The sequence below is a fragment of the Halalkalibacter hemicellulosilyticusJCM 9152 genome (genome assembly GCF_000513115.1).
GTDB classification, from domain to species: Bacteria; Bacillota; Bacilli; order Bacillales; family Bacillaceae_D; genus Halalkalibacter; species Halalkalibacter hemicellulosilyticus.
This window is the reverse complement of sequence record NZ_BAUU01000032.1, coordinates 1-45,101: the sequence shown is the minus strand read 5'-3', so window position 1 is coordinate 45,101 and position 45,101 is coordinate 1. Positions and strand designations below refer to the sequence as shown.

The window sequence follows — 45,101 nt, the reverse complement described above, 5'->3', positions numbered from 1 at the left end:
TTTTTGTCTACGGTCTGAACTGTTAAAGGGTATCCCTTTAACAGTTCTTCATTTGAATAGAATCAACCTGTATTCACTAGGCCAGCAGCTACACCGGAAATCGTTAATAGCACTTCTGTTAACAGCTCATCAGGTGCATCATCCTCTAATTCACGCAATTTCTTAATAAGATCAACTTGCAAAAAGTTAAGTGGATCAACATAAGGGTTACGGCGCTGAACCGATTCTTTTATGGCAGGTGTATGCTCAAGTAACTCTTTATTACCCGTTATCTCAAGCAACACATTTCGTGTACGATGATATTCGTCCGCAATATCATTAAAAATCCGTTCACCCATTTCCTTATCTTGAACTAATTGTAAATATTCTCTCGCTGCTATTAGGTCAGCTTTAACAAGAGCCATTTGTAAGTTATTAATCGTTGATTGGAAAAATGGCCATTTCTTATACATCGTTTGCAATAAAGCTAGATTGTCCTTGCTAGCCGATGCAAATGTTTCTAAACCAGTACCAGCTGCATACCACGCAGGAATCATTTGACGTGATTGCGTCCAGGCAAACACCCAAGGAATAGCTCGTAAATCCTCGAAGCGCTGGCTATTTTTACGACTCATAGGACGGGAGCCGATATTCAACGCACCTAATTCTTTTAAAGGGGTTGCTTGGTTAAAATATGTTAAGAAATCTTTGTCACCAAATACTAATGACTGATACTTTGCTAAAGCTTTTTTAGAGACTTCCTCAAGCGCTTCTTCCCAAGACTTTTCTCGGAAATGCCCTTGCTCAGAATTCTTTGATACTTTCGCAGATGCTTCTAACAATGCAGATGCAGCTTGTTCTAGATTACGGTAAGCGATATCTCTTAATAAGTAACGAGAAGACAACACTTCACCTTGCTCGGTAATTTTGACACCATCATTCAACGTTTCAGCTGGCTGAGAAAGAATACTACGATTCAACGGACCGCCACCACGGCCAAGTGACCCTCCACGACCATGGAAAAATTTCAAACCTATATTAAATTCTTTAGCCATGTCATGGATTTCTTGTTGTGCTTTAAATAATTTCCAATTAGCCGTTAACGTTCCTCCGTCTTTACTACCATCAGAATAGCCAAGCATAATCTCTTGATGATCACCACGTTCCTTAACATGGTTACGATACACGTCCATTTCAAATAATGATTTCATAATAGCTGGTCCAGCAATTAAATCGTCAACAGTTTCAAGCAACGGAGCTACATTTAGACCACTTTCAACCTTACCATCAGCATAAAGACGGTAAATACCAGCTTCCTTAGCAAGAACTAATACTTCAAGTAGGTCGCTCGATGCTTGAGTCATACTTATAAGGTAAACTTGAATTGAACGAGTTCCAAACTCTTTATGAGCTTGCTTAATCATATTAAATACTTTTAATACTTCCTTCGTTTCTTTTGAGTAATCCTCTTCTAATAAAAGTACCGGACGAGGTTCTGTTAATACACTCTCAAGAACCTTTAACTTTTCTTCTTCTGGTAAATTTTTGTAATCTTCTGTTATATTAACAACTTTTAATAATTCTGCGATAGCTGATTCATGCTCACCACTATGATTCCGTATATCCAAGGTCGCTAAATGGAAACCGAAAAGTTCTACTTGTCTAATTAATTTTCGAACGAGACGAAGCTTTCGCCCTGAAGGCTGATGCTTTTCAGCGCTCTTCTTAATCAAGATTAAATCGTCCAGTAACTCTTCAGCATTATTATAGCCCTTATCAGATTTTCCTACTTCACGAATTCTTTTCAACACGATCGCAAATTTACGACGATACACTTCTGATTCAACTGGCCATAATTCATCATCATTTAAATAAAGCGATTCTTCCATCTCAACTGACTTTGCTAAATCATCGCTAACTGCTACTCGATATGTTGAATGACTGAAGCGCTTCATAATATCAACAACAGACTGTTCATACTTTTTTAGTACGAGGTCACGTTGTAATTTTAATGTCTCCCACGTAATTTCTGGTGTGACATTGGGATTTCCGTCTCGGTCTCCACCAATCCAAGACCCAAAGTGAAGGAAATTTGGTACAGTCCATTTGGCATTTGGATAGTATCCTTCAAGTTGATCTTCTAACTCTTGATGGATATCAGGTAATGCGTCAAATAACGTTTGATCAAAATAATAAAGACCATTCTTCACTTCATCAATAACCGTTGGCTTACGATGACGTAATTCGTCTGTTTGCCATAGAGCTGTCACTTCATTATATAAATCTTCATCTAACGCTTCTCTTTCCTTCTGCGTTAAAGTAGGGTTATCGAATTGTTGTAAAATATATGAAATGCGCTTTTGAATCTCTAAGACCGTTCTCTTAGTGGCTTCAGTCGGATGAGCTGTAATAATAAGTTCAATAGACAGATCATCGATCACCTTTTGAACATATTCTTCCGAAAACCCATGCTCTTTAATCGCTGCAACAGCACTTTCAATCGATACTGGTTGAACAACCCCATTTTTTTGAATTTGATACTGTCTACGTCTACGTATGCGGTGATTTTGTTCCGCAATGTTAACTAGGTGAAAATATACTGAGAATGCACGAATGACATTTTGACGTACGGGTGGCTGTAACGTTTGAATTTCTTCTTTTAACTTTCTGTATAAATCCTCATCATGATTTTTACGAAGATTTTTAGTCGTTTCACGTATTAATTCCACCTTATTAAATAAGTCTATCCCACCATGGTGAACTAGGATCTCTCCAAGGATATTACCTAACTTCTTCACATCATTCCTCAATTGTGAATGACTATCTGTAACATCAATCATCAAATCATCTCCTTATCCAAAAAAACTGTTCCCCTTTTTTTATGTATGTAAACCTAAAATTCAGGACTCTCTCAGACCCACATGGACATTTTCAGTCCCGTCAGTGACTACACTATGTAATCACACTACTATTGATAGTATCATAACTAGAAGAATTCAGGCAAATATTTTCTGACAATTCGACAAGATCCATCCCCTTCTAATTAAAACAAGGCGACGATCCTCCTTTTCATCTAGAAAGCTAAAAAGAAGGTTTGTCCCAAAAGATCTCCTCTTTTAGAACAAACCTTACATTACCATCGTAAGTTATAGATTAAATTCTTTTTTATTTCTCAAGTTTTTTCTTACGAGGATTGAAAAATAAACCTAATTCTTTCTTTTCTCGTGATAATGAACGATACAAAGAAATCATCATTAATAGCATAATAAATGAAAAGGGCAATGCTGCAATAATGAGGGCGTTTTGCAACGCTTGTAAACCGCCACTATATAACAAAATGACCGCTACCGCTGACTGAGCAACCCCCCATGTCAATTTAACTGAATTAGCTGGCGTTAAAGATCCATTAGTTGTTTGCATGCCAAGAACGAATGTAGCCGAATCAGCAGAAGTAATAAAAAAAGTAGTAATTAATGTAATCGCAATAACTGATAAGATTGTTGAAAGGGGCAATTCATTAAAGACCGCAAACAAAACTTCTTCAGTTGCAAATTGTGCCAAGTCTACTCCAGCGCTTTGAATATTGATTGCGGCTGTGCCAAACACCGAAAACCATAAAAAACTGACAAGGGCTGGTAATAATAGCACTCCAATAATAAATTCACGAATGGTCCTTCCTCGTGAAACACGTGCAATGAATATTCCAACAAATGGAGACCACGAAATCCACCAAGCCCAATAAAAAATCGTCCAACCGTTTATCCAACCTCTATGCTCTTCATTTAAAGGGGCAATTCGAAAACTCATGCGAACTATATTCTGTAAATACGTTCCAATCGTATCTGTAAATATGTTTAAGCTTAAAATTGTAGGTCCTAGTATGAATACAAGCAAAAATAAAAGAACAGCTAAGAACATATTTGTGTTACTTAAGTAACGAATCCCTTTGCTTATCCCTGTCCAAGCAGAGAGCATAAAGAGAACCGTTACTATAGCAATGATAATAAATTGAATGAGAACATTATTTGGAATTCCAAGTAAATAAGATAAACCACCATTAATTTGAGCGGCTCCAAACCCTAACGTTGTTGCAACCCCAACTACAGTTGCGAACACTGCTAATACATCAACTACATTTCCTAACCAACCTTCCATACTCTTTCCGAGTACTGGTTTTAATGTTGCGGAAATAAGTCCTGGCTCATCCTTTCGAAATTTATAATATGCTAATGCAAGTGCTACAATGGCGTAAATGGCCCAAGCATGAACGCCCCAATGAAAAAAAGTATACCTCATCCCTTCTTTAAAAGCGTCATTAGTCGAGCCTTCTGCTATTGGTGGTATCAAATAATGCGATAACGGTTCAGCAGCCCCCCAGAAAACTAAGCCAATACCCATTCCAGCACTAAATAGCATAGCAAACCACGTTCTTTTTGAATATTCTGGTTGTTCATCCGCTTTCCCAAGCTTAATAGCACCAACAGGACTAAAGATTAAAAAGATACAAAAAATCACAATGACTGTGACAAGAATTAAGTAATACCAACCAAGCCCTGAAGTAATAACGGCCTGTACATTTCCTGTCAACCTCTCAAAACGATTCGGAGCCGCAACTCCAAATATGACGGCAGAAAATACAATCGCAATGGTTATCCAAAAAACATTTGATATTTTATTCAAGTTACTTCCCCCTCATTTTTCCATAAAATTGATCAGGTTGCTTCATTTTCTTATCGTTGTACTAAGTAATTTGCCCAGTTTTCCCGAGACATACTACCTTATTTAAAAAGAATGCTTAATTCATCTAGCCTGTCGACAGAGTTTTTGGTGATTTAAGAACGATTCCATGATAATTCGACAAATCCGCTCTATAATTATTCTGACAAAGGACGTCCTCGTATGAATCCATTCGTCATAGGATTTTCAACAAAAAGAACCCGAATCAAAAAGATCCGAGTTCTTAGACAATACATACATAAAGAAGTATGAAGTTTCTTGTTATTCACATTATTATAATAAAGTAACGTAACACGCTCACGAAGAAGATGAGCTTCTTGAAGGCTCGTATCAACTATACGTTGTGAAATCCCTAAATCATCTGGTGATGTTATTCCACCTACTCTATTCATTAAGTCTTACAATTTAGCTGGTTCTATCAATCGTTGCAAAAGCTTATTAATTTTCGCTTCATTCTCAATTGTTTTGATTCCATCTTCAGTAAAGGAATAGTTCAAGTATTTCTTATATATAGAAGCAATGATTATCGTTGTAAAGCCAACTTTAGCACCGTGAAGAAGTTGCTTCTTACCCTCTTTCAAAAATTCCATTTCTCAATATGTGAGAGGTGATACTCAGCACCAAGCGGTATGCGATTCCTAATGACTATCTTTCATCACGAATTGGGACATTGAATTGAGGAAAACCGTTCTTATCATAATTAAAAACTTGGGCGCGAGTATGACGGTTAGGGTCATAAAGAGGATCCCCTTCAATGTCCTTATAATTTCTCGCGTGATAAATTAGTACATCATTATTTCCATCTTCTGTAGTCGTAAAGCTATTATGTCCGGGACCATATTGTCCAGTTTCTTCATTTGTTTTAAAGACTGGTTCAGGAAGCTTATACCATGATTGCGGATCTAGTAAATCGCTTTCTTCATCTGCAACTAACAAACCCATACAGTAGTTATAATCTGTCGCACTTCCAGAAAAGGTCATAAATATTTTGCCATTTCGTTTTAAAACAGCTGCCCCTTCGTTTACAAAAAAACCAATTTTCTCCCATTCGTATTCAGGGGTCGCAATCATAACTTGCTTCCCTTTTAATGTCCAAGGATTTTCCATTTCTGAAATGTATAAATTAGAGTTCCCTTCAATTTCAGGATCTTTTTGTGCCCAAACGTAATACCGTACTCCTTTATGTTCAAAAGATGTAGCATCTAAGGCAAAGCTTTCCCATTTCGTCTTCACTTGACCCTTTTCCACCCACTCACCCTCAAGAGGGTTTTCAGCTTCATTTTCTAAAGCGAACATACGGTGATCAAACAATCCTTCTTTCGTTTCAGTTGTTCGAGCGGAAGCAAAATAAATATACCATTTGCCATCAATATAATGAATTTCTGGAGCCCAAATGTTCGCACTCATTACCCCAGTATCATGCTTTCTCCAAGCTACAATAGGGTCAGCTTCTCTCAATCCATTAATCGTTTTAGCTCTACGAAGCTCGATGCGGTCATACTCTGGAACAGAAGCAGTAAAATAATAATAACCGTCCTCATGCTTATATACCCATGGATCGGCACGTTGTTCAATTAATGGATTTTTATAAGGTTGTGTGTTCATTTTCTTTCACCCTCCTACACATAAGTAAATATTAATTAAATTACCAAAACATTAATCATACGAACAAAAAAATATAACGTTAATCAATATTTAATGTTGTACGTACAATAACAGTTTATATGTTTTTTGGCTTCTTTACAAGAGATAAACAGTAAAAAAACTACTATGATCTATTCTCTTTACAGCAAGTCTAAAAAAATGAAAAAGCCATTAAAAGAACGCTAAATTCTTTTAATGGCTTTACTTAATTAATAGGTGTCGTCGAATGCCTTAAGACTAATTCCGGATGATAAACAATGGATTCCAACGACTGATTTTCTTTATTTCGTTGTTCTTTTTCGATCATTTGAATAATCATTTCAGCGGCTTGCTCACCCATTTTTATTTTAGGGTGACTAACGGTTGTTAATTTCACTTCGGAAATTTCGGCAAGAAATGAATCATCATACCCAACAATGGACATATCTTTAGGGACTTGCAATTTTTTTGCTCGTAAAAGATCGAGTAAAATTAAGGCGAGTTCATCATTGTAGCAAACGAGTGCTGTCGGTTTCTCATTTTGTGATAGTAACTTTTCTAGTTCTTTTGTAGGCTTTTCAAGCTTTTCTTCGGAATAGTACGTAATAATATTTTGAGGGTTAATAGAAACTTGATGTTTTCGGTGAGCTTTAACATACCCTTTCATTCGCTTGATCCCTTGATTATCGTCCGTTTTAAATAAGCCAACAATATTCGTATGTCCTTGTTGAATTAGATGTTCCGTTTGCAAATATCCGCCTTTTTCGTCATCTAATAATAAGCAAATGGGCTCCAATTCATCATAGAAAGCGTTTATCATTATATACGGAATATTCATTCTTTCTAAATTGAAATAATAGTTAATATTAGGATTCGCAAATGAACTTTTCGTCGGCTCTACGATGATGCCATCCACAGGTTGAGATAATATATGTTCAAGAATACGCTGTTCATTTTCGATTTTATTATTTGTACTAAATAAACTAACTTGATAACCTCGTTCACTTAAGTAAGATTCAGCTCCACGTATGATGCTAGGAAAAATGTAATCTGAAATAAATGTTGTAATGATCGCTATCGTTTTCGTATCATTGGTATGTGTTCTATCTTGTTTCGTTCTATCTGCACAGAAAGTACCTGAACCTTGTTCACGATATAACCAGCCTTCTGATACCAATTCACCAATCGCAATACGAATAGTATGTCTACTTACTTCGAATTCTTTCATTAATTCATTTTCTGAATTAATTTTTTGATTAGGTACATATGTCCCATCTAAAATTCTTGATTTAATCGCTTGTTTTACTTTACTGTATTTTGTCACAACCGAAACCTCAATTCTACACGTACTTATAAATATACGTACATGTTACCACATTATCCACCTAATACGCAAAAATACTTCAATATTCTAACGCATTCATAAGGGAGAAATGATGAGAAAGTGTCTTAAATGGTAGGCCCATCTAAGACACTTTTCTGTTGATACTTCGTAGGATTTTACATTTTAACGAAAGGCAATATCATTCCACCTTAATTCGTTTTGGAACGCCATTACATTAGTCGAATCATTAATAAAGACACATTCAATATTGACCATTGTTGCCCAATCATATAATTGCTCTGGTGTAACTTTAAATGAAAATACCGTATGATGAGCACCACCGGCATAAATCCAAGCTTCTGCCGACTCACTCAACGACGGCTTAGGCTTCCAAAGAACCTTAGCAACTGGTAAATTAGGCATTTCCTTCTCCGGTTTAACTGCTTCAACTTCATTAATAATTAGACGGAAACGATTCCCTAGATCAACAATAGATGCATTTAATGCCGGACCTTCATCACCATCAAATACCATGCGTGCCGGGTCATCTTTACCACCAATACCTAGTGGATGCACTTCTAGCTTTGGACGAGTTGCTGCGACAGTTGGACATACCTCCAACATATGAGAGCCGAGTACTAACTCATTACCTTCTTCTAAATGATACGTATAATCTTCCATAAATGATGTTCCTTCACCATCAGCTATGATCTTCATTAAGCGAACAAGAGCTGCTGTTTTCCAATCTCCTTCACCAGCAAATCCATAGCCTTGCTCCATTAAACGCTGAACTGCTAAACCTGGCAATTGATCCATTCCATGTAAATCTTCAAAGTTCGTTGTAAATGCTGTAAATCCGCCTTCTTCTAAAAATGCTTTCAATCCAAGCTCAATTTTCGCTTGATATTTAATCGACTCAATGTTCTCTCCATCAGCAATATCATACTGTTCTTTGTATTCATTGAACAGTCTTTCCACATCATCTTGAGAGAATTCATTCATTTTAGCAACTAAATCACCGATACCAAAATATGACGTAGACCAACCGAATTGAATTTGAGCTTCGACTTTATCGCCTTCCGTAACCGCTACTTCACGCATGTTATCTCCAAAGCGAGCAATTTTTAATGTTTTGCTTTCTTCAAAAGCTACAGCTGTTTTTATCCAACTATCTACACGACTGATCACTTTTGGGCTTTGCCAATGCCCTACAACTACTTTACGTCCTATTTTCATTCTAGAACCGATAAAGCCATATTCTCTGTCACCATGAGCTGATTGATTTAAATTCATGAAGTCCATATCAATTTTATCCCAAGGGATATCGCGATTAAATTGAGTATGCAAATGTAATAATGATTTGCGTAATTCTGAAAGCCCAGCAATCCACATTTTAGCTGGTGAAAATGTATGCATCCAAGTAATGATACCTGCACATTTCTCATCTGAATTTGCTTCAATACAAAGTTTTCTAATTTCATCAGCAGTTTTTACAACAGGTTTAAAGACGATCTTATAGGCAAAATCATTTTCATTTAACCCAGTAACAATTTGCTCGGAATGATCAGCAACCTGATCTAATGTTTCAGGTCCATATAAATGTTGACTACCTGTAACAAACCAAAACTCATATTCTTTTACCTTTAACATTCCTGCATCCTCCTAAAAACGAATTTGTTTTCATTTATTTCAAAAGAAAAATTACCTTTGTCCATAGTAAGCATTCGCACCATGTTTACGTAAAAAATGTTTATCAAGTAAATCTTGATCCATTGCTGTCGTATGAGGGTTTAATTGCAAAGTACGAGATGCCATTTTTGCAACTTCTTCTAAAACAACCGCATTATGAACAGCATTATTAGGATCCTTCCCCCATACAAAAGGAGCATGAGACTTCACTAATACTGCTGGAACTTGCATAGGGTCAATATCTTTAAATGTTTCGACAATGACATTACCTGTCTCTAATTCATACGCTCCCTGAATTTCCTCTTTCGTCATATCTCGCGTACAAGGAACCTCTCCATAAAAATAATCAGCTTGAGTTGTGCCAAATGCCGGTATTGATTTCCCCGCTTGAGCCCAACTTGTTGCCCATGGCGAATGAGTATGAACAATTCCTCCAATACTTGAAAAAGCTTTGTACAACGCAACATGAGTAGCAGTATCTGAAGACGGCTTAAGGTTACCCTCTACCACTTCACCCTCTAAGTTAACAACAACCATGTCATCACGTTTTAAATCGGAATACTCTACTCCACTAGGCTTAATAACTACTAGGCTCGAATCTCGATCAATGCCACTCACATTTCCCCAAGTAAAAGTAACGAGTTCATGCTTAGGTAGCGCAAGATTCGCCTTTAAAACAGATTCTTTAAGACTTTCTAACAACTATCACAACCCCTTTCAACTAGTGTTAAATGCCCTTAAACCTATTATACACTTGTACGTACAATAAATAAATAGTTTTCTCTATAATTTGTAGAATAAGAAAAGCATGCGTCTTGAAAATGCTATTAGAATTAGGATAGCTTTTCACAAAATGTATTCCGCAATGAAACCGATGTTCTTGACCAAACTTACTCATTCTTCCTTGATTTTTCATCCTAGAAACTGTTTTTATCAAACAAAAAAATGACCGAAAAAAGTCACTTCTCTTTTCGGTCAAAGTCTGCAATCATTTAATTCGTTGTAAATGTATACGTTGTTCTTCTCTTGTATTCAGTCCCTTTTTTAACAATAATAGATGGAAAGTGATCGTGATGAATGGCATCAGGTAGTCCTTGGGTTTCAAGACACAAACCTAAATACTTTTCTGCAGGAACATTTCTAATTGAAAAATCTTCACTTATCATGTTCCCTGTATATAAGACTACACTTGGTTCATTCGTTTCGATGATGAGTACACGACCACTTTGCTCGTCTTCGAGACGAATTTCTTCATCTTGATTTTTATCTAAAAGGAACGGGTGATCATAACCATTTCCAGCTAACTGGTTTTGTTTTAAATTTGAGTGAATACCATCTAGTATTTTTCTTCCATTTGTAAAATCAAAAACAGTGTCTTCACTATCAACGAATTCTCCAGTCGGCATTAAATCATCAGCTAAACTTAAATACTGTTTACTTTTTAATGTTAATTGATGTTCTTTAATCGTGCTTTTTACGTTGCCACTCAAGTTGAAATATGTATGATTCGTCAAATTTATTAACGTATCTTGATCAGGAATAGCTTGATAATCGATAGCAAACTGATTATCGTTTGTTAACGTATATGTAACTTGTATTGAGACATTCCCAGGGTATCCTTCTTCTCCATCAAAACTGTGATAAGTGAAAACAACACCAATTTTATTAGGCTCTTCAAAAGGTTCAGATTTCCAAATAACCTTATCGTAGCCTTTTATTCCTCCATGTAAATGGTTAGAACCATCATTTTGTGCTAGAGTATATGTTTGATTGTTTAATGTAAATTGAGCACCTTTTATGCGACCCGCAACTCTACCACATACTGCCCCGAAATAAGGAGAATGCCCCACATATTCCTCAATTGAATCAAAACCGAGTACAACATTTTCAATTTGACCTTCGCGATCAGGTGTAGAAATTCGTGTAATAATACAACCGTAATCAATGCTAGTAACTTCCATTCCTCTATCATTTGTTAATGTATAAGCATATACATTTTGACCGTCAACTTGTCCGAACAGATCTTTAATTATCTTCATTAAAACTCTCCTCCTCTAATCACAACATCACTTCTCTCCATTTGAAGAAAACGAATTCATTATCATCATACACTAGCTTCGATGTTTTTTACAACGTAAGAAAATACATTACGTGAAATTATATTCACCCTTTAAAATCTAGTATTAATGATTAAGGAGCCGCCTCAAGGCGACCTCTAAGAGATTTTTATCGTTTGCTTAAACGAATAACATTCCAAGAAGCATTTGAAAGAACCGCTTGAATACTTCCATTCTCAAGCTGTGCGTTCCCGTTAGAGTGAGGCTTTACAACTTGCTCATCAACGGTATTTACCGCTTTTAAGTTCTCATGTTCTAAAACGATATGTTCATTAAGTTGATACCCTTCAAAGCTACGAACATCAATTGAAAATTCTAACGACTCATGAATATGACGATTTAAGGCAAAGATCGTTACTTCTTCTTGTTCTTCATTATAAACAACCGCACTATCAACATAAGGAACATCTGTGAAATCTTTCGTATCGTATACAGGAGAAGAAATAACTGGTTTTAAAGATATCCCTCTTCCAAATACAGAAGCATGCATGTATGGATAGTAAATCGTTTGTTTCCATGCACGACCTTCATTTTCGGTCATAATAGGAGCAATCACATTAACTAACTGGGCCATACAAGCCATTTTAATTCGATCTGCGTGCTTTAAGAACGTAATTAGAATACTACCAACTAGTAAGGCATCTTCAAAATTATAATGGTCTTCAAGTTGCGGAGGAGCAATTGTCCAAGCTCAATTTCTTTATCCGCCTGATGAGAATGATACCAAACATTCCATTCATCAAAACTTAAATACATTTGTTTTTTACTACGTTTTTTTGCCTTAATATAATCACAAGTCGAAATAACCGTTTTAATAAAGTGATCCATTTCAAGAGCATTCGCTAAATAGTTCTCTGAGTCATCATCCGGGTTACCAAAATATTGATGTAATGAAATAAAGTCAACTTGCTCATACGTGTGCTCTAACGTCGTTGCTTCCCATTGTGGAAATGTCGGCATTTTCGAATTAGAACTACCGCATGCAACGAGCTCAATTGTAGGATCAACCAATCTCATAGCTTTAGCTGTTTCTTGAGCTAAACGGCCATATTCATCGGCTGTTTTATGACCAACTTGCCAAGATCCATCCATTTCATTTCCTAGGCACCATGTTTTAATGTTATGAGGTTGCTCATATCCATGTTCTTTTCTTAAATCACTCCAATATGTTCCTCCTGGGTGATTGCAGTATTCGATAAAATTTCTAGCGGCATCAATACCACGAGTTCCTAAATTGATCGCCATCATCACTTCAGAGTTAACGTTCTTAGCCCAGTCAACAAATTCATTTGTCCCGACATCATTCGGTTCAATTGTTCTCCATGCAAGCTCTAAACGACGAGGACGTTGTTCCTTAGGTCCTACTCCATCTTCCCAATTGTAAGCAGAAACCATATTACCACCTGGGTAACGTACGATCGGAACTTGTAAGTCTTTCACTAAATCGATGACATCTTTACGAAAACCATGTTCGTCAGCATTTTGGTGATTAGGTTCATAAATCCCACCATATACCGCTCTTCCTAAATGTTCAATAAAAGACCCATAAATTCTTGAATCGATTTCAGCAATTTTGAATTCCTTGTCTACAACCATTTTCGCTTTTTTTAACTGATTCATCGTTCTCCTCCTCCAGTACTGCTTTTTCGTAAAGTTAAACGTTTACAAAACTTCGCAAAAAATTATTATTGTTAATGAATTAATAAATAAATTAACTATTAGCTTTTATTATAGTAAAGCTTTCTTTCCTTGTAAATAGTTTGTGCATACAAATATATTTTCAATGTATGATAGTTGTACGAATGAGATTGAAGTGAGTACATCTTTTATTTTACTGACTCAGTAGAAAAGGCATTCTAAAGTTATACGCATTTAGAATGCCTAGCTAACACTTTTACAATGAAGGTCTTTCTTTTGCTTTATCAGCTTCAGTAGCATTCTTCATCGCTTCATCACGGTTTTCTTGCATTTCTTTAATTGACTTTGTTTTTAATCGAGCTGCTCCTTTATAGTTACGAGTAGGAATTAATTCCTCTGAGGACAATCTTTCTTTCGCCAATTCTATCGCTTCTACATATTGTGGTAGCCATTGCTCTTGTGCCACAAGCATTTCATCTACTAATTGCCAGATTTCAGGTGGGTTACAAACTGCTCCTACTAAAGGATCCATCATAAATGCTTGACGTAGTAGTTGATCATTGCCAAGGATTGCTGCTTCAACGGATAGTCGTTGTACGGAAATGCTCGTTTGACAAACTGACGCACACCCTAAAGGTAACTCACCTACATGAGGCATATTAATACCATTACGGTCTACATACCTGGCGCCTCAATGATGGCATCATCTGGCAAATTGGAGATGATTCCATTGTTTACTACATTAAAGTGTCCACGATAAATTCGCCCCGTCTCTAGACCTTCAACAATATATGATCCATGTTCCTCACCACGCTCTTCGGAGGAATATGTGTAGGCTGGCTCCTTCAACCAGTTTGGAAAATCAGTTTCAAACCATGTCCTTCCTTCCGTACAAACCCGTAAATATCCTCCCGTTTCCCCATTAATCCAACTTCCAAGGTCAATCCAATCATGAACCTCTTTTGATCGCTTACGATACCAAGGCACATATTCACTTAAATGTCCGTTTGATTCGGTACTATAATAGCCAAACCGTTTCAGCATATCGATGCGTACCTTTTCCGTTTTTCTAAATTCAGGATGGCTCTCGAATGCTTCTAACATACGGTCTGTCAAATCTTCTCCATTGTGCTTTACTTGGATATACCATGTTTGATGATTAATACCAGCACAGACTATATCAATTTCTTCTTTTTTTAATCCGAAAGCTTCTGCAATTTGTCGATGGCCACCTTGAACACCATGGCATAGACCAACCGTACGTACACCACCATACTTATTACAGGCCCACGTTAACATCGCCATTGGATTTGCATAATTTAATTGTAAGCAATTAGGTTCACTTACTTCTCGAATGTCTTTACAAATATTCATCATTTCTGCTATACCGCGCTGACCGTACATAATACCACCAGCACAAAGTGTATCCCCTACACATTGATCTATTCCGTATTTTAGCGGAATTTCAATGTCTGTTGAGAATGCTTCCAATCCTCCTATTCGTACGACAGTAAAAATATAGCGTGCGTTCTTCAAAACTTCTCTACGATTCAATGATGATTGAATTTGAATATTCAATCCATTTTCATTAATATCTCGTTGGCAAAGTTCTGTTACCATGTCCAAGTTTTGTTCATTAATATCCGTGAATGCGACTTCAATATTGTGAAACTCAGGAACAGATAACAAATCACGTAATAATCCTCTCGTAAATCCAATACTTCCAGCACCAATAAAAGCGACTTTAAATGACATATAATCATCTCCTTTTTCAAAGATCCAGTTCAATGAAAATTGTAGCATTAAGAGGAGATACACCGCTTTCAAATTTCTGACGTTTCTTCAGGATAAATGTATAAAATGCTAACTTATAATAGAAGAATGATTTCGCACTTGTTTTGTTTCATTTCGAAATTGCAATGGGCTTACCCCTACATTTTTTTTAAATAAAGTACTAAAATACTGACCACTGCTCATTCCAACATAATCAGCGATTTCTGTTATAGGAATATCTGTGCGTTTTAATAAATCTTTTGCTTTATCGATACGATGTGAAAGCAAATAATCCATAATCGAAATTCCAGTGTATTCTTTAAAAATGCGATGCAGATAACTAGGATGTAAATGAACGGAATCGGCAATATCCTTTACCTTAATCGAACAGTCATAATGATGATGAATATAATGAATCGCCTTTTTCACATATGGGTGATTCCATTTCGATTGAAATTGCTTCGCCTCTTGATCTAGTTGAGCTATTTTTATTAATAATTGACACAAGTACAATCCGACCATTAATTGATTTTGCTTTTCCTTTTTATCAAGTTCGAGAATTAGACTTTTTAATATAAGGTACACTTCACTTGAATCTTCAAGCACATTAAAATCACGTGCACATTTTAGGAACGACATTAAATGCTCGTCGTCTGTGGCAAGATCGGAAACGGAAGGTATCGAAACACTATTTTGACTGAACATAAATTCTACATTCAGCATTCGACAATATTGATCATTTCGAACGATTAATCGATGCTTAACATTTGAATCAATAAGAATAAATTGACCTTTCTTCATCCGTATTCTCTTCTGCTCAAAACCAATCTCACATTCTCCTGAAATAACATACATAATCTCAACTTGTGGATGACTATGATTATCCATTTCGTAACTATGCCATTGTTTGTAATAATAAAAGACAATTGTAGGATAAAAGTCAGATTGTATTAAAGCAGAATTATAGAGACTCATATAAGTCATGAAGGATTCCCCCTAATCAATTTATAAAACTTATTCAAGTACATACTTTTTATTGATAATACCTTATTTCCATTAAGTCAACAATCAATGAATACATCTTTTCATTCAATAAGAGACATCTCTAACCGTCTCATAGTGGATTTAGCATGAATGAAAACTCGTTGCGGTCAAGTTCCTAAAGTGGCTCATATTCTAATTCAAGTCACTCATATTTTCGTTAAACCACTATATTTTACGCCTAAATGGATAAACCGTTTCATGTTGGAAACAATAAAAATACAGAAGTAGTCATTAGGAGGATCATGCTTTTATGAAAAAAGAACAACTATACGAAAGCATTCTAGACAAAAAAGAGGAGCTTCTTACACTAACCAGGCAATATTGGTCGCAATATGCAGGTATAAATACGTGGTATTTTTGGGGGAATATCGCTACGATCCTACTACCGCTCTTTATATTATATGTACTAATAGACCGCAAACGAATCTTCGAAATAACCTTTTTTGGTTATACTGCTCATGTCCTTTGGGCAAACATTGATAATATTCTTTCCATGAACAATTTAATTATACACCCACATAGCTTAACGCATATGCTACCCGTTGGTGTCACGGTTACGGCTGTATTGTTTCCTGTAACATACATGCTTATTTATCAATTTTGCACTAACTATAATCGAAATTTTTACTTATATGCTGTCGTTGCTTCGATTATTTTCGCGTTTGGCTTTGGGGGGCTTTCACTACTTATAGACTTATTACGTTTAGAAAACGGCATGAATTTGTTTTACTTATTTCTTATTGACATAATTGTGGCTTTTTTATCCTTATGGTTAACAAAATTATTTTTGAAAATAAAAGGAACGTACGCTTAATCCTCAAACTAGCGCACATCCCTTTCATTTTTATTTTATTTGAACTGAGCGCAATCGATTTAGAGCAGCCATTATTTCAAAGGCTCTTGGTCTTGCTATATCACCAGGATGTCCATTATGTTGAGATACAGAAGTGATCCCTCGTTTATTCAACTGTTCTTCAATTAATTCAGCTAGCTCCTTTAAACTACACTGTTGAACTAAGTTGTTATTTCGTTCTACGTAATACAATATATCTGCTATCATTCTCGTTTGACTTTCATCAACCAACTGCTCAATAGAATGAAGATTAATACTTTGGGAGCCATACTGAATTTCATACATCCCCCGTGCTTTCACCCTTCTTTTTCTTCCTTCCATGCTATTCAAACTATTGGGCAATAAATAGCGATCTGCTACTTGACCAAATGAATTCCCACCTTCATGCTGACGATCTATCTGAATTTGTTGAGCTATCGCTTTAGCTTCACCTGTTACTTCGAATGGAACGTATTCTTTCATTTTAATCACACAATCAGCTACATCGAAATAATCACCTGAGCCGCCCATCACAATGATGCTAGAGATATTCTTTTCATTTTTTAATTGTTCGATCTTATCAATAAAAGGTGTAATAGGTTCTGATTCTTTCTCAATTAATTGCTGCATTCTTGCATCGCGTATCATAAAGTTTGTCGCTGTCGTATCTTCATCAATAAGAAGTATCTCTGCTCCAATTTCAATCATTTCCATCACATTGGCTGCTTGCGAAGTACTTCCACTAGCATTATCTGTTGAAAAACAAGTCGTATCGTTTGAAAATGGTAAAGACCTAATAAAAGGAGAAATATTTACACTTCTTACGCTTCTTCCATCTTCAGCACGGATTTTCACCGCCTGTTTGTTTGTTATGACAAACTCTCGTCCATCACCTTGACAATGATCATAAACACCACTTTCTATCGCTTTTAAAAGCTCGATTTCCCATGATAGCCACCGCCGACGATTAATGTAATCCCTTTTTTAATAACCATCCCTTTTATAGGCTCAACCTGATGAGGAACTTTTATTGCGATTTCTAGACTACTTGGTGAAACAAAAGGAACAACATCTTTATTCATTGACTGATCACTTACACCACTTTCACGAGCGAGTATGGCTTCATTTGCAATAAATGCAATAAACTGATGTTCTTTTAAATATCGTCGTATGGTTTGTTGTTGATCAGCTAATTTTATTTCATTATACAAATCCGTCTCATTAAGTGTAAAAAGGGAGTTTGCGATAATTGTAGGAATGTAGGTGCATAATAGCTTCACAGCATCCTGGCCGGCAATCCGTCTACCATTAGCAGGTAAACCAACACTAAGGCAAATAGTAACGAACTTATGATCAATCATGACCGCTGAACGTTCAATCACTTTTTGACTTGGTTCATCAAATAAGATTAGACCACTTTTCCCTGATCCTCTTATATTTCGGTTTTGTTTTTTAACCGCATAACCTACTTTTCTTGCTATTGTGTCCTCACAGCGTATTCGATGATAGGATCGCTTACACCAATCCTCTTTCATTGCTGTTTTGTTCAAGGGAATACGAAGGCGTATTTTTGACGGGCTAGCATATGGATCCCCTTGAACATAATCAATATGAAGAAAGAAATGTGAAAATTGATACATACCTTGTATTTCTTTATAAGACTTATATCCTTTTTGATCTATTTTATATAAGAGCTTCTTTAATCGATCCATGTCGTAACCCTCCAGTCCATTATTGTCTATCCTCCAAAGGGTTAGGAATAACAATCTCCTTCGAAATAATTTGTTCTTTATAATGATTTAAAACTTGTAAGACCTCTTCATTTATAACATGATTTAATGGTGAATCAGTAGGATGAGTAATATGTGTCACTCCGATAAACTCCTCTTTTAATCCATAAGTATATTCCTTTCCTTGAAAGGTCTCATTTAAGAATAACTCAAGTGTATGATAAACGGCTTCATCTGCCATTTTCAATTGTGAAATAAGAATGTGCTCTGGGTCAATTATTAATTGATCATGGTCTTGTCCAGCAGTATAAAACCCCTCTTCTAGTGCTGCTTCAAAAACACCATAATTACCAACAGCAGCTGCACCAGCAACAAAGTCCGCATTATCACGTGCGAATTCAATTGCTATATCCTTTGCAGTAGCAGGGTCTGCAAAATGACCGACATAGTCTATTATAACCTTAGCCTCAGGATTTACAGTGTGAACACCTAACTCATAACCAGTTACCCACTTTTGCAATAACGGTACATCCATTGCAGCCACCATTCCAACCACATTCGTTTCCGTTATATAACCTGCTAGTACACCAAGTAAGAAAGAAGCCTCCTGCTCTTGAAACGTAATACTCGCCACATTAGGAAGATCCACGAAAAAGTCAACGATTAAAAAAGATTGAGAAGAATATTCAGAAGCGACATCATATAAAGCATCGTGGGCTTTATACGTTCCAGTCACAATTAAATCATACCCTTCATTTGCATAATAGCTTAGATAATCATATAATTGTTCCTCATTTTTTGATTCAATCGTGTTTACATGCATATTATTTTCTTCACTAAATCGTTCAATACCTATTCGAATATCGTTTAGAAATGGATTAGTACCCATTCTCTCAGGTAGAATTAACAAAATGGAATGTTCATCACTTGTAAATATTTGATCATTTTGATCACTAGCTTCACACCCTACTAGTAGAAAAGCCGATAGCAAGAATAGTACATATTTCAAGATAATTGACCTCGTTTCTTAGAAAACTAACATAGTCCTTAAAATAAACAATAATAGTGAATACGTCAACTGAAATTGTTCATTATATCAATAAGTCTAGTTTAATCTTCTACCATTATAACTAAAAGAACCGTTTTGCATAAAGTATACAAAACGGTTGTCCTATTAGAGTGTACGAATGGCATCGAGTGCAATACCTGCTTCAAGATGAATGGCTCTACTTACACTTTCTCTATTAGGGTTATAGTTTTCTCGTAAGTCATCATCAGCATATCCATCAATGGCAACAATAGCACCGGCACGTATTCCTCTTAAGCTTGCAATTGTAAACAGCGCAGCATTTTCCATTTCCACAGCTAATACATTCGATTGTTTATATAGCTCATGTGGGAATGGAACACTCCCTAAGTAAAAAGCATCTAATGTCAAAGTTATACCTTCAAAAGTAGAAATGGTCTCTTTCTGATTAGCAGCCGCAGTAGCTAACGCTTGAACGACCTCTCGATTGGCAACTGCCGGAAAACCTGAAGGAACTAACTGATTTGATAAACCATCACATCGAACAGCCGCAGTACTAATAACGATACTACCTGCTTCAATTTCTTTACGATATGAACCGGCTGTACCAACACGAATCATCGTTTGGGCACCACCGATAATAAGCTCTTCAAAGCATACAGCAGCTCCAGGCCCACCAACTCCATGACTAACTATGGCGATCTTCTCACCATGATAAGTACCGATATAAGAATGATATTCACGATTTTTTGCTAATACACATGCGTTTTCTAAATAAGATGCAATAACTTCCGCTCTATTTGGGTCTCCACAAACAAGAACCTTCTCAGGTAATTGCTTCGGATCAATTTTAAGATTCGCTAGCAAATCAATCAAACTCCTTCTTTTCCCACTCATCTTCTGGTATATCTAAATCTTCACCAGAAAAGCGTTCTTCTTTAAAGGGATCTCCGCGTAAATGAAATCCATTTTGCTCCCAAAATCCTGGTTCGTTTTCATTAATAAATTCAAATCCACGTAACCATTTTACACTTTTCCAAAAATAGAGATGGGGAACAACGAGTCTTAATGGCCAGCCATGCTTGTCTGTTAAAGGCTTTCCATCAAATGAGTGAGCTAATAAAATATCATCACCCATTAGATCCTTCAGTTCAATATTTGACGTATAATCATAGTCCCCATGAAGCATAACATAATTACTTTTTGGTTCGACTCCTATTTCTTTTAAAAAATCTTTAAACCGAACGCCAGTAAATGTATTATCAAATCTGGACCATCTAGTAACACAATGTATATCAACTGTTATATCGGTTTGCGGCATGTCCAAAATGTCCTTATACGTTAGGGTTACTTCCTTATTTACATTACCTGTCACTTTTAATGACCATTCGTCAAGGTCATATGTTGGTACATCTCCTTCATGCAAGATTGGGAATTTTTCTGTTAAAACTTGACCTTCTGGGAGTCGACCATTAAATGAATCTCGGTTTTTAGGTGTTTTCATTCGTTTAATTCGATCTGCTTTTTTCATCACATTTCACTTCCTTTTAGCGTGAACTTTGTTGATTAGAATGATTCATTTCTACTCCTCTGCCTTTAAGTAAAAACATCGCAACCAAAGTTAAAATATATGGAATCATACTCGTAAATTGAGTCGGTATTGAAAAGCTCTGCATCCGTGTACTTAGAGCATCTGTTAAACCAAATAATAGACTAGCTCCTAATACGCCAAATGGATGAGACTGGCCTAGCATTGTTGCGACAAGAGCGATAAAGCCTCGTCCAGCTGTCATTCCCTCAGAAAACATCGTTACAAGCCCTAATGACAATTGGGCACCAGCTAATCCACAAAGTACACCACTCATTGCAACCGCTAAGTATTGTAATCCTTTTACTCGGATACCTAGGCTGTGGGCAGCAACTTGATTATAACCTACGGATATCATTCGAAATCCAGTCACTGTACGATACATAAAAATAAACAAAATAAACGGTACAATTAACGCAACATAAACAAGAACCGTATGTCCAGAAAATATCGTACCAAGAACAGGAATATCTTGCACAAAAGGAATATGAATATTGGATAATCCAGACATCGTATTATCGTAAAATGCACCTTTCACTTCAAAAATCGTTCTTAGCAAAAAGGTTGTAAGTCCTAAAGCTAAAAAGTTAATAGCAATACCAACAACAATCATATTAGCCTTAAACTGTATTGTCATAACAGCTAAAATAAGTGAAAAAAGCATACTCATTAATGCAGCAAAAAAGATTGAGAACCATAAGTTACCAGTAAAATAATTGGCGACAATGGCACTGAAGGCCCCAACTAATATTAAACCTTCAAGTCCGACATTAAATATACCGACACGTGCACATAGCATTCCGCCTAGTGCTGCTAACAAAATAGGTGTGACCATCCTTAAAGTAGAGTTTAAAAGAGAAAGATCAAATAGTTCCATTGTTTTTCCTCTCTTTCTTAAGTGCCTTAATCCACGTTAACGTTAATTGAGCAGAAATAAATAGAATGAGTACAGCTTGGATAACACTTGCGATTTCCAAAGGAACATCTGTATTACGCTCAACTCCTAAAGAACCAGTATGTAAGGCCGCCAAAAAGATCGAACTAAAGACGATCGCAATTGGATTTGATTTCGCTAGTAGAGCAGCCATAATCCCAATCCACGCATACTCAGGCACCGTTAAGGCATTATCAACAAATCGATGATGGGAGCCTAACACTTCAAATACACCTGCTAACCCTGCAATCCCGCCACTTACAAACATACTTATAAGCATAACTTTTGTTCTATGAACTCCTCCATAAGAAGTAAAAAACGGGTTCTTTCCTAGCATATTCACTTCATAGCCAATTGCGGAGTAACGAAAAGTAACAAATAAACCGATGGCAATAACAATAGCAATGATAAATCCATAATGAACACTCATGCCTGTTAATATTTTAGGAATCCAAGCTGAAGCATCTATTAGTTTAGTTTGAGCAAGTGCTGCTGAACCATCTCGATCTTGAAATGGATGACTAACTAGGTAGCTTGCAAATAAAACAGCTATATAATTCATTAAAAGGGTTGAAATAATAAGTTGTACTTTGAATTTCGCTTCCATCCACCCAGCAAGTGCAGACCACCCTCCTGCGACAGCAAAACCAACAATGACTGCACCCATTAATTTAACAAATCCTGGTCCAGGCAAATAAAGAGCGACAAGAGCAGCACTTACTGCAGCTAATACCATCTGTCCCTCTCCACCTAGATTAAATGCCCCTGCTCGAAAGGCAATACTTACACCTAAGGCAATTAAAAGAATAGGAGTTGCCCTTGCAAGAGTAGACATGACAAAATAAAGATTTCCAAAAGCACCTTTCCATAGCTCACTGTACGTTTCTATAACAGGTTCACCTAGAGCTCGCATGGCAATTGCTCCTACTAGTAAGCCGATAAAAATAGCAAAAAGTGGTTGGACAAGTGCATTAATTTTCATTGAGCGCATCTTCCAAATTACCTCCTGCCATTAAAATACTAAGCTTCTCTTCAGTTGCTTCTGAACGACTCATTTCGCCAACAATTTCTCCTTCATACATGACAAGAATTCGATCAGAAAGCTTCATAATTTCGGTTAATTCTGAGGATACAAGTAATACAGACCCATTGTCATTTCGTTTTTGTATAATCGAATCATGAATAACTTCCATCGCTCCAATATCAACACCACGTGTTGGTTCAGCTGCAATGAGAAAAGGTGTATTTTGTCCTAATTCGCGTGCGACAATTAGCTTTTGAAGATTCCCACCAGATAGATTAGAAGCTTCCTCTTTTATTGAACTTGTCTTAATTGAATATTGAGTTACCCAACGTTCAATAACCGGTCGAAGCAATTTCCTTTTGATCCAACCTTTCGCTATAAACCCTTCTTTACGATGAAAACCGATTATCGCATTCTCTTCAACCGTTGCATCTTTGGCAACACCCCATTTATAGCGATCTTCTGGGATATGGGCGATCCCTGCATCCCTTCTCTCTTTCACATTAAGAGCTTGTATAAAATCTCCATCTAGCTTAATTGAACCCTTTTGAATGTCAATGAGCCCTGAAATCGCCTGAATAAGCTCTGACTGACCATTCCCTGATACTCCGGCAATTCCTACAATCTCGCCTCGATTTACATGAAGAGAGACATCCTTTAGTAGTGGCTTATCGTTATTCTCCTGTACACGAACATTCGCAAGTTCAAGAAAGCGTTCCCCATTCATTGATATTCTTTCATCTACCTTCTTCAACTCACGACCGACCATTAAAGTGGCTAGCATATGAGAGGTTGCTTCACTAATCGGCATAGAACCTGTCACCTCGCCATTACGCAATACAGTAACATAGTCAGCGACATCCATCACCTCTTGAAGTTTATGAGTGATAATAATAACACTCTTCCCTTGGGATGCCAAAAAGCGAATCGTTTTCAAAAGACCTTCTACTTCTAAAGGTGTCAATACAGCAGTTGGTTCATCTAAAACAATAATATCAGCCCCTTGATATAGGACTTTAATTATTTCAATTCTTTGTTGTTCACCGAGTGAGCATTTCATTACTTTTTGCTTTGGACGTAATGGAATACGGTATTGCTCTGCTAAAGCGTCTACTGCTTTTATCGCTTCTTTTCGCTGAAAGAATCCTAGTTTTTTAGGTTCACGACCAATGACGATATTTTCTGATACGGTCAAATATGGAAACAACATAAAGTGTTGATGAACCATTCCAATCCCATGATTAATGGCATCCGATGGGCTTGAAAAAACAACACTCTTCCCATTCATCCAAATCTCACCTGTTGTAGGAGTCTCCATTCCATATAACATTCTCATTAAAGTCGTCTTACCAGCTCCATTTTCACCAATGATCGCATGAACTTGTCCTTTTTTTAATGAAAATGATATATCCTTATTTGCATAAAATTCACCATATTTCTTAGACATATGTTTCATTTCCAAAATAGTCGACATGAGGGATCCCTCCCTAACAAACGTTTATTTAAATACTTAGAAATTCTTTGAAAACAAGGAAAAAGGCGACTCACAATTTCATTAACCAAATAGAAAGGGTTAATACGTAGGAGTCACCCAACTGTAAGGGACACTGAAAAAGTTAAAGTGCCCTTGTAAAAAGAAAGGAATCTCTCTTCTTACGAATCTTTACATACGACTTGACCAAACATTACTCTGCGTGAAGAGGGTTAGGAATTTCTAAAGAACCTGAAACAATTTCGTCTTTTATTTCTTTAACTTGCTCAATAACGTCTTCCCCTACCTTATCACTTAGAGGTGTCTCACTCTCATGAGTCACATATGTTAAACCAACACCATCATCTGCAAGACCGTAGCTTACGACACCAGCCTCAAGACTACCTTCTACAAAGGCTCTAATCGTCTCGTATGCAGCTGCATCTGTACCTTTAATTTGTGAAAGTACAATATGTTCAGGATCGACTTCAGTTCGATCAACATCTTGGCCAGCTGTTAGAAAGCCAACTTCTTCAGCTGCTTCAAACACACCTAAGTCACCAACAGCTGCCGCTCCCGCGATAAAGTCTGCACCTTGTGAAGCTTGTAACATTGCTAATTCCTTTGCACGAGCTGGATCAGCAAAGTCATTTACGAAATTCAAAACAAACTCAGCATCTGGGTTCGTTGCATACAATCCATCTTCAAAACCTACGGTCCATTTTGAAAGTAAAGGAATATCCATTGCTGCTACCATTCCGACAACATTCGTTTCAGTTATTAAACCAGCTGCCGCTCCCAATAAGTATGCAGCTTCATGCTCATTAAAGTTCACACTACTCACATTCGGTAAATCTACAACCGTATCAATAATCGCAAACGCTTGATCAGGGTGATCAGTTGCAACATTAGTTAGTGGATCCTCAGCTTCAAACGCAGCTGTAATAATTAAATCATATCCTTCCGCAACAGCAACTCGAAGGTTTTCTTCAATGACTGAATAATCAGTAGACTCCACTGATGTTACATCAACACCGAAATCCTCACCTGCTTGCATCGCACCATCTTCCATTTGCTGAAAGAATGGATTCACTCCTATTCGTTCTGGTAGAATTAATGCTATTTTCAAATCAGAAGCTGTCTCTTGCGTTTGCCCGTCTTCGTCATCTGACACATTTTCATTTTGACCTTCATCATTATCATTCGTTCCACATGCCGCAAGTAATAATACAAACAACATTAGCACAGTTAATACCTTTTTCAACTTATTATCCCCCACTCATTTCTATATTGTTGTCATAACAAACCTTCTTTTTTATCAATTAATACATAGAATGAAATTGTATAAAAATTTGAAGAATTTTGTCGACTATGCTTATCTTATGAAGAAAACAGCATGCTGTCAATGTTCTTAATAGATTTTCATACATGAATGAGGAGAATAAAACAAGTTAGATAAACGCTTACATACGGTAAATATAAGAATTTAACGTCCTCAAAATTCCTCTACTTTGAATGCTTATTTAAGCCAACCTTTTTCTTTAATCTTCGCAATCGCTTCTATTCGATTACTAACATCCAATTTATCAAGAATAACTGAAATATAATTACGGACTGTGCCATTCGTTAAAAAAAGCTCGCTTGCAATTTCCTTCGTGCTTTTTCCGTCTGCCATTAATTCAATAACTTGTCTCTCTCTTTCAGTTAACGGATTGTCTGCTTCAAAAGCAAGGTCAACCAATTCAGGTGAGTATATTTTTCTTCCTTTCATAATCGTTCTTATCGCACTTGCAAGTTCTTCACTTGGACTATCCTTTAATAAGTATCCACTTACATTTGCTTGACGAGCTCGTTCGAAATAACCTGAACGAGCAAAAGTCGTTAGTATAATCACTTTACAGGATTGTTCAATTAATCTTTCTGCAGCATCTAGACCACTCATCACGGGCATTTCAATATCCATAATACAAATGTCCGGTTCTTTCTCAACCACTAATTGTATCGCTTCTTCACCATTTCGCGCCTTTCCAACAACAATCATATCCTCTTCCAAATCAAGAAGTGCTCCTAATGCTCCTAATAGCATTCCTTGGTCTTCTGCAATAACAATTCGTATCATGTTACCCCCTCCCCCAATCTATTACTTAATGATATTCGGTACGTATATCTCGAGAGTCGTACCACCTTCTTTGCGAATGTCAACACTACCATTTACAAATTCTAAACGTTCCTTTATGCCCCTTAACCCGTTTCCTATTGCTTCAGGTTCCATTTGAAAACCAATTCCATTATCGTGAATGAGAATTCGTAACTCCTCATTCGTTTCTTGAATACTCATTTGGCATAATGTCGCCTGACTATGTTTGACAATATTAGTGACAGCTTCTTTTATACACATACTTATAACATTTTCCACTAACAACGGTGTATGCTTTAAGGTTGTTTCACCTTCTAAGAAAAAATCAATATTGGCCACTAGCAGTAGCTGATGAACATGTTCGACTTCTTCTTCTAATTTAATGCCGCGCATATTCGAAACCATTTCTCGTACTTCCTTCAGTGCTGTTCTTGCCGTTTGATGGATATCCAATAATTCACTTTTCGCCTGAGATGCTTGAACATCCACAAGCCTTCTAGCTAAATCACTTTTCAACCCTATTAAAGATAACTTTTGCCCTAATGTATCATGGAGGTCACGAGCAATGCGCTGTCTTTCTTCTATGACCATTAGCTTTGATATTCTCTTATTTGCGTCCTCTAATTGATTCTCCAGTTGCTCCTGCTTATTGCGGTTGTATGAATTAAAAGGCATCAAAATTACACCTATGACTGACACGACGATAAAGGGAAATTGAGACATAAATAATTCCCTTTCAATAAAAAAACAAATGCAAACCGAAATAATCGTCGTAATTAAATGAATAACATAGAGCGTAAAAAACCCGACTTTACTTTTAATATTTCCGATAAAAAACGCCAAAAATAAAGCAAAATAGACATAGCCATAAAGTAATGTCATCGTAACGCTAATTATCATTTCAATGGTTACCCAAAGATAAACAAGGTTTCCTTTTGAAATGAATGAAAGACGATACGCTGCAAAAAAGAACAGAATCATGACAAATCCAAAAATAATTTCAAAAGCCGAAGTCGTTCATAAAAATAAAATAAAAGGGCAAAAGACAAAAAATGATCCAGACATAAATGCTTAAACCAGTGTTTTTAGGAAATATATTGTACCACTTCTGCATACGAACCCCATTCCAATCATAAGACTTCCTTAATTTATTATACTTTATTTTCTACATTAATTGTAAAGAAAAACCATTCAATCGTAATAAGATCACTGAAAAGGTTTGATTTGTACTCTTCCAGTGGCCTCATCATATTGAACGGTTTATCTTCTTCTATTTACCTTGTAAGCTGAGCTTTCTTTTTTCTATTTGAATCGTCCTTTTCGATTGTTGAAGCTCTTGCTTAATATCTTTAAATGTCACAAACGTTTTTGATTTTTCATCATATAACCTAAATCGAATAGCTTGTAGACTTGTTTTAACCGTAACGGTTGTTGCCTTTTGAAGAGGAGTCACTGTTTCATGCACCGTTTGTAAATGGTAATTAGGTACGCGTGGGCTTAAATGATGCACGTGATGATAGCCGATATTTCCTGTCATCCACTGTAACACTTTCGGCAACTTATAATAGGAGCTACCATCAATAGCCGCTTTTACATAATCCCATTCTTGCTCATCTTCAAAATACGAATCCTCAAATTGATGTTGAATGTAAAATAACCAAATACCTAACACTCCGGATACGAACAATATCGTTCCTTGGATAATGAAGAAGGCCTGCCAGCCGATTATCCAAATCATAAACGTATAAATTAAAACGATAGATAGGTTTGTCACATATAAATTCAAGCGTTCTTTTTTTCTCGCTTTTTTCCGATTTATTCGGTTTGTAATAAGAAATAGATAGGCAGGTCCTAACCCAAACATAACTAATGGATTACGATAAAGACGATACGCCAAGCGTTCTTTAAATGAAGCATGAACGTACTCGTCCACTGTCATCACCCACATATCACCAATCCCGCGTTTATCCAAATTACCACTACTTGCATGATGCATCGAATGCTCCCATTTCCATTTTTCAAAAGGAAACATCGTCATAATACCTGTTATCGTCCCAAGTAGCGTATTCATTTTTTTATTTTTCAAAAATGATCCGTGACAGCAATCATGGAAAATAATGAAGATCCGAACAGCAAATCCAGCTGCGATAATCGAGAAAAACACTGTTAACAAAATCGATATACTTAAACTCATATAAGCTAAGCTCCACAAAACAAAAAACGGAGGTATTGTGTTCAAGATTTGTTTCAAGCTAGAGTTCTGATCAGATTTTTCAAAAGGTACCACTTTTTTTCTAAGCTGTGCTAGTTTTTGATTACTCATATCGATGCCTCCCTAAAACGAGTACTTTTACTACATTTTAGAGTTTAACTCAAAACGAAAGAAGTCATGAACGTCAAAGGATGCATATGACAAATGTCATATAGAATGATTACAAGCATCACTTCAAACAAGATAGCTTGTTTGAATCCATTGGAAACTAGCTAATTGACATGATTATTGAATCACATAATGTTTCCAATCACCGATTTCTATCCGTTTCTTTTTAGCTAATGATTTCTGATCAACATATTCTTATGCATACACTAGTAATTGGCCACTCTCTAGATTTACCGTTACGGTCTTTCGATCATACAACTCCTGTATCATACAACTCTCCATATACCCATGCATGGTCGGCCACACACCTACTACTATTTAAAAAATAATGGTTTCCTTCGCCACTTCGTAAAGTTCCGTATACAAACACTAGTACTGGATTCATTTGATCCCACCTTTAAAATTTGCTTATTATACTAACGTAAAACGAATTAGTAGTACGGTAAGTCGAATTGTAACGTTTCAAAAATCTAATTTACATTTCTATTAACATTTCGTAAAATATATATACAAACTTTTTATGGAGGTGTTTTTTTGAAAGGGGTTTCAGAATGGTACATTCGTTTAGGTAATATGGCACTCAACCTTTTTCTTCTCAACATATTGTGGCTTTTATTCACAGTATTAGGTCTCGTCCTAATTACAATCTTTCCTGCAACCGCGGCTTTGTTTTCTGTTACTAGAGACTTTATATTAAAAACGGGACAAAATGCCATTTTTAAACCATTTCTATACTCATTTAAAAAAGAATTCCTTCGAGCAAACTTGATTGGTTATACCTTTTCTTTTGTAGGGCTAATCTTATTTATAAACCTATTTATATTACAACAACTCGATTATACATTTTTTCATTTATCATTGACTGTTGTTACTTTATTAATTTGTTTAGTTTTTTTATTAAGTGCACTAATGATTTTTCCAGTTCTCATTCATTATGATCTAAAAGTGTGGAGGTATTTTCAATATGCAGTTTTTATTACAATAGGACGCCCCCTACATTCTATCATCTTACTTTTTGGTGTTGGAGCGATAATCTTTTTATTTTTGCAAATCCCAGGATTAATTCCAGTATTCGGTGTCAGTTTAATGGCCCTGCTCATTATGAAAATTGCCTCTTTATCATTTCCACATAGTAAGCAAGCAGCATAAAAGCACCTACTACTTAAGTTTTGACATAATTAAAAGCAGCTCAACAATAACAACGAATTCCATGTTGAGCTGCTTTTTCATACAATTTCACAATATTCTATCCTTTAACTGATCCAATCATTACACCTTTTTCAAAATATTTTTGTATAAAAGGATAAATAATTAATACAGGCAAGGTTGAAACAATGATAACACCATATTTAATTTGATCAGCGTATCTTTGCGCATACCCTCCTGCTGTTCCACCGCTTCCAGCTCCTTCAGCAAATACTTGGTTAGAGATCAATATATCTCTTAATACAATTTGTAAAGGCTGTAAACTATAGTCACGTACATAAATTAAACCAGTAAAAAAGTTATTCCAGTGGAACACTAAATAATATAAACCGATTACTGAAATAACAGCCTTTGATAAAGGCAGGACAATACTTAAGAAGAAGCGAAAATGATTACAGCCATCAATCGATGCTGCTTCATGCATTTCTTTTGGAATCGTATGTTCAAAAAACGTCCTTGTAATAATTAAATTAAATATATTAACTGTAGCAGGATTGAAAATAAAAACCCACATCGTATTCACTAAGTTTAAATCTCTCATTAACAAATAAGTTGGGATTAATCCTCCATTAAAAAACATCGTAAATACAAAGAAAAACATAAAAAACCGACGTGCTTTAAATTCATAGCGTGATAACACATATGCAGCTGGTATCGTAAAGGTCAAACTAATAAGTGTCCCTAACGTAGCATAGATAATCGTATTCTTATACCCAGTCCATATTCGAGAATCAGAGAATATTTCTTGATAACCAAATAAACTAATCCCTTTAGGAAATAGTAGCACTTGCCCGGTTGAAACGAGTGTTGAATCACTGACAGAAGCAATGACGACAAAGTATAATGGATAAGCAACGACTAGAAAAACCAGCACACATGTCACATAAACCATTATATCAAAAAGTAAATCAGAGCGTTTCCCATATTTGAATTTCCCCATCGTAAAAACCTCCAGTTAAATCACCATAAGCTTATTTTCGATGTACGATTGGCGATATAATTCATTAGAACAAGCAACGAAAAATTAATAACCGTATTAAATAGACCAATGGCTGCAGCATAACTAAACTGACTTGACATGATTCCTACTTTATAGACGTATGTTTCTATTACTTCTGAAACAGGAAGGTTTAACGGGTTTTGCATTAAATAAATCTTCTCGAAACCAGTACTAATAATCGTCCCCATATTTAAAATAAGTAAAATGATGATTGTCGGAACAATCGCTGGCAACTCTACATTTCTTATGATTTGCCATCTACTAGCTCCGTCCATTTTGGCAGAATCATATAGTTGTGGATCAACACTTGCTAAAGCGGCCAAATAAATGATACTATTCCATCCAACATGTTGCCATACATCGGATAAAACATAGACAGGTACGAATGTTTGTGTAGAGGCAAGTAAATTAATGTGACCTAATCCTAAAGCACTCATAAAGTGCCCAACAACACCTGAATTGGGTGACAACAATACATTAATCATGCCAACAATAACGACGATCGAGATAAAGTGTGGTAAATAGACTGTGGTTTGTAATAGTTTCTTTGTACGCTTAAAACGAATCTGGTTAATTAATAACGCCAAAATAATTGGTGCAGGAAAACCGACGAGTATCGTCGTCAAGCTAATAACGATTGTATTTCTAATTAAATCAGTAAATAGATGACTTTCTATAAACTGTTGGAAATATTTAAAACCAACGAATTCTCCACCTGTTAGCCCTGCAGCAAAGTCGTATTCACGAAAAGCTAACTGGATCCCATACATGTACGTAATTAAAAATGATCACACATAGAACAGCCGGAAGTAGGAGTAACCAAAGTTGATAGTCACGTTTAAACGTGTTGAAAACTGTTGGCTTTTTATTAAATTCAACTTGTGCTGTTGACTGGTTAGTATTCTTATTCGTTTGAACCAGAGCCATGAACAACTCCCCTTTTTGGGAGGGTCCAATATATGACCCTCCACATAGTTTCCTATTCTATTGATTGAACGTAGTCATCATAATAGCGTTGCATAATGTCAAGGTTTGTTTGCAGTCCGATTCTTTCTATTTCCTCAACGTAGGCATCCCATTCATTTTCAATGCCACCTTCTGTAATCCATTGTGAGTATTTGGCCATTGCTAAGTTCATAAAGTCTGTGTTAATTAAGCTCATTTGATTATTGTCTTCATCGCTATATTTAATGAAAACTCCTGGATACACATTGGTCAATGTATCAATATTTGATAATACGTCACTAAGTGGTTCTGTTTGTCTTAAAACATCTTGCATATCTTCTCCTAATGTTAAATCGAGAGAATCGGAGATATACATTGGGCCATTATCTGCCCAGGTTGTTGTCCATTTCCACGTTCCAGGATCCATTTGCTCATCTTCTGGAGGGAGTACAGTGTAAGAACCATCTCCATGATCTTCAATGTTCGTTCCAAGTGATCCAAACAACACTTGCATACTAACTTCTGGATCATATAATTCATTAATAAATCTCATAGCAGCTTCTTTATTTTCAGTTGCTGAAGACATTTGCACCATGTTGACGCCATAATTTAACTCGTTATAATCATAGGTCCATGAAAGGTCTTCTATTTGGTTTGATGATGCAGCAATTGGTGGCATCGACGTATACTGGGAAGCTAATTCATTCCCAAAGCGATCTGTTTTTTCCCAGCCAAATGTAAAGCCTACTTTCGCAGTTGATCCATCTCCTCGTCCTAATGATTGGTAAGCCGTATACTCTTGAGTGAATACTTCAGAATTAATTAACCCATCTGCCCATAAACGGTTCAAAAATTGAACATGTTCCTTATAGCGCTCATCAATAAAAAAATTCTTCACTTCAGAATCTTCTACGAAATAACCTTGACCTCCACCACCAGAGATCGTCATTCCTGTACTTCCTAGTAAAACAGTTGGTTGGAAGAAACCGAAGCCTGTTGTTCCAACAGGAGCAAAATCCATTGGAATTTCATCATTTGGATTACCACTACCATTGGCATCTTGCTCTTTAAAAGCAAGTAACACTTCATGAAGTTCATCCCAATTCGTTGGCATGTCTAGCCTAAATTGTCGAGCCATTCTTGATTAATAAATTGTCTCGTTGCCGTATCTGGCCAAAAACGTTGATACTTAGGTAAACCGTATATGTTTCCATCCAATTGGGTAGCAATAATTTTTGTCTCAGGTTTCTCTTCAAACATTGCTTGGACATTTGGCGCGTGGTCATCAATCAATTGTGTTAAATCTTGAAATAACCCAGTAAATCGAGCAAAATCAGCGTCTGTTATCGCATTAGGACCGACAATTAAATCAGGTATATCACTCCCAGCCAACATTGCCCCTTTTTTCTGATCCCAATCAGCAGTTACTTCTTCCCATGCAATTGAGACACCTGCTCTATCTTCAGCTTCTTTAAGCCATTCAATATCGTTAACATCTTTCGTGAGCGGATGCTTCAAAATAATACCAGTCAAATGAATAACTCCATCTTCGGACTCCTCTTGGCTTGTTTCATTATTGCTGCAACCGGTAAACGAAATGACCATCAAACTGCATAAGAAAACAATCAAACTGTACCTTTTCATCTGATTCCCCCCAATGAATTCGAAGTTAAACTTATATCATCATGTTTTAAAAGCTGAAATAATTAAAAATCCCCCCTCCCTATCAATCAAACAAACAAAAAGAATGCGCTTACATATTTGAAATAAACTTTTGTTATTTGATTTTGATTAATCTGTTTATAAATTTATCTTATAGAAAGGAATTGGATTTGTCGGTAGCGAATTATTTAGAAAGGGTAGATTATTCCGACTAAATTCACTTTACCCAAGGAGGAGGATAAAGATGAAGGAATACATTAAATCGTCCGTTGGTCAGCCAATCAATTTTCATTCTGGAGGACAATTTATTACGACTGAAAATTGGACCCATATGAAACGTAATATTGATATATTTGTTGTCATTATTAATTTAAATGAAACGCTTTATATTGAACAGGATGAAAAGCGATACACCGTCTTACCAGGGGAAATCCTTTTTTTAGTCCCTGGACAGCTTCATGTAGGATTTAACCCTTCACCAATAGGCACTTCCTATTATTGGCTTCACTTCACCTTTCCTAACAACTATTCATTACTCACACGTAAAATGATGGATAGTGAAGTCACATCCATGCGTTCAAACCTACTACCCATTAATAATCATTCGTGTTCCACTGTTTTATTACCAATCCATACGAAGCCTCGTGAAGTTGAACGAATTCATATTTTGTGTAAGCAATTATTCGATGTTGCCAAAGCAAATTACTACAATACGTATAATGCACACTATTTGGCCACTTCACTACTTATTGAAATATCTGAACAAACGATCTATCATTATAAAACGGTTTCTTTGGATACAGCAGCAGAACGAAAAGTAGAAATGATAAAAGAATGGATTCGAATTCACGTATTCAAAAAAATCTCCGTGACGATGATAGCCGAAGAATTTCAATATAATAGTGATTATTTATCTCGTATCTTTAAACAGGCAACCGGTTATAACATCCAAGAATACATTCATCGAATGAAGATTTCTAAAGCTAAAGAACTTCTCATGAATACGAATGTAACCGTTAAAGGAATCGCTATCACCCTAGGTCTAAATGACGAAAAATATTTTATGCGGTTATTTAAAAAATACGAGCAGATGACTCCAACTGAATTTCGAAAAGCGTATTTTCGTATGCCAATGAATAATGTTTAACTGCAACGACATAAAAAGAGGTGCCCGTATTGTGAGCACCTCTAAACCGTTATCGTCGAACTGTTCGAACCTCATATATTCGTCCTGTAGCTTCTGTTTCACCGGTTGTGAATTTCACTTCTATTGTATCTTTCCCTTTTGTTAATTCAAATGGGATTACATATTCTTCTGCAAATAATTTTTCATCATTTTCTGCCTTTTTTATTTCCAACGTTGAAATCGGCGTTCCTTCAATTTCAATTGTAAATTGACGTTTATACCAATCTCCTTCTATATGAATGTCATGTTCATCATTAACATACATAACTTGCAAAGCCATCTTTTCATCTGAAGACACTTTTAACTGATAGCTAAAAAACCCTCCAGCGTAGCAATCACGCCAACCTTTTTGCATGACATTAAAGTAGCCCGAACGAGAATTATGTTTCTTTAACTGGTGTTCAACTTCTGGTTGCTGTTCATGCGGTTGAACTTCATCTATCGTTCGTTCTCTCAATTTCTTAAGTGCTTCTTTCTCATCGTCAATGAAATGATTGTAGGAAGCCTCATTCATGACATGCCAATATAATGTGTATCTCTGGTGGTGTAATTGGTAAAATGGGATCAACTTTAATTTCTTTTGACCTGGTTGTCCAATCGCTTCTGTTTCAAAGGTTAATGACTTCTCATCTATTAAATGGATTTGACTAAGGAGTTGATCACGTTCTGTTACTAATGTTGGAACATCTATTACCGGATGATTATTAAGCGATAAGTGATTTTCTAGTATATCTGTTTTTGGAAAGTGTTCTTTTCCTAAAGCACCTGCTAAAACGATTGGACCATACATAAAACCAATTTTGCTCTCATCATCCTTTGCTACGTACAAATGTAAGTTCATAGGCAATTGAACAGTTACCTTATCACCTTGTTTCCAATTGCGTCGTATACAAATGTATCCCGAATCTAAAATAGCTACATCCTCATTTTGACCATTTACATCCACATTAACTTGACCATTTACCCAATAAGGTACACGGATATGTAAATTCCACTCATCTGTAGGTGTTCGTTCTATAGAAAGATTTAATTGTTTTGATAGTGGAAATTCAGTCTCCTGTTTAATCGAAATGGAATTAGATTGAGATTGATAGCGCGAAGGAATAAACAGATTAACAAACACATTATTTTGATCTGAATAATAGATTCCTTTTGCATACCTAGCGGGATTTTCCATCCCTGTTCCTGTACAGCACCAAAATGAATTTTCAGCTGAGCAGTATACTTTAAAATGTCCTGGCTGTGTGGAAACAAAGTATGTCTTCATACCACTATCAGGATCTTGGGAAGCTAATATATGATTATATAATGCTCGCTCATAAAAATCATAGTATTCTCTTTTTTGCTCCCATGAAAATAATAACTCTGTTAGTTTTAGCATATTGTATGTGTTACATGTTTCCGCTGATTGAACGCCTAATTTTTCACTATTTAACGGCCCAAAGTGCTCATTAATACTATTACCACCAATGACATATGAACGGTGTGCGGTTACTTCATTCCAAAAGAAACGGGCGATATCTTGATATTTTTTCTGTCCTGTCAAATTATATAATTTGGCAGCTCCAATTACTTTCGGAATTTGTGTATTAGCGTGCTTACCCTCTAATTGATCTATTCCTTGTGCTAGCGGTTCTAAGACCTCTTCATGGCAAAATCGAATAGCTAATTCAAGAAAATCTTTGTTCCCTGTTATGTCATACAAGTCTGCCATCGCCTCATTCATTCCACCATGTTCACATATAAGCATTCGTTGAAATTGTTCTTCTGTTAATAAATCAGTGCCTTTTTTAGCCCAATTCGCTAACGCAACTACTACTTCAAGAGCCTTGTTCAAACCCATTAAACGATATACATCAATGCACCCTGCGAACAGTTTATGTAAACTATACCAAGGTACCCATTGACCTGCTAAACTGAAGTTCTCTACTTCAAAGTCGCCTGAAAACGTCATGTCAAAGCAATTTCGTGGAAACCCTCCCACATAACCATCTGAATCATAACTTTGAATAAGGGCAAGTTCATCAATCGCATACATAACATTACTTTTTAGAGACTCATCCTTCGTAGCCGCATACATTTGTCCCATAGCTGATAACCAATGACCAACTGAATGACCACTAATACCTGTGGACTCCCACCCTCCGTACCGAGGTTTTTTTGGTTGCTTCGAGGCAGCCTCATAGCACGGAGCCAATAACCGATCAACATCTAAGTAAAGTAAATATTCCTTCCCTTTTGTTTCTGATTGTTTAAAGATTCCTTCTAGCAAATAAGCTTGATCCATCAATTTCTCCTCCTATGACATCGAATCATTTGTAGTATCGTAACATGAGCAGTATCAAAAATCGGTATGAAAAATCATATATTTGGTAGACAAATCCGACTTCTAACGTCACGATCTGTCATTTATCGAACTTGTTTATTTAATTAACTCCTCTACTTTTCATTGGAAAATTCCTTTTCTTGATAACAGAAAAGGAGATTAAAAGAAAATTTTAGTAATTGTCATTGACAATAATAGTGATATTCATTATCATTTATATTGAAATCGATATTCATTATCAGTAATGTGCAAAGGAGGACACCTATGAACAGACAACTTACTTTTGTTTTATTAATAATGCTTATACCAATCATCATTTCCTGTTCTAATGTTGAAATAAACGCTTCAGAGGACCGTAATGGTGACATGACACATAGTATTACAGACTTCTCAAATGAATCAATCTCCTTTAATGGTGTTCCAGAACGAATTGTTGTTTTAAGCAATGGTGATTTAGATATGATTACAGCACTTGGAGGGAAAGTTGTTGGAAGACCTAATGCATCATTACCAGATTCTCTAGTAGAGCTAACAGATGTTGAACAAATCGGTTCTACTCATGAAATAGATCTAGAAAAAGTCACATATGTACAACCTGAAATCGTCATAGGACATACTCAAATGAACCTCGGTGATCGTCCTACAATTGAATCACTCGGTGCAAAGATGGTTTTATCCCATGCCCAATCTGTTACAGATATTCAGGAACAGCTTCAATTGTTTGGAGAAATGCTCCAGCAAGAAGATAAAGCAAATCAGCTTATTAACTCTATTGATGAGAAAGTGGAAGAAATCGCTCAACTTCAAAAAGGTGCGGATGAGATACGTGTATTACTTATTTACGGAGCGCCTGGCACATATATGGCCGCTTTACCAAATTCATTAAGTGGTCATATGCTAGAGTTAGTTGGTGCTCATAATATAGCAAGTGATTTTCCTAGTTTAGAAGCATTTCCTCAATATGCTCAATTAAATAGTGAACGAATTGTTGAAGCTGATCCGCACTATATTTTACTAATGAGTCATGGCGATTCTGAAACTGTCAAAGAAGGCTTTATAAAAGAAATGGAGCAAAATGCAGCTTGGAATCAAATAACTGCAGTACAAAACAACGCTGTTGATGTGTTGCCAAATGATTTATTTGGTTCCAATCCCGGGACGAGAATTACAGAGGCACTCGATCTATTAGTCAAAATGTTCTATTCCAATGAGGAGCAATCATGAATATTAAAGAACGACAAAAAAGAAGAACAATAGCGATTTTTCTAGCTCCTCTCCTTCTTTTGCTATCGCTTTTTTTCGGATTGACATATGGGTCCGTCTCTATATCAATTCAAGATATTTTAATGGTGTTTTTTTCAAGTGAACGTTCTATAAACCATACCATAATTTTCGACTTACGGCTTCCACGAGTCTTAATTGCATTTCTAGTTGGTGCTTGCTTGGCTGTTTCAGGTGCCCTATTACAAGGTGTCATGAAGAACCCTTTAGCAGATCCAGGAATTATTGGTGTTACGGCTGGTGGTGGGTTAATGGCTAGTTTAACGATGCTGATTTTACCGCAATTTAGCTACCTTCTACCAATATCAGCTTTCATCGGCGCCTTCGTAACGGCAATGATGATTTATTTTCTCGCTTGGGATAAAGGTGCTTCACCTTTAAAAATCGTATTGGCAGGTGTTGCGATTAATGCTTTATTAGGAGCTATTCAAAACGGTGTCATGATCATTTATAGCGATCGTGTCCAATCCGTCCTTCCTTGGTTAGCTGGTGGTCTTAATGGACGAAGTTGGTACCATTTAGATTTTATGTTCCCTTATGCGGTTATTGGCTTACTGTTATCACTATTAGCTATTAAACCTGCTAATTTATTATTACTAGGAGATGATTCTGCCAAACTACTCGGCCAACGCGTAGAATGGCAACGATTTTTACTCATTTCTTTAGCTGCATTTTTAGCGGGAGCTGCTGTAAGTGTTGCAGGGTTAGTTGGTTTTGTTGGACTCATTATTCCTCATATCATTCGTATATTAATTGGTGAAGATTACAGGTTCCTCTTACCTCTTTCTGCCATTTATGGAGCCATATTAGTTGTTATTGCTGATACGATTGCTCGTACATGGTTTGATCCAATTGAATTACCAGTTGGCATATTGTTAGCCGCTCTAGGTGCACCATTCTTTCTCATCCTTTTAAAGAAACGAGGCTTGATCTAATGAATGCTATTCAAACAGAACACATTCAATTGAACGTCGGTTCCTTTTGTTTATCTGATATTTCATTACATATTCCTAAAGGTAAACTTACAGCCATCGTCGGACCAAACGGCTCAGGTAAATCAACATTATTAAAAACGATCGCTCAACTTCTCAAACATGACAGTGGTGATATTTACTTAGAAGGTCAATCAATTAAAGGGTTACGTCCAAAAGCTTTCGCTCAAAAGCTTGCGATGATGCCTCAATCAAAACAAACGTTACCGAATCTCACCGTAAAGGAGCTTATTCATTTTGGTAGAGCTCCATATAAAAAATGGTTTGATCGAATGAACGATGAGGATCAAGACATCATTGAATGGGCTATGAATATCACAAATATTACAAAGTATGCCGAACGAATGTTTTATACTTTATCTGGAGGTGAACAACAAAAAGTACGAATTGCCTTAGCTTTAACTCAAAGAACACCAGTATTGCTTTTAGATGAACCTACCACATATTTAGATATTGCTCATCAACTAGAAGTACTAAACATATTAGAAGAGATTAATCGTCATGAAAAGACAACTATTATTATGGTGCTACATGAACTTCAGCAAGCCGCTGCCTATTGTGATTATTTGTTAGCTATGAAACAAGGAAAATTAATACACTGGGGTGAGCCAAATTCATTACTAAGCTCTCAATTTTTGAAAGAAGTTTATCATATAGATGCAAAAGTGATGTATGAAGATGGCTATCCACTTATTATTCCTTTAAAAAAGCAACAATTAAGTACACGAATGCATGCTTAATCTTAATATTTATTAAAAATAAGGAGGAAATACAATGGTTATTGTTACAAATCGCTCAAAAATTACAAAAGGAAATGGTGAGAAGTTAATTGAACGTTTCAAGAAAGTTGGAAAGGTCGAATTTATGGAAGGATTTCTTGGACTTGAAGTTCATTTTACTCAAAATACAAAAGATTATGATGAAGTGTCCGTTGTGACTCGCTGGGATTCTAAGGATGCTTTTAAAAACTGGACGAAAAGCGATGCTTTCCGCGAATCTCATCAAAAAAGAGAAATTCCAGAATACATTATTGAAAATGACATTTCCTTCTATGATGTTAAAGTCGTGCGAAATCCACTAAATGGAACTGAACCATCTATCGATCAAGCTGCACAATAAATTGCATAAGAACCTGCTACCTTACTCCATTGTAGCAGGTTCTTATTATTGTTTTCTTAATGTTAATTTACCGTGCAAGACGAGTCTGCCCTCTTCACGATCAAGCTGATAGTCACAAGTGGATAATGTGATAATCTGATCATTTGAGCGAACCTGCACTTCAGAATGAATGACGGACCGTTCCTGTATTTCCTCTAGAAATGATTCATAATGGTGATCATCATGAAATTCTGTTTCAATATAGTAAAAGTCCGTTGTGGTTATATACGCAGAAAAGATTTCAACGTCATATTGTTCATATAATGTATCCCACATCATGGTTGAATGTTCTTCATAAAATTCTTGCTCTAAAAATCGTGGTAACTGCCCAAACATCGAACCATCTCTCATTCGATGCCCATAAATGATCGTATGCCTATCTTCTTCGTGAATATCGTTACGATAATCTAAAAATAGACTTCCTGCTCTAGTCTCATCATGTAAATAGTTGCGATTTAAATAATATTCGTTATCTTCCGCTTGTAATACAGGGTAATCAATTCGAGTGCCATCGATTGTTATCCATCCGACAATATCTTCATTTATTTCTAAAAGTGGATCAAATGACATTTGGATTTGATCACGATCGTCACCTAACCCATTCTCTTCCACTTCATATACATCTTGGATTTGTGCTAATACGTGTCGGTTGTTCACATAATCATAGCCAATTGTTATTAATTGATACAATGCAAATGTAAACACAGCGATACAAAGGATCGTGATACACCGTTGAATCACTTTTTTCATCTTATTCACTGACTCAACCTCTTTCCCTTTAAACTCCTATTGGTACAATATAAAGCCCTGTATCTTTATCCGATTTCATGACAACCTCTACTCCATAGATTTCCTTAATGATTTGCTCATTCATCACTTCAGCAGGTTTACCTTGAGTAACAATAGCTCCATCCTTCATTATAATGAGTTGATCACTATATTTAATAGCTTGATTCAAATCATGTAACACCATGACAATCGTCATATTATTTAATTGATTCAATTGAGTAATAAATTCTAGAATTTCATATTGATGAAATAAATCTAAATACGTTGTTGGTTCATCTAAAAATAAATAATTTGTTTTTTGTGCTAGAGACATGGCAATCCATACCCTTTGTCGCTCTCCTCCTGATAATTGATGTAACATAACATCCTTTTTCTCCTCTAAATTCGTGCATGTTAAAGCCCAAGCGATGATATCATCATCTTCCTTTTGCTTCATTTGCAATAGCTTTTTATACGGAAGACGACCATATTCTATTAGACGTTCTACGGTCATATCAGTAGGAGCATCATTTTGTTGATGAACAACAGCAATCTCTCGTGCAAATTCTTTTGTAGAAAATAGTGAGATTTTCTTTCCGTCTAATAGCACCTCACCTTTTTCCGGTGTTAAATGTCGTGACATCAATTGTAATAATGTCGATTTTCCAGAACCATTCGGACCAATGATCGTCGTGATTTGTCCTTTTGCTACGGTCATTGATATGTTAGATAACGTTTTAATATTCTGTTGATATGAGTAGTCAACATTACGAATTTCCATGAATATGGTCACTCCTTCTTAAGAGAAAGATTAAAAATGGTCCACCAATAATCGCCATTATAATGGAAGCAGGTATTTCATTTGGCGCAATAATCGTTCTCCCTAACGTATCAGCAAGAAGTAACAATAATGCACCAGCTACAGCTGAAAATGGAATGAGCCATTTATGGTCTGAACCGACAAAATATCTTGATATGTGTGGAATAAGTAAACCAATGAAAGCAATCAAGCCAGCTACTGCAGTAGCCGCAGCAGCCAAAAGAACAGCTACAGCTGAAACGAACACTCTTGAGCGAATAACCGAGACTCCTAAATTCTTTACCGTTTTATCTTGTAAAGCTAATACATTACATGTAGCAAAAAGAACAAATGCACATACAAGGCCTATCGATCCAAAACTAACCATAATCTCCACATCACGCCATGTTCTCAGTGCTAAAGTCGAGGTTGTTGTCGGACTAATGCTCGTTACTGTATAGCTACCTCGATAATTAAACGTATCGCTTAAACCACTAAAGACCGCATTAATCGCAACACCTACTAGAATCATTCGCACTGGGCTTAAACCTGACTTCCATGAAAAGAGGTACACGAGAATACAAGCTATAGCTCCTCCTATAAATGCAAATAGAGGGGACCAAAAGTAAAGAGTTGGAAAGAAACTAACAGCTAATACTGTAGTAAAGCCCGCCCCTGCAGATATTCCAATGATTCCAGAATCGGCCAGTGGATTTCTCATTACAGCCTGAAGTAAAGTTCCTGCTACAGCTAATGCAGCACCAGCGAACATAGCAATGATAATGCGCGGTATTCTAAGGTCTTTAATAACCTGTACTTCTTCATTTGTACCAGAAATTAAACCACTAATTAGTTCGTTGATGCCCACCTGAATACTACCCGTAATAGTCGAATAAATCGCGACTGCTAAGAGCAATACAATTACTGAAATCATGCTGATTATTTTTTTCCTTATCATTCGATTCTACCTCATTTTATTCTGGATATAACATGTCATAAAGAACATCCATAGCTTCAATGACAGCTAGGTTACCTGTTGTTGGAAATAACTCTTCTTCTAAATCATATACACGCTCGTCTTGTACCGCTTTAAAATGCTTCCATATATCATTTGTTGCAAATTCTTCATCAAACATTTCCACAACTTCATCTGGCATTCCGTGAGCAGCTCGTAAAATAATATCTGGATTTGCTTGTTGGAGATATTCTGTATTAGAAGCTAAATATTCTACATCCTCACCCTCAACAATATTGACTCCTCCAGCTCTCTTTACTAAATCGCCTATGTAAGAATGTTCAGTTGCAACTAAATAACTCCCAGGTACCCCCATTAAAATTAATACGGTTTGTTTCTCGTTATCTTGCGCTTTCTCTTCAATGACCTGAAACTGGTCATGAATCGTTGAAATCAACTCAGTCGCTTCTTCCTCTCTATTAAAACGTTCACCGATAAATTGAATTTCTGAAAGCATATCATCTACACTTTGAAAATTTAAAAAGGTTGCAGGAAGGTCCACAGCATCAAATATATCTTCTAAATCTGTTTGTAATGTTGTAACAGACATAACATCAGTCGGCTGTAATGACTTAACTAATTCCATATCTGGATTCATCGGATTTCCTACCTCCTGTACGCCATCATATCTTTCAGGAAGATCTTTATAGCTAGTTGGAATTCCAATTAAATCAATTTCCAAAGCATCAAAAATTTCAGTCGCTGCGACAGTTGTGGAAACAATTCTATGCCCCTCTTCGACCTGTTCGTCTATTTCATTAGACGCAGTCATCGTTTGATCAGATTGAGTCTGTTCTTCAGTTGATGGTTCTTCATTTGCGCAGCCAACAACTATAAGTAGTGTTGCTATCATTACAAACCATTTCATTTTTTTCATTCTTTCCACCTCTATTCATAAATCTATGAAATGAAAGAGAGGCATTATCAAAAGAATGATTTTCTTCTTTTGCAATACCTCCACTCTCTTAAGTTATCAAGCTTTCCTACTAACGCTTTTCAATAGATAATATGTTACAATGTTCCGAGACGATACTTACGGAAAAGCCAAATTCCTGACGTTAACATTAACAGTAGCAACCCACCAATCATCGCTCTGTCTGCAGTTTTCGCGTTGGTTTCTTGATTTGTTGATGAATCATTCTTATCATTGTCGTGATCTTGTCCATCACGATCAATCTTCAAATCGTCAACATCTTTATTAGTTGAACCATTGTTATTATCGTTTGGGTTCTTATCGTTTTTTCCGTTCTTATCGTCTTCATCAAATACTTCAATACTCTCTAAGTCGAAGGCAATTTGAACCTCATATTTACCATCGTATAGAAACGGCTCTTCAAAATAGACTTCTGTATACGCATGTAATAACTGCGATAAGTCCTCTACTTCAAATTGAACGGTTCTCGTATTTTCACTTGAATCTTCTGAAACAACTTCTACATCAACATAGTTACCATTCTTTTCTGTTTGAAATACTTTAATCCAATCACTATGTGTTAAAGTCATTTCAACTGTTTGTGTATCTCCTTCGATCATGAGGTAAGCTGGCTTCACTGTATATTCATCCATAACAGAAATATCTGTCGTTTGATTCTTGTATACAGTAAAATCAATTGTATATGTGCCTTCACCAAGCTCCTCATCTTCGTCTTCAATCACACCATCGTCATTATTTCCGTCTTCATTTTCATCTGTTTCTTCTTCATCTTCCTGAAGCAA

The 45,101-nt window shown here is 36.2% G+C and carries 35 protein-coding genes and 5 pseudogenes; 7 read left to right on the top strand and 33 right to left on the bottom strand.

All coding sequences use genetic code 11. From position 1 onward, the window contains the following. Positions 1–62 precede the first annotated feature (62 nt). The 11 genes and pseudogenes from ppc to JCM9152_RS17255 form a co-directional block, all read right to left on the bottom strand. Positions 63–2,819, bottom strand: coding sequence for a phosphoenolpyruvate carboxylase (ppc, locus tag JCM9152_RS17305; protein ID WP_035346595.1), 2,757 nt, complete (start codon positions 2,817–2,819; stop codon positions 63–65). Positions 2,820–3,144: 325 nt separating this feature from the next. Beyond that, positions 3,145–4,659 (bottom strand): glycine betaine uptake BCCT transporter, encoded by a 1,515-nt coding sequence (locus JCM9152_RS17300; RefSeq protein ID WP_035346594.1) that lies wholly within the window; start codon positions 4,657–4,659, stop codon positions 3,145–3,147. A 455-nt stretch (positions 4,660–5,114) separates the two neighbouring features. Beyond that, positions 5,115–5,297, bottom strand: a complete 183-nt coding sequence (locus JCM9152_RS17295; protein ID WP_148296539.1) for a sn-glycerol-1-phosphate dehydrogenase — start codon at positions 5,295–5,297, stop codon at positions 5,115–5,117. Positions 5,298–5,361: 64 nt separating this feature from the next. After that, positions 5,362–6,321: a glycoside hydrolase family 43 protein gene (locus tag JCM9152_RS17290; RefSeq protein WP_035346592.1), complete on the bottom strand. Its 960-nt coding sequence runs from the start codon at positions 6,319–6,321 to the stop codon at positions 5,362–5,364. A gap of 244 nt (positions 6,322–6,565) precedes the next feature. Beyond that, the gene (locus tag JCM9152_RS17285; RefSeq protein WP_235715749.1) at positions 6,566–7,663 is read right to left on the bottom strand and encodes a GntR family transcriptional regulator; all 1,098 of its coding nucleotides are present in this window, start codon (positions 7,661–7,663) and stop codon (positions 6,566–6,568) included. Positions 7,664–7,846: 183 nt separating this feature from the next. After that, complete coding sequence (araA, locus tag JCM9152_RS17280) at positions 7,847–9,313, bottom strand: L-arabinose isomerase (protein WP_035346589.1); 1,467 nt, start codon at positions 9,311–9,313, stop codon at positions 7,847–7,849. Positions 9,314–9,364: 51 nt separating this feature from the next. Beyond that, on the bottom strand, positions 9,365–10,054 hold the full coding sequence (araD, locus tag JCM9152_RS17275; RefSeq protein ID WP_035346588.1) for an L-ribulose-5-phosphate 4-epimerase: 690 nt from the start codon (positions 10,052–10,054) through the stop codon (positions 9,365–9,367). A 290-nt stretch (positions 10,055–10,344) separates the two neighbouring features. After that, on the bottom strand, positions 10,345–11,391 hold the full coding sequence (locus JCM9152_RS17270; RefSeq protein WP_035346587.1) for an aldose epimerase family protein: 1,047 nt from the start codon (positions 11,389–11,391) through the stop codon (positions 10,345–10,347). 187 nt (positions 11,392–11,578) lie between these two features. Continuing rightward, positions 11,579–13,089: pseudogene (gene arfA / locus JCM9152_RS17265) on the bottom strand (arabinosylfuranosidase ArfA). A 274-nt stretch (positions 13,090–13,363) separates the two neighbouring features. Then, positions 13,364–14,862: pseudogene (locus JCM9152_RS17260) on the bottom strand (alpha-glucosidase/alpha-galactosidase). Positions 14,863–14,970: 108 nt separating this feature from the next. After that, positions 14,971–15,864 carry an AraC family transcriptional regulator gene (locus JCM9152_RS17255; RefSeq protein WP_035346586.1) on the bottom strand — a complete coding sequence of 298 codons (894 nt, stop codon included), beginning with the start codon at positions 15,862–15,864 and terminating at the stop codon, positions 14,971–14,973. 310 nt (positions 15,865–16,174) lie between these two features. Between JCM9152_RS17255 and JCM9152_RS17250 the strand changes: the two genes are divergently transcribed. After that, positions 16,175–16,738: a hypothetical protein gene (locus tag JCM9152_RS17250; protein WP_035346585.1), complete on the top strand. Its 564-nt coding sequence runs from the start codon at positions 16,175–16,177 to the stop codon at positions 16,736–16,738. A gap of 30 nt (positions 16,739–16,768) precedes the next feature. On the opposite strand, the pseudogene JCM9152_RS17245 reads toward JCM9152_RS17250, so the two are convergent. The 12 genes and pseudogenes from JCM9152_RS17245 to JCM9152_RS22050 form a co-directional block, all read right to left on the bottom strand. After that, positions 16,769–18,468: pseudogene (locus tag JCM9152_RS17245) on the bottom strand (ABC-ATPase domain-containing protein). 19 nt (positions 18,469–18,487) lie between these two features. Continuing rightward, positions 18,488–19,495 carry a BMP family protein gene (locus JCM9152_RS17240; RefSeq protein WP_052016091.1) on the bottom strand — a complete coding sequence of 336 codons (1,008 nt, stop codon included), beginning with the start codon at positions 19,493–19,495 and terminating at the stop codon, positions 18,488–18,490. Between the two features lie 165 nt (positions 19,496–19,660). Then, complete coding sequence (locus JCM9152_RS17235) at positions 19,661–20,380, bottom strand: nucleoside phosphorylase (RefSeq protein ID WP_081728093.1); 720 nt, start codon at positions 20,378–20,380, stop codon at positions 19,661–19,663. A 1-nt stretch (position 20,381) separates the two neighbouring features. Continuing rightward, positions 20,382–21,044, bottom strand: coding sequence for a sulfite oxidase-like oxidoreductase (locus tag JCM9152_RS17230; RefSeq protein WP_035346582.1), 663 nt, complete (start codon positions 21,042–21,044; stop codon positions 20,382–20,384). A gap of 16 nt (positions 21,045–21,060) precedes the next feature. Next, the gene (locus tag JCM9152_RS17225; protein WP_035346581.1) at positions 21,061–21,978 is read right to left on the bottom strand and encodes an ABC transporter permease; all 918 of its coding nucleotides are present in this window, start codon (positions 21,976–21,978) and stop codon (positions 21,061–21,063) included. Next, positions 21,965–23,026: an ABC transporter permease gene (locus JCM9152_RS17220; RefSeq protein ID WP_035346580.1), complete on the bottom strand. Its 1,062-nt coding sequence runs from the start codon at positions 23,024–23,026 to the stop codon at positions 21,965–21,967. Before JCM9152_RS17220 ends, JCM9152_RS17225 begins: the two co-directional genes overlap by 14 nt. Further along, positions 23,007–24,533 carry an ABC transporter ATP-binding protein gene (locus JCM9152_RS17215; protein ID WP_035346579.1) on the bottom strand — a complete coding sequence of 509 codons (1,527 nt, stop codon included), beginning with the start codon at positions 24,531–24,533 and terminating at the stop codon, positions 23,007–23,009. The genes JCM9152_RS17220 and JCM9152_RS17215 overlap by 20 nt, the downstream gene beginning before the upstream one ends. A 211-nt stretch (positions 24,534–24,744) precedes the next feature. Next, positions 24,745–25,794 (bottom strand): BMP family protein, encoded by a 1,050-nt coding sequence (locus JCM9152_RS17210; protein ID WP_035346578.1) that lies wholly within the window; start codon positions 25,792–25,794, stop codon positions 24,745–24,747. A gap of 255 nt (positions 25,795–26,049) precedes the next feature. Beyond that, positions 26,050–26,649 (bottom strand): response regulator transcription factor, encoded by a 600-nt coding sequence (locus JCM9152_RS17205; protein ID WP_035346577.1) that lies wholly within the window; start codon positions 26,647–26,649, stop codon positions 26,050–26,052. Between the two features lie 21 nt (positions 26,650–26,670). Next, positions 26,671–27,781: pseudogene (locus JCM9152_RS17200) on the bottom strand (sensor histidine kinase). 156 nt (positions 27,782–27,937) lie between these two features. Next, positions 27,938–28,990 carry a Delta(5) desaturase DesA gene (gene desA / locus JCM9152_RS17195; protein WP_035346576.1) on the bottom strand — a complete coding sequence of 351 codons (1,053 nt, stop codon included), beginning with the start codon at positions 28,988–28,990 and terminating at the stop codon, positions 27,938–27,940. Between the two features lie 307 nt (positions 28,991–29,297). Then, positions 29,298–29,432 (bottom strand): gamma-glutamylcyclotransferase, encoded by a 135-nt coding sequence (locus JCM9152_RS22050; RefSeq protein WP_081728092.1) that lies wholly within the window; start codon positions 29,430–29,432, stop codon positions 29,298–29,300. A gap of 149 nt (positions 29,433–29,581) precedes the next feature. On the opposite strand from JCM9152_RS22050, the gene JCM9152_RS17190 reads away from it, so the two are divergent. After that, positions 29,582–30,196, top strand: coding sequence for a YesL family protein (locus JCM9152_RS17190; protein WP_052016089.1), 615 nt, complete (start codon positions 29,582–29,584; stop codon positions 30,194–30,196). Positions 30,197–30,293: 97 nt separating this feature from the next. On the opposite strand, the gene JCM9152_RS17185 is transcribed toward JCM9152_RS17190, so the two are convergent. The 4 genes and pseudogenes from JCM9152_RS17185 to JCM9152_RS24190 form a co-directional block, all read right to left on the bottom strand. Continuing rightward, entirely contained in the window at positions 30,294–31,193 is a 900-nt protein-coding gene (locus JCM9152_RS17185; protein WP_035346575.1) for a carbohydrate ABC transporter permease, read from the bottom strand. A gap of 20 nt (positions 31,194–31,213) precedes the next feature. Next, a pseudogene (locus tag JCM9152_RS17180) lies at positions 31,214–32,180 on the bottom strand (ABC transporter permease). 52 nt (positions 32,181–32,232) lie between these two features. Further along, positions 32,233–33,312 (bottom strand): type 2 periplasmic-binding domain-containing protein, encoded by a 1,080-nt coding sequence (locus JCM9152_RS17175; protein WP_369384581.1) that lies wholly within the window; start codon positions 33,310–33,312, stop codon positions 32,233–32,235. A 2-nt stretch (positions 33,313–33,314) separates the two neighbouring features. Further along, positions 33,315–33,842 (bottom strand): type 2 periplasmic-binding domain-containing protein, encoded by a 528-nt coding sequence (locus tag JCM9152_RS24190; RefSeq protein ID WP_369384580.1) that lies wholly within the window; start codon positions 33,840–33,842, stop codon positions 33,315–33,317. A 262-nt stretch (positions 33,843–34,104) separates the two neighbouring features. Between JCM9152_RS24190 and JCM9152_RS17170 the strand changes: the two genes are divergently transcribed. Beyond that, entirely contained in the window at positions 34,105–35,007 is a 903-nt protein-coding gene (locus tag JCM9152_RS17170; RefSeq protein ID WP_035346574.1) for an AraC family transcriptional regulator, read from the top strand. 49 nt (positions 35,008–35,056) lie between these two features. Here the strand turns inward: JCM9152_RS17170 and JCM9152_RS17165 are convergent, their stop codons facing one another. Beyond that, a complete protein-coding gene (locus JCM9152_RS17165; protein ID WP_035346573.1) occupies positions 35,057–37,333 on the bottom strand; it encodes a glycoside hydrolase family 127 protein in 2,277 nt (758 codons plus the stop codon). Positions 37,334–37,636: 303 nt separating this feature from the next. Between JCM9152_RS17165 and JCM9152_RS17160 the strand changes: the two genes are divergently transcribed. The 4 genes from JCM9152_RS17160 to isdG are packed head-to-tail and all read left to right on the top strand — an operon-like array spanning position 37,637 to position 40,764. Next, a complete protein-coding gene (locus tag JCM9152_RS17160; protein ID WP_035346572.1) occupies positions 37,637–38,596 on the top strand; it encodes an ABC transporter substrate-binding protein in 960 nt (319 codons plus the stop codon). Then, on the top strand, positions 38,593–39,588 hold the full coding sequence (locus tag JCM9152_RS17155; RefSeq protein ID WP_035346571.1) for a FecCD family ABC transporter permease: 996 nt from the start codon (positions 38,593–38,595) through the stop codon (positions 39,586–39,588). Before JCM9152_RS17160 ends, JCM9152_RS17155 begins: the two co-directional genes overlap by 4 nt. Further along, the gene (locus tag JCM9152_RS17150; RefSeq protein WP_035346570.1) at positions 39,588–40,385 is read left to right on the top strand and encodes an ABC transporter ATP-binding protein; all 798 of its coding nucleotides are present in this window, start codon (positions 39,588–39,590) and stop codon (positions 40,383–40,385) included. Before JCM9152_RS17155 ends, JCM9152_RS17150 begins: the two co-directional genes overlap by 1 nt. Positions 40,386–40,419: 34 nt before the next feature. After that, positions 40,420–40,764 carry a heme oxygenase gene (gene isdG, locus JCM9152_RS17145; RefSeq protein WP_035346569.1) on the top strand — a complete coding sequence of 115 codons (345 nt, stop codon included), beginning with the start codon at positions 40,420–40,422 and terminating at the stop codon, positions 40,762–40,764. 45 nt (positions 40,765–40,809) lie between these two features. On the opposite strand, the gene srtB is transcribed toward isdG, so the two are convergent. The 5 genes from srtB to JCM9152_RS17120 form a co-directional block, all read right to left on the bottom strand. Beyond that, positions 40,810–41,553: a class B sortase gene (srtB, locus tag JCM9152_RS17140; RefSeq protein ID WP_035346597.1), complete on the bottom strand. Its 744-nt coding sequence runs from the start codon at positions 41,551–41,553 to the stop codon at positions 40,810–40,812. Between the two features lie 28 nt (positions 41,554–41,581). Beyond that, positions 41,582–42,352, bottom strand: a complete 771-nt coding sequence (locus JCM9152_RS17135; protein ID WP_035346568.1) for an ABC transporter ATP-binding protein — start codon at positions 42,350–42,352, stop codon at positions 41,582–41,584. Then, a complete protein-coding gene (locus JCM9152_RS17130; RefSeq protein WP_035346596.1) occupies positions 42,339–43,325 on the bottom strand; it encodes a FecCD family ABC transporter permease in 987 nt (328 codons plus the stop codon). The genes JCM9152_RS17135 and JCM9152_RS17130 overlap by 14 nt, the downstream gene beginning before the upstream one ends. Positions 43,326–43,344: 19 nt before the next feature. Then, entirely contained in the window at positions 43,345–44,262 is a 918-nt protein-coding gene (isdE, locus tag JCM9152_RS17125) for a heme ABC transporter substrate-binding protein IsdE (protein WP_035346567.1), read from the bottom strand. Positions 44,263–44,396: 134 nt separating this feature from the next. Beyond that, the coding region (locus tag JCM9152_RS17120) for an NEAT domain-containing protein (RefSeq protein ID WP_235715748.1) at positions 44,397–45,101 on the bottom strand (705 nt) is incomplete at its 5' end.

What these genes read in the sequence shown, in the direction of transcription:
- ppc (WP_035346595.1), bottom strand. Translation starts at nt 2,819, where the DNA reads ATGATTGATGTTACAGATAGTCATTCACAATTGAGGAATGATGTGAAG.
- JCM9152_RS17290 (WP_035346592.1), bottom strand. Translation starts at nt 6,321, where the DNA reads ATGAACACACAACCTTATAAAAATCCATTAATTGAACAACGTGCCGAT.
- araA (WP_035346589.1), bottom strand. Translation starts at nt 9,313, where the DNA reads ATGTTAAAGGTAAAAGAATATGAGTTTTGGTTTGTTACAGGTAGTCAA.
- JCM9152_RS17270 (WP_035346587.1), bottom strand. Translation starts at nt 11,391, where the DNA reads ATGAAGATAATTAAAGATCTGTTCGGACAAGTTGACGGTCAAAATGTA.
- JCM9152_RS17255 (WP_035346586.1), bottom strand. Translation starts at nt 15,864, where the DNA reads ATGACTTATATGAGTCTCTATAATTCTGCTTTAATACAATCTGACTTT.
- JCM9152_RS17250 (WP_035346585.1), top strand. Translation starts at nt 16,175, where the DNA reads ATGAAAAAAGAACAACTATACGAAAGCATTCTAGACAAAAAAGAGGAG.
- JCM9152_RS17230 (WP_035346582.1), bottom strand. Translation starts at nt 21,044, where the DNA reads ATGAAAAAAGCAGATCGAATTAAACGAATGAAAACACCTAAAAACCGA.
- JCM9152_RS17225 (WP_035346581.1), bottom strand. Translation starts at nt 21,978, where the DNA reads ATGGAACTATTTGATCTTTCTCTTTTAAACTCTACTTTAAGGATGGTC.
- JCM9152_RS17220 (WP_035346580.1), bottom strand. Translation starts at nt 23,026, where the DNA reads ATGCGCTCAATGAAAATTAATGCACTTGTCCAACCACTTTTTGCTATT.
- JCM9152_RS17215 (WP_035346579.1), bottom strand. Translation starts at nt 24,533, where the DNA reads ATGTCGACTATTTTGGAAATGAAACATATGTCTAAGAAATATGGTGAA.
- JCM9152_RS17205 (WP_035346577.1), bottom strand. Translation starts at nt 26,649, where the DNA reads ATGATACGAATTGTTATTGCAGAAGACCAAGGAATGCTATTAGGAGCA.
- desA (WP_035346576.1), bottom strand. Translation starts at nt 28,990, where the DNA reads ATGAGTAATCAAAAACTAGCACAGCTTAGAAAAAAAGTGGTACCTTTT.
- JCM9152_RS22050 (WP_081728092.1), bottom strand. Translation starts at nt 29,432, where the DNA reads ATGAATCCAGTACTAGTGTTTGTATACGGAACTTTACGAAGTGGCGAA.
- JCM9152_RS17185 (WP_035346575.1), bottom strand. Translation starts at nt 31,193, where the DNA reads ATGGGGAAATTCAAATATGGGAAACGCTCTGATTTACTTTTTGATATA.
- JCM9152_RS17175 (WP_369384581.1), bottom strand. Translation starts at nt 33,312, where the DNA reads ATGCCAACGAATTGGGATGAACTTCATGAAGTGTTACTTGCTTTTAAA.
- JCM9152_RS24190 (WP_369384580.1), bottom strand. Translation starts at nt 33,842, where the DNA reads ATGAAAAGGTACAGTTTGATTGTTTTCTTATGCAGTTTGATGGTCATT.
- JCM9152_RS17170 (WP_035346574.1), top strand. Translation starts at nt 34,105, where the DNA reads ATGAAGGAATACATTAAATCGTCCGTTGGTCAGCCAATCAATTTTCAT.
- JCM9152_RS17165 (WP_035346573.1), bottom strand. Translation starts at nt 37,333, where the DNA reads ATGGATCAAGCTTATTTGCTAGAAGGAATCTTTAAACAATCAGAAACA.
- JCM9152_RS17160 (WP_035346572.1), top strand. Translation starts at nt 37,637, where the DNA reads ATGAACAGACAACTTACTTTTGTTTTATTAATAATGCTTATACCAATC.
- JCM9152_RS17155 (WP_035346571.1), top strand. Translation starts at nt 38,593, where the DNA reads ATGAATATTAAAGAACGACAAAAAAGAAGAACAATAGCGATTTTTCTA.
- JCM9152_RS17150 (WP_035346570.1), top strand. Translation starts at nt 39,588, where the DNA reads ATGAATGCTATTCAAACAGAACACATTCAATTGAACGTCGGTTCCTTT.
- isdG (WP_035346569.1), top strand. Translation starts at nt 40,420, where the DNA reads ATGGTTATTGTTACAAATCGCTCAAAAATTACAAAAGGAAATGGTGAG.
- srtB (WP_035346597.1), bottom strand. Translation starts at nt 41,553, where the DNA reads ATGAAAAAAGTGATTCAACGGTGTATCACGATCCTTTGTATCGCTGTG.
- JCM9152_RS17135 (WP_035346568.1), bottom strand. Translation starts at nt 42,352, where the DNA reads ATGGAAATTCGTAATGTTGACTACTCATATCAACAGAATATTAAAACG.
- isdE (WP_035346567.1), bottom strand. Translation starts at nt 44,262, where the DNA reads ATGAAAAAAATGAAATGGTTTGTAATGATAGCAACACTACTTATAGTT.